Source organism: Streptomyces flavusporus, from assembly GCF_046267975.1.
Taxonomy (GTDB): domain Bacteria; phylum Actinomycetota; class Actinomycetes; order Streptomycetales; family Streptomycetaceae; genus Streptomyces; species Streptomyces flavusporus.
The window spans coordinates 1-56,203 of record NZ_CP176503.1 but is presented as its reverse complement, the minus strand read 5'-3'; the positions used below and the strand labels follow the sequence as shown (position 1 = coordinate 56,203).

52 protein-coding genes and 9 pseudogenes (1 of these 61 cut by a window edge) are annotated in these 56,203 nt (G+C 67.3%); 22 read left to right on the top strand and 39 right to left on the bottom strand.

All coding sequences use genetic code 11. The annotated features are described in order from the left end of the window. On the top strand, positions 1-337 hold the 3' portion of the coding sequence (locus ACKTSN_RS00310) for a hypothetical protein (RefSeq protein WP_409467176.1). It extends 221 nt beyond the left edge of the window; 337 of the gene's 558 nt are visible here — the last part of the coding sequence; the start codon falls outside the window, past its left edge; its stop codon occupies positions 335-337. Here ACKTSN_RS00310 and ACKTSN_RS00305 read toward each other — a convergent pair. Continuing rightward, positions 264-1,085 carry an IS5 family transposase gene (locus tag ACKTSN_RS00305; RefSeq protein WP_409467177.1) on the bottom strand — a complete coding sequence of 274 codons (822 nt, stop codon included), beginning with the start codon at positions 1,083-1,085 and terminating at the stop codon, positions 264-266. The two genes, ACKTSN_RS00310 and ACKTSN_RS00305, sit on opposite strands and share 74 nt — an antisense overlap. 273 nt (positions 1,086-1,358) lie before the next feature. Here ACKTSN_RS00305 and ACKTSN_RS00300 point away from each other — a divergent pair. Next, a pseudogene (locus ACKTSN_RS00300) lies at positions 1,359-1,541 on the top strand (IS110 family transposase); the annotation flags it as partial. Here the strand turns inward: ACKTSN_RS00300 and ACKTSN_RS00295 are convergent. Further along, positions 1,538-2,428 (bottom strand): alpha/beta hydrolase, encoded by an 891-nt coding sequence (locus ACKTSN_RS00295; RefSeq protein WP_409467217.1) that lies wholly within the window; start codon positions 2,426-2,428, stop codon positions 1,538-1,540. The pseudogene ACKTSN_RS00300 and the gene ACKTSN_RS00295 sit on opposite strands and share 4 nt — an antisense overlap. 237 nt (positions 2,429-2,665) lie before the next feature. Continuing rightward, entirely contained in the window at positions 2,666-2,977 is a 312-nt protein-coding gene (locus tag ACKTSN_RS00290; RefSeq protein WP_409467216.1) for a hypothetical protein, read from the bottom strand. 194 nt (positions 2,978-3,171) lie between these two features. Between ACKTSN_RS00290 and ACKTSN_RS00285 the strand changes: the two genes are divergently transcribed. Next, positions 3,172-3,294 carry a hypothetical protein gene (locus ACKTSN_RS00285; RefSeq protein WP_409467215.1) on the top strand — a complete coding sequence of 41 codons (123 nt, stop codon included), beginning with the start codon at positions 3,172-3,174 and terminating at the stop codon, positions 3,292-3,294. A gap of 52 nt (positions 3,295-3,346) precedes the next feature. Here ACKTSN_RS00285 and ACKTSN_RS00280 read toward each other — a convergent pair. The 3 genes and pseudogenes from ACKTSN_RS00280 to ACKTSN_RS00270 all read right to left on the bottom strand — a co-directional run. After that, a pseudogene (locus ACKTSN_RS00280) lies at positions 3,347-3,814 on the bottom strand (ATP-dependent DNA ligase); the annotation flags it as partial. A gap of 404 nt (positions 3,815-4,218) precedes the next feature. Then, positions 4,219-5,385 carry an NAD(P)/FAD-dependent oxidoreductase gene (locus tag ACKTSN_RS00275; protein ID WP_409467214.1) on the bottom strand — a complete coding sequence of 389 codons (1,167 nt, stop codon included), beginning with the start codon at positions 5,383-5,385 and terminating at the stop codon, positions 4,219-4,221. Positions 5,386-5,421: 36 nt separating this feature from the next. Next, positions 5,422-6,135, bottom strand: a complete 714-nt coding sequence (locus tag ACKTSN_RS00270) for a GntR family transcriptional regulator (RefSeq protein WP_409467213.1) — start codon at positions 6,133-6,135, stop codon at positions 5,422-5,424. 149 nt (positions 6,136-6,284) lie between these two features. Between ACKTSN_RS00270 and ACKTSN_RS00265 the strand changes: the two genes are divergently transcribed. Then, entirely contained in the window at positions 6,285-7,568 is a 1,284-nt protein-coding gene (locus ACKTSN_RS00265; protein ID WP_431197138.1) for an IS701 family transposase, read from the top strand. 1,387 nt (positions 7,569-8,955) lie between these two features. Then, entirely contained in the window at positions 8,956-9,825 is an 870-nt protein-coding gene (locus tag ACKTSN_RS00260) for a calcium-binding protein (protein ID WP_409467211.1), read from the top strand. A gap of 137 nt (positions 9,826-9,962) precedes the next feature. On the opposite strand, the gene ACKTSN_RS00255 is transcribed toward ACKTSN_RS00260, so the two are convergent. Together ACKTSN_RS00255 and ACKTSN_RS00250 are read right to left on the bottom strand one after the other, a co-directional pair. Further along, positions 9,963-10,361 carry a hypothetical protein gene (locus ACKTSN_RS00255; protein WP_409467210.1) on the bottom strand — a complete coding sequence of 133 codons (399 nt, stop codon included), beginning with the start codon at positions 10,359-10,361 and terminating at the stop codon, positions 9,963-9,965. Then, positions 10,358-11,206: an IS5 family transposase gene (locus tag ACKTSN_RS00250; protein WP_409467209.1), complete on the bottom strand. Its 849-nt coding sequence runs from the start codon at positions 11,204-11,206 to the stop codon at positions 10,358-10,360. The genes ACKTSN_RS00255 and ACKTSN_RS00250 overlap by 4 nt, the downstream gene beginning before the upstream one ends. A gap of 330 nt (positions 11,207-11,536) precedes the next feature. On the opposite strand from ACKTSN_RS00250, the gene ACKTSN_RS00245 reads away from it, so the two are divergent. Continuing rightward, a complete protein-coding gene (locus tag ACKTSN_RS00245) occupies positions 11,537-12,376 on the top strand; it encodes an IS5 family transposase (protein ID WP_409467188.1) in 840 nt (279 codons plus the stop codon). Here the strand turns inward: ACKTSN_RS00245 and ACKTSN_RS00240 are convergent. Further along, positions 12,373-12,747, bottom strand: coding sequence for a hypothetical protein (locus ACKTSN_RS00240; RefSeq protein WP_409467208.1), 375 nt, complete (start codon positions 12,745-12,747; stop codon positions 12,373-12,375). The two genes, ACKTSN_RS00245 and ACKTSN_RS00240, sit on opposite strands and share 4 nt — an antisense overlap. Before the next feature lie 216 nt (positions 12,748-12,963). On the opposite strand from ACKTSN_RS00240, the gene ACKTSN_RS00235 reads away from it, so the two are divergent. Further along, positions 12,964-14,133: a TDT family transporter gene (locus ACKTSN_RS00235; RefSeq protein ID WP_409467207.1), complete on the top strand. Its 1,170-nt coding sequence runs from the start codon at positions 12,964-12,966 to the stop codon at positions 14,131-14,133. 31 nt (positions 14,134-14,164) lie between these two features. On the opposite strand, the gene ACKTSN_RS00230 is transcribed toward ACKTSN_RS00235, so the two are convergent. The 3 genes from ACKTSN_RS00230 to ACKTSN_RS00220 form a co-directional block, all read right to left on the bottom strand. Next, positions 14,165-14,287, bottom strand: a complete 123-nt coding sequence (locus ACKTSN_RS00230; RefSeq protein WP_409467206.1) for a hypothetical protein — start codon at positions 14,285-14,287, stop codon at positions 14,165-14,167. Then, positions 14,284-14,940: a helix-turn-helix domain-containing protein gene (locus ACKTSN_RS00225; protein ID WP_409467205.1), complete on the bottom strand. Its 657-nt coding sequence runs from the start codon at positions 14,938-14,940 to the stop codon at positions 14,284-14,286. The genes ACKTSN_RS00230 and ACKTSN_RS00225 overlap by 4 nt, the downstream gene beginning before the upstream one ends. A 113-nt stretch (positions 14,941-15,053) precedes the next feature. Next, positions 15,054-15,722, bottom strand: coding sequence for a hemerythrin domain-containing protein (locus ACKTSN_RS00220; RefSeq protein WP_409467204.1), 669 nt, complete (start codon positions 15,720-15,722; stop codon positions 15,054-15,056). A gap of 280 nt (positions 15,723-16,002) precedes the next feature. Here ACKTSN_RS00220 and ACKTSN_RS00215 point away from each other — a divergent pair, with 280 nt between their 5' ends. From ACKTSN_RS00215 to ACKTSN_RS00200, 4 genes are all read left to right on the top strand, one after another. Continuing rightward, positions 16,003-16,452: a nitroreductase family deazaflavin-dependent oxidoreductase gene (locus tag ACKTSN_RS00215; RefSeq protein WP_409474689.1), complete on the top strand. Its 450-nt coding sequence runs from the start codon at positions 16,003-16,005 to the stop codon at positions 16,450-16,452. 391 nt (positions 16,453-16,843) lie between these two features. Beyond that, on the top strand, positions 16,844-16,993 hold the full coding sequence (locus tag ACKTSN_RS00210; RefSeq protein WP_409467203.1) for a hypothetical protein: 150 nt from the start codon (positions 16,844-16,846) through the stop codon (positions 16,991-16,993). A 32-nt stretch (positions 16,994-17,025) separates the two neighbouring features. Next, positions 17,026-17,541: a PrsW family glutamic-type intramembrane protease gene (locus ACKTSN_RS00205; protein ID WP_409467202.1), complete on the top strand. Its 516-nt coding sequence runs from the start codon at positions 17,026-17,028 to the stop codon at positions 17,539-17,541. Next, on the top strand, positions 17,519-17,644 hold the full coding sequence (locus tag ACKTSN_RS00200) for a hypothetical protein (RefSeq protein WP_409467201.1): 126 nt from the start codon (positions 17,519-17,521) through the stop codon (positions 17,642-17,644). Before ACKTSN_RS00205 ends, ACKTSN_RS00200 begins: the two co-directional genes overlap by 23 nt. 63 nt (positions 17,645-17,707) lie before the next feature. Here the strand turns inward: ACKTSN_RS00200 and ACKTSN_RS00195 are convergent, their stop codons facing one another. The 11 genes and pseudogenes from ACKTSN_RS00195 to ACKTSN_RS00145 all read right to left on the bottom strand — a co-directional run bounded on the left by ACKTSN_RS00195 (position 17,708) and on the right by ACKTSN_RS00145 (position 27,889). Beyond that, positions 17,708-18,178 carry an acyl-CoA thioesterase gene (locus ACKTSN_RS00195; RefSeq protein ID WP_409467200.1) on the bottom strand — a complete coding sequence of 157 codons (471 nt, stop codon included), beginning with the start codon at positions 18,176-18,178 and terminating at the stop codon, positions 17,708-17,710. Further along, positions 18,175-18,681: an MEKHLA domain-containing protein gene (locus ACKTSN_RS00190; RefSeq protein WP_409467199.1), complete on the bottom strand. Its 507-nt coding sequence runs from the start codon at positions 18,679-18,681 to the stop codon at positions 18,175-18,177. Before ACKTSN_RS00190 ends, ACKTSN_RS00195 begins: the two co-directional genes overlap by 4 nt. After that, positions 18,674-19,012: pseudogene (locus ACKTSN_RS00185) on the bottom strand (ketol-acid reductoisomerase); the annotation flags it as partial. The pseudogene ACKTSN_RS00185 and the gene ACKTSN_RS00190, both read right to left, overlap by 8 nt. A gap of 491 nt (positions 19,013-19,503) precedes the next feature. Then, positions 19,504-19,881: an FAD-binding protein gene (locus ACKTSN_RS00180; protein WP_409467198.1), complete on the bottom strand. Its 378-nt coding sequence runs from the start codon at positions 19,879-19,881 to the stop codon at positions 19,504-19,506. Between the two features lie 880 nt (positions 19,882-20,761). Beyond that, positions 20,762-21,898, bottom strand: coding sequence for an IS110 family transposase (locus tag ACKTSN_RS00175; protein ID WP_409467197.1), 1,137 nt, complete (start codon positions 21,896-21,898; stop codon positions 20,762-20,764). A gap of 495 nt (positions 21,899-22,393) precedes the next feature. Then, positions 22,394-23,650: an IS110 family transposase gene (locus tag ACKTSN_RS00170; protein ID WP_409467196.1), complete on the bottom strand. Its 1,257-nt coding sequence runs from the start codon at positions 23,648-23,650 to the stop codon at positions 22,394-22,396. A 224-nt stretch (positions 23,651-23,874) separates the two neighbouring features. Beyond that, on the bottom strand, positions 23,875-24,414 hold the full coding sequence (locus tag ACKTSN_RS00165) for a hypothetical protein (RefSeq protein WP_409467195.1): 540 nt from the start codon (positions 24,412-24,414) through the stop codon (positions 23,875-23,877). Between the two features lie 338 nt (positions 24,415-24,752). Further along, positions 24,753-25,154 carry an SsgA family sporulation/cell division regulator gene (locus ACKTSN_RS00160; protein ID WP_409467194.1) on the bottom strand — a complete coding sequence of 134 codons (402 nt, stop codon included), beginning with the start codon at positions 25,152-25,154 and terminating at the stop codon, positions 24,753-24,755. 730 nt (positions 25,155-25,884) lie between these two features. After that, on the bottom strand, positions 25,885-26,118 hold the full coding sequence (locus ACKTSN_RS00155; protein ID WP_409467193.1) for an integrase core domain-containing protein: 234 nt from the start codon (positions 26,116-26,118) through the stop codon (positions 25,885-25,887). A gap of 89 nt (positions 26,119-26,207) precedes the next feature. Further along, positions 26,208-26,806: pseudogene (locus ACKTSN_RS00150) on the bottom strand (helix-turn-helix domain-containing protein); the annotation flags it as partial. Between the two features lie 231 nt (positions 26,807-27,037). Next, on the bottom strand, positions 27,038-27,889 hold the full coding sequence (locus tag ACKTSN_RS00145; protein WP_409467192.1) for a phosphotransferase enzyme family protein: 852 nt from the start codon (positions 27,887-27,889) through the stop codon (positions 27,038-27,040). Positions 27,890-28,280: 391 nt separating this feature from the next. On the opposite strand from ACKTSN_RS00145, the gene ACKTSN_RS00140 reads away from it, so the two are divergent. Then, on the top strand, positions 28,281-29,168 hold the full coding sequence (locus ACKTSN_RS00140; RefSeq protein ID WP_409467191.1) for a GNAT family N-acetyltransferase: 888 nt from the start codon (positions 28,281-28,283) through the stop codon (positions 29,166-29,168). Between the two features lie 256 nt (positions 29,169-29,424). Here ACKTSN_RS00140 and ACKTSN_RS00135 read toward each other — a convergent pair whose 3' ends face one another. After that, positions 29,425-31,074 carry an ISAzo13 family transposase gene (locus tag ACKTSN_RS00135; RefSeq protein ID WP_409467190.1) on the bottom strand — a complete coding sequence of 550 codons (1,650 nt, stop codon included), beginning with the start codon at positions 31,072-31,074 and terminating at the stop codon, positions 29,425-29,427. A 295-nt stretch (positions 31,075-31,369) separates the two neighbouring features. Between ACKTSN_RS00135 and ACKTSN_RS00130 the strand changes: the two genes are divergently transcribed. The 4 genes from ACKTSN_RS00130 (at position 31,370) to ACKTSN_RS00115 (ending at position 36,305) form a co-directional block, all read left to right on the top strand. Then, complete coding sequence (locus ACKTSN_RS00130; protein ID WP_409467189.1) at positions 31,370-32,209, top strand: IS5 family transposase; 840 nt, start codon at positions 31,370-31,372, stop codon at positions 32,207-32,209. A 531-nt stretch (positions 32,210-32,740) separates the two neighbouring features. Then, entirely contained in the window at positions 32,741-33,580 is an 840-nt protein-coding gene (locus ACKTSN_RS00125) for an IS5 family transposase (RefSeq protein WP_409467188.1), read from the top strand. 203 nt (positions 33,581-33,783) lie between these two features. Then, complete coding sequence (locus tag ACKTSN_RS00120; RefSeq protein ID WP_409467188.1) at positions 33,784-34,623, top strand: IS5 family transposase; 840 nt, start codon at positions 33,784-33,786, stop codon at positions 34,621-34,623. Positions 34,624-35,078: 455 nt separating this feature from the next. Next, entirely contained in the window at positions 35,079-36,305 is a 1,227-nt protein-coding gene (locus ACKTSN_RS00115; protein ID WP_409467187.1) for an IS110 family transposase, read from the top strand. A gap of 105 nt (positions 36,306-36,410) precedes the next feature. Here ACKTSN_RS00115 and ACKTSN_RS00110 read toward each other — a convergent pair whose 3' ends face one another. From ACKTSN_RS00110 to ACKTSN_RS00095, 4 genes and pseudogenes are all read right to left on the bottom strand, one after another. Further along, positions 36,411-37,742, bottom strand: a complete 1,332-nt coding sequence (locus ACKTSN_RS00110) for an MFS transporter (RefSeq protein WP_409467186.1) — start codon at positions 37,740-37,742, stop codon at positions 36,411-36,413. 37 nt (positions 37,743-37,779) lie between these two features. Then, the gene (locus ACKTSN_RS00105; RefSeq protein WP_409467185.1) at positions 37,780-39,201 is read right to left on the bottom strand and encodes an aldehyde dehydrogenase family protein; all 1,422 of its coding nucleotides are present in this window, start codon (positions 39,199-39,201) and stop codon (positions 37,780-37,782) included. Positions 39,202-39,384: 183 nt separating this feature from the next. Next, positions 39,385-40,971 carry an IS4 family transposase gene (locus ACKTSN_RS00100; RefSeq protein ID WP_409474688.1) on the bottom strand — a complete coding sequence of 529 codons (1,587 nt, stop codon included), beginning with the start codon at positions 40,969-40,971 and terminating at the stop codon, positions 39,385-39,387. A gap of 216 nt (positions 40,972-41,187) precedes the next feature. Next, a pseudogene (locus ACKTSN_RS00095) lies at positions 41,188-41,475 on the bottom strand (integrase core domain-containing protein); the annotation flags it as partial. Between the two features lie 67 nt (positions 41,476-41,542). Here ACKTSN_RS00095 and ACKTSN_RS00090 point away from each other — a divergent pair. Then, on the top strand, positions 41,543-42,919 hold the full coding sequence (locus ACKTSN_RS00090; RefSeq protein ID WP_409474687.1) for an IS30 family transposase: 1,377 nt from the start codon (positions 41,543-41,545) through the stop codon (positions 42,917-42,919). Positions 42,920-42,926: 7 nt separating this feature from the next. Here the strand turns inward: ACKTSN_RS00090 and ACKTSN_RS00085 are convergent. Together ACKTSN_RS00085 and ACKTSN_RS47500 are read right to left on the bottom strand one after the other, a co-directional pair. Then, positions 42,927-43,532: pseudogene (locus ACKTSN_RS00085) on the bottom strand (IS3 family transposase); the annotation flags it as partial. Positions 43,533-43,539: 7 nt separating this feature from the next. Beyond that, a pseudogene (locus tag ACKTSN_RS47500) lies at positions 43,540-44,289 on the bottom strand (ISAzo13-like element transposase-related protein); the annotation flags it as partial. Between the two features lie 581 nt (positions 44,290-44,870). Between ACKTSN_RS47500 and ltrA the strand changes: the two are divergent. Next, on the top strand, positions 44,871-46,133 hold the full coding sequence (gene ltrA, locus ACKTSN_RS00070; RefSeq protein WP_409467183.1) for a group II intron reverse transcriptase/maturase: 1,263 nt from the start codon (positions 44,871-44,873) through the stop codon (positions 46,131-46,133). 183 nt (positions 46,134-46,316) lie between these two features. After that, positions 46,317-47,663, top strand: a complete 1,347-nt coding sequence (locus ACKTSN_RS00065) for an IS4 family transposase (RefSeq protein WP_409467182.1) — start codon at positions 46,317-46,319, stop codon at positions 47,661-47,663. 16 nt (positions 47,664-47,679) lie between these two features. On the opposite strand, the pseudogene ACKTSN_RS00060 reads toward ACKTSN_RS00065, so the two are convergent. After that, a pseudogene (locus tag ACKTSN_RS00060) lies at positions 47,680-47,844 on the bottom strand (ISAzo13-like element transposase-related protein); the annotation flags it as partial. A 154-nt stretch (positions 47,845-47,998) separates the two neighbouring features. On the opposite strand from ACKTSN_RS00060, the gene ACKTSN_RS00055 reads away from it, so the two are divergent. Beyond that, positions 47,999-49,318 (top strand): ISL3 family transposase, encoded by a 1,320-nt coding sequence (locus ACKTSN_RS00055; RefSeq protein ID WP_409467181.1) that lies wholly within the window; start codon positions 47,999-48,001, stop codon positions 49,316-49,318. Here the strand turns inward: ACKTSN_RS00055 and ACKTSN_RS00050 are convergent. The 3 genes and pseudogenes from ACKTSN_RS00050 to ACKTSN_RS00040 all read right to left on the bottom strand — a co-directional run. Further along, positions 49,318-49,649: pseudogene (locus tag ACKTSN_RS00050) on the bottom strand (ISAzo13-like element transposase-related protein); the annotation flags it as partial. The gene ACKTSN_RS00055 and the pseudogene ACKTSN_RS00050 overlap by 1 nt on opposite strands. Before the next feature lie 121 nt (positions 49,650-49,770). Beyond that, positions 49,771-50,586 (bottom strand): ExeA family protein, encoded by an 816-nt coding sequence (locus tag ACKTSN_RS00045; protein ID WP_409467179.1) that lies wholly within the window; start codon positions 50,584-50,586, stop codon positions 49,771-49,773. Continuing rightward, a complete protein-coding gene (locus tag ACKTSN_RS00040; RefSeq protein ID WP_409467178.1) occupies positions 50,583-51,473 on the bottom strand; it encodes a DDE-type integrase/transposase/recombinase in 891 nt (296 codons plus the stop codon). Before ACKTSN_RS00040 ends, ACKTSN_RS00045 begins: the two co-directional genes overlap by 4 nt. 184 nt (positions 51,474-51,657) lie before the next feature. On the opposite strand from ACKTSN_RS00040, the gene ACKTSN_RS00035 reads away from it, so the two are divergent. Next, positions 51,658-52,479: an IS5 family transposase gene (locus tag ACKTSN_RS00035; RefSeq protein WP_409467177.1), complete on the top strand. Its 822-nt coding sequence runs from the start codon at positions 51,658-51,660 to the stop codon at positions 52,477-52,479. On the opposite strand, the gene ACKTSN_RS00030 is transcribed toward ACKTSN_RS00035, so the two are convergent. From ACKTSN_RS00030 to ACKTSN_RS00015, 4 genes are all read right to left on the bottom strand, one after another. Next, complete coding sequence (locus ACKTSN_RS00030; protein ID WP_409467176.1) at positions 52,406-52,963, bottom strand: hypothetical protein; 558 nt, start codon at positions 52,961-52,963, stop codon at positions 52,406-52,408. The two genes, ACKTSN_RS00035 and ACKTSN_RS00030, sit on opposite strands and share 74 nt — an antisense overlap. Before the next feature lie 84 nt (positions 52,964-53,047). Next, positions 53,048-53,506, bottom strand: coding sequence for a helix-turn-helix domain-containing protein (locus tag ACKTSN_RS00025; protein ID WP_409474686.1), 459 nt, complete (start codon positions 53,504-53,506; stop codon positions 53,048-53,050). Positions 53,507-53,693: 187 nt separating this feature from the next. Then, positions 53,694-54,239, bottom strand: a complete 546-nt coding sequence (locus tag ACKTSN_RS00020; protein ID WP_409474685.1) for a DUF6431 domain-containing protein — start codon at positions 54,237-54,239, stop codon at positions 53,694-53,696. A 115-nt stretch (positions 54,240-54,354) separates the two neighbouring features. Then, positions 54,355-55,008, bottom strand: coding sequence for a M15 family metallopeptidase (locus ACKTSN_RS00015; RefSeq protein WP_409467175.1), 654 nt, complete (start codon positions 55,006-55,008; stop codon positions 54,355-54,357). A 117-nt stretch (positions 55,009-55,125) separates the two neighbouring features. Here ACKTSN_RS00015 and ACKTSN_RS00010 point away from each other — a divergent pair, with 117 nt between their 5' ends. Further along, positions 55,126-55,329 carry a hypothetical protein gene (locus ACKTSN_RS00010; protein ID WP_409467174.1) on the top strand — a complete coding sequence of 68 codons (204 nt, stop codon included), beginning with the start codon at positions 55,126-55,128 and terminating at the stop codon, positions 55,327-55,329. On the opposite strand, the gene ACKTSN_RS00005 is transcribed toward ACKTSN_RS00010, so the two are convergent. Next, positions 55,265-55,831: a hypothetical protein gene (locus ACKTSN_RS00005; protein ID WP_409467173.1), complete on the bottom strand. Its 567-nt coding sequence runs from the start codon at positions 55,829-55,831 to the stop codon at positions 55,265-55,267. The two genes, ACKTSN_RS00010 and ACKTSN_RS00005, sit on opposite strands and share 65 nt — an antisense overlap. Positions 55,832-56,203: the final 372 nt, after the last annotated feature.

Genomic DNA, 56,203 nt, shown 5'->3' with positions numbered 1-56,203 from the left:
GGCCAAAGTGGTGAGGGTCCCGGTCGCGGGGTCGATCGTGTCGCACTTCGCGGACGGGATGACGGTGGAGGCGCTCGCGCCGGATTACCGGCGGATCGTGGAGCTGGTGGAGTCCGGTCCGGAAGGCGGTGAGGGGGTGTCGGCGAAGGAGATCGCGTCCGGGCTGGAGCTGGAGTTGGTGCCGGCGAAGATCGAGGGGGTGCGGTCCAAGGCGAGGCGCCTGGCCGAGCGGGGCTGGCTGGCCGTGTCGCCGTCCGGACGGTTCACGCCGCGGCGGCCCACCGCGACTGTTCGGGCCGCCGCCGGGAAGCCGGGCGGGCGAGGCGCCGGCTCATGAGCATGGCCTGCGAGAAGTAGATGAACGCCTCGCTGCTGGCGGGCAGTGTCTCGAAGTCCCGCACCAGGCGGCGCGAGCGCATCAGCCACCCCAGCGTGCGTTCTACTACCCAGCGTCTCGGGAGTACCACGAACCCCTTCATGTCATCGCTGCGTTTGACGATCTGCAGCGTGAGCTGGAGTTTCTCCTTCGCCCAGGCGACCAGGTGGCCGGTGTAGCCGCCGTCGGCCCACACCAGCGTGATCTTGTGGAACCGTGCCCGCAGGCGGGGCAGCATGACGCGGGCGGCCTGACGGTCGGTGACGTCGGCGGCACACACCAGCACCATCAGCAGCAGGCCCAGGCAGTCCGTGATGACGTGCCGGCGCCTTCCGTTGACCTTCTTGCCGCCGTCATAGCCGCGCGTGGCGGCGGGCACCGAAGCGGCGCCCTTGACCGACTGCGAGTCGATGACCGCCGCGGTCGGCTCCGCCTCGCGGCCCTCGGCCTCGCGGGCCCGGCCGCGCAGCCGGTCGTGGAACTCCTTGACCAGGCCGTGCTCCCGCCACCTGCGGAAGAAGGCATACACCCGGTCCCAGGCAGGGAAGTCGGCTGGCATAGAGCGCCACTTGATGCCGTTGTCGGTGACGTACCGGATCGCATCCAGCATCACGCGGTGGCAGTAGCCCTCCGGCTGCCCGCCGCGGCCCTCCAGCCAGGCCGGCACCGGCATCGCGTCCCGCACCACTGCCCACTCCGCGTCCGTCATGTCCGACGGATACACCGGCACCCTCTCCGGGCGGTCGGCCGCGTTTCCGAACCTGTGCGCGAGACAATCACACGCCGAAACCCGGGAGTTGGACGAGACGGGGACCGTCACGCAAGACTGGAACAACAGGGCCTCCTGGCACTCGAGTGGTCGCAAACCCGAGCTACCAAGGGGCCCTGTACTCATGCATCCACCCGGCCGAGATCACCCGACCAAGCACCGTGTTCGATCAGAACCGCCCTCACGATCGATAGAGATACGGCTTCTTACATGTCCGCCCTGATGAGCGTGCGCTACGACCCCAACTCCCGGACGTATTACGACCGCAAGCACGCCGAGGGCAAACGCCATTTCCAGGCCGTAATCGCCCTCGCCCGGCGCAGAGTGAACGTCTTGTGGGCCCTGATCCGGGACGGTCGCCTCTACGAAGTCGCCGCGCCTCAGCCCACCGGTTAGTCCGGGTGATCGTCCGACCGCCACAGCCAGCGGAGGGCATCGGGAAGCAGGACACCGCCGTGGTTGGGGCTGTGGCCGCCATCGTCCAGGACAAGGCGGAAGTCGTAGCCGGCTTCTGCGAGCGCGGCCGCGACGCGCAGGTTGTTGGCGAGCCAGTTTGCCTCGGGCTCGTTCCAGCGCAGGTCACGATGGCCCGCTTGCATGAAGATGCGCAGCGGCTTGCGAGGGAAACGGGGGATGAGTTCGGGGTATGGGTTGCCGCCTGGCATCTGCGTGAAGCTGGACAAGTACCCGATCACCCGGCGGAATTTGTCCGGGCGCAGCCAGGCTGCGGTAAAGGCGCAGTTCCCGCCGCTACTGCCACCACAGATGCCCCACCGGCCGGGGTCCTCGGCGATCGAGTAGTGCTTCGTGACCTCAGGGATGATCTCTGTCAGGAGAAAGCTGACGTACCGATCGTCGTAGGCGTCGTACTCGGTGTTGCGGTTCTTCGGATCCTCAGCGTCGGGGAAGACACCCGGGTCGACGAACACGCCGATGGTGACCGGGATGTCACCGCGGTGGACGAGATTGTCCAGAACGATCGCGCCGCGGACCTCTCCTTCAGGGTCCAGGTACCACCATCCGTCCTGGAACACCATCAGCGACGTCGGCTCCGAGGGGTGGTACCGCGCGGGCACATGCACCCAGAACTTCCGTGACGTCCCCGGGTAGATCGCGCTGTCGCTGCAGTCGAACTCGATCGTCTCGCCAGCCGGTACGCCTGGCTGCACGGCGGAGTCGGGGCCATGGGCATAGCGCACGTCTGACTGGTGAATCGGAAGCGGCTGGTAGGGCACCTCGATCGTCACGTGGGCCAACCTAGGAGAGATCACGAACGGCCTCAACGGGGTTTATGACTGCCCCCACACGGCTTGACTTCTCCATTGGGAAGCCAGTGAGCGCTTTAGTTGGCCCGGCTGAGCGTCGTAGTTGGCCCGTAGCTCGCGTGCAGACTTCTGACCTGCGTCGCCAGCTCCCTCCGGGGGCTTCCACTCCTCTTGTCGCAGTGGGAGCACCGCGCTCACTGGTCGGCTGAAGTGCTCAGCCACAGGTGAGCGTCACCGTCGGCGCGGCGCGCCCGGTCAAGCGCCGTCGATGCGGTCGAGCAGCGCCCGGGCCTCGGCGGTGCGGCAGTGGTCCGGGCCGAAGGCGGCCAGGCAGGCGTCGTGGGCGGCCGCGGCCCGGGGGTGGGCCTCGATACCACGGCCCAGCCCCAGGAGGGCGGTGGCCACAGCCAGCTCGACGGCGCCGGTCTCCGCGCGGCGCTGCTCCTCGGGCAGGCTGCGGCGCGGCTCGTCCGCGTGCTCCGCCTCGGCGAGAGCCTCCTCGTGGCGGGCCTGGCCGTTGAGACTGCGGGCCAGTCCGAGCCGCAGGACCAGGGTGGAAGCCCCCATGAGGGCTCCACCCGTGTCGGCGTCGGCGCCTCGACAGTGAAACCGGCGTCGCCAACGAGGTCGAACGGTTCCTCAAGGGTGCAGCGGCCGGCGATGCCTGGGCCGCACCGTCAGCCAGAGCGGCTGGCCCGGGCGCCTCAGCGCACGGCGGCGTTTTCCACGGCAAAACCGTCGCCCGGTTCACGATCCACGCCATGAACGGCCTGGGTACCACCGAACGTGACTACAGCACGGCCTGTCCCAGCGCCCCTCTCGCCCCCGGACTCGCCGTCCGCGGCGAAGAAGTCAACGACGCAAGCCCCGCCATCGACCGATAGCTACAGCAGCTCGAATTCCCCTTGACGCCGCAGAGCACACAGTCCTGAGAGGTCAACGGTCAAACAGAGAGTCTGGCCACAACAATCCCTCCACCCCGGCCGCCGTCCACTCCGGCCACTCCCGCGCCAGGGCCGGGGCGGTGGTCGACGGGCACAGCACCCACGGCGCCGTCAGGCCGCGCTCAGCGAACAGCGGCTCCAACGCCGCACGGCGCCGGGCGTACGGCCGGCCAGTGAGGTCGGCGCCCGCGTGGACCAGGTCGAAGGCCACGAAGTGCGCCGGCCACTCCCGGGCCGCCTGAGCGGCAGCTGCCCCGCGCCGGGCGAGCCGTTGTTGCGGCCGCTCGAACGCCGGCCGGTCCCGCTCCCGCACCACCAGCTCGCCATCGAGCCCGGTGTCCGCCGGTACCCGCGCGAGGGAGGCCGCGCGGATCTGGGGGAACGAGGCCGTCATGTCCGTGCCGCGCCGTGAGCGCAGCAGCACCCGCCCGCCCGCGTACACGGCGAGCCGGGCACGGTAGCCGTCCCACTTGGGTTATGCGCTGTTGAGCTGTCCAGGAGCCATTGTCCAGCGCCATGTCGATCACGGGATGGCGGGTGCACTTCACTCGCCGAGACCTGGTGTGGCCGCAGGAAGTGACCCCGTTCATGCGGGAGTTCAGTGCGCTGTTTGTTGGTCTTGATCAGCGGTTGAACGACTTGGGCGTACCCGAGGGGCAGCCGTTCCTGATCAGTCCCGCGGGCGACTGTGACGTGGAACTGAACCGCTACTTCTGGCGTGTTGCCGGCGTCCTTTCCGTGAAGGCGCGGCACCGAGATGGCTCCAGCGTTCCCGGAGACGGATCAACGTCCTCCGCGCGGTGTCGCGGGTGTCTGCTGCTGTCATGCCATCAGGTCTGCCGGGAATCGCGGTGGGGCTGTCGGCTACTGCTCACCCAGACTGGTGGCGTGTTGATCCACCTCGGTGTCCGAGCGTTGTATGCCGGTGAATCGGGTGGGCCGGAAGGCCCGCAGGAGGTCCTGTTCCTGATCAGTTGTGATCTCGGTCGCGACCAGGTGTCCCAGAATCGGCGCCAAGGTGACCCCGCTGTGCGAGACGAGGCAGTAGACGCGGGACTGCGCGGAGGCATAGCCGACGATGGGGTGGCCGTCCGCGGGCAGTGACCGCAAGCCGACACGCAGGTCGATCTTCGGTGCCCGGCTCGGGTCGGGCAGCAGCGCAGAGAACCGCCGAGCGAGGGTGCTCGCGATGTCCCCGTTTGCGGACGGAGGGTCTTCCGGATCGACGTCAGCGTTGAGATCGAGAGCCTGCAGGACGGCATGTCCACCGGCCGCAGGGCGGAGATTGAGGCCGGGGCTGTGGATCACACAGCGCAGGTCGAGTTCCGGTGACCTGGCGTACCCGAGCAAACCGACGGTCTGCGCTCCGCGACCGGCATCCGTCACCAAGGGAACGTCGATCCCGGCCTGTGCGGCGAGCCTTTCTGTCCAGCGGCCTGCCGCCAGGACGACTCGATCGCCGCTGCAGATCTCGCCTCCGGCCAGGGTGACGGACACTCCATCAGGCCTGTCGTCGATGGCCACGACCTCGCCGATCGCGCACGTGGCTCCGTGCTGCTCGGCGTCCGCCAGTAAGTTGCCCACGAAGAGATCCGGCAGAACGTATCCCTCGCTGGGGAAGTGCGCGATGGACGTTATGGTCGCCGGGATCCGGAGGTCGCCCGCGATCCGCGTTGCTTCGTCAGGCGTGACCCAGTGTGCGGGGTAGCCCAGGGACTGCAGTCGTTCCACGTTGCCGGCGAGCCACTGCTCGCTGGCGGCGTCCGCCCACTGCAGCGCCCCGCTGGGGAAGTACGACGGCGCGCCGCGCAGTTGCTCGGCGAGCCTGGCGTGCTCCTCCATCCCTGCGAGGTTCAGCCGGTGGTAGTCCGGGTCCGGTTTCCGGCTGGAGTTGGTCCAGGCGAAGGTGGTCGCGGTCGTACCGGTGCCGGCTCCCCACTGATCGAGCAGGAGAACGTCTTCTCCGGCGACGGCAAGCTGCCTCGCGACGCTCACGCCCAGCACGCCGGCACCGATGATGATGACCTTCATTGTTTGCGCACTTCCTTTCTGGCAGCGATACGCTGCTCATATGGCCGGGACGGGAAGCTCCAGGAAGAACTCGGCGGTTCCCGGACGGACGATGGTCGTGACCACCTCGACGGTGCTTCCGTCGTCGGCACGCAACTCCCTGCGCCTCATCAGCGCAGGCGTTCCGATCTCGCTGCGCAGCAATGTGGCGTCGTGCTCATCGAGGGTCACCGGGTCGAGGTAGACCCGGATCGTGTCGATCGGTACTCCTCTGCGCTGGAGATACGGGAGGGTGACGAGGTCTTCGAGGTTCTCGTTCAGTAGGTCGGGGGCAACTGCGAAGAGAACGACGTGCCGCTCGACGGACTGTGGCTCCTCGCGTATGTCGAGCTTGCGGCGGACCAGTTCCACTACGGCCGTGTCGGCTGAGGAACCGGGGAGTGCCAGGACGGCGTCGGCGGCCCTGACGATCCGTGCGGAAACGACTTCGTGTCTGCCCGGTGCGCCCTTTGCGGCTGCTGCGGGGGTGACGAAGTTGAGCAGATTGATCTGCCGCGTCACGTCCGCGACAAACGTTCCGTGGCGCCGCTGGCGGATCGCCAGTCCCGCCTCCGCCAGGTCGTTGAGGACCCGTTGGGCCGTGGCACGGCTGACGCCGTACTGGGTGGAGAGGTCCTTCTCGGTTGGCAGCCGCGCGCCAGGGGGCAGACCCCCGGCCCGGATCTTCGCTTCGATCTCTCGCCTGATCTGCACGTAAAGCGGGACGGTCATGCTTAGTACTCCAGTCTGGCTTCGTGATCTTGCGTCAGGGCCGGCTGGGAATGGGTACGGCCACCGCGTGATCATCGGGGGTTGTGTGGACTCCTGAAGATCGTGCGGTGGCCGCGGGCCATAGCGTAGACCCTGCCCGCTGGCGAGCGATGTTCGACCAGGTCATGACCCGGATCGCAGGCAGATACAGGCGAGTTGAGCCCCGGGCCGCAGCCCGCGCTTACCTGCTCGGGCTGCTGTCGAGCGTCGAACGGAAGAACTGCTGGCAGCTGGCCGAACAGGCGGGCCATACGCGGCCCGGGCCGATGCAACGTCTGCTGCGTTACGCCCGCTGGGACGCCGATGCCGTCCGCGACGACCTGCGTGCCTATGCCGCCGAACACCTCGGCGCCGACGGCGGTGTTCTCGTTGTCGACGAGACCGGCTTTGTGAAGAAGGGCCGATCCTCGGCAGGGGTACAGCGGCAGTACACCGGCACCGCAGGACGCATCGAGAACGCCCAGGTCGGCGTGTTCCTCGCCCTGGCCACCAGCCGGGGACGGGCCCTGATCGACCGACGGCTCTACCTCCCACAGCAGTCCTGGTGCACTGATCCCGAACGCCGCAACGCGGCCGGGATACCCGACACGGTGCAGTTCGCCACCAAGCCCCGTCTGGCCGAAGAGATGATCACAGCCGCGCTGGACGCCGGGATCACCGCCTCCTGGGTGACCGGCGACGAAGCCTACGGCCAGGACCCCCGGCTCCGCGCCGCCCTCGAGGCACGCGGCATCGGCTACGTGATGGCCGTCGCCTGCTCGACCCGGGTGAGGATCAACCACGGCCGCACCCCCGCCCGCGCGGATACCGTCGCCGGCCGCCTGCCCGCCACAGCCTGGCACCGTCAGAGCGCCGGAAACGGCGCGAAAGGCCCGCGTTACTACGACTGGGCCTGGCTCCACATCGACACCGGCAGCCATCGGCACCTACTCATCCGACGCAACCGGTCCACCGGCGAACTCGCCTTCTACCTGTGCTGGTCACCCACCGAGGTGCCCCTGTCCGAACTGGTCCGCGTCGCCGGTGTCCGTTGGAGCGTCGAGGAGTGCTTCCAGGCCGCCAAGAGCCAGGCCGGACTCGACCACTACCAGGTCCGGCACTGGACCTCGTGGCACCGGCACATCACGCTCGCCATGCTTGCCCTGGCCTTCCTGACCGCCCTCGCCGTCGACTCGGCCCCCGAACCGCCCGCCGATGCACACCACCCCGCCCGCAGCCGCGATCCGATCACCCTGACCGTCCCGGAAATCCGCCACCTGCTCACCGCCGTCTTCCACCCACCGGCCGTAACAGCGGCCAGGCTGCTGCACTGGTCCAACTGGCGCAGACGCCACCAGGCAACAGCCCGACGCAGCCACTACCGACGACGGACCGTCGACGAACCCACTGGATAGATCACGAAACCACACTGGAGTATTAGACCGTACATTCGGTCAATTGACTGGTAACAGTGAGTTGACCAGCCAGTTCCTCGGCGTCCGCGCCTTGTTGGCGGGGCGCTGTGCCCCCGGAGACGAGCCGGCGCGGGTTCCTTGGGAGCGTTCCGGAACGCCGATGACGGGTGACCGGACCCGCCTCCGCCGATTCGCGCAGGACGCGCAGGGCCCCCGGCGCGGCCGCCGCCGTACCGACGGTGGAGATCCTTTTCAGCCAGCAGTCGAGTGCCAGGGGGCCTTGCCTGATTCGTCATGTCGGTCTCCCGCCTGACTGCGCGGCGAGCAGCGCCGCACAACTAGACCGTACAATCGGCGAATTGACCGGTCAATAGCTGGTTCGCCGAGGAGCCATACATCAGCCACCCGCCTGAGAAGAAGCCGGTGCCAACAGGACCGGATTGGCAGCCGGTGCAACGCGCCCGGGCTGCCGATCAACGAGGTCCTGATCACCTGGTCCGGTGGGTCCTTCGTCCCCGCAACCGCGCTTTCGCGGCGGCCGAGGGAAGCGCGCCGGATTGGACGGGAAGGCCGAGGTCTGGTCCGAGGTGTGACGCACCGTTGGACGCGGCCGACCGTGTCCCGACGCCGCCGCGTGCTGCAGCGGCCAACTCCTGCCGTACCGAATCCGAAAGGCCCAGCTCGCGCTCTGTCTCGGACAGCGGACAAGAACAAACCCTGCTCATAACTTCGGCTCTGCCGCGTGATTCGGCGCAAGCCCGGGATCCGCGGTGGGAGTGGCGAGCATTGGCTCCGGCAGCGACCAGGTCGAGGGCATGATCGACGTCTTCCACCGGGCTCTGTGGGCGCCGGGCGCTGTGGCCCCGGTCAGCCGATCCGCGCACGCCGACTGCGTGACGTGCTGGCCCGCCGCTGTTGCTTCGCGGGCGTGTGTCCGGGATTGCGTGGCGGGCACACGGAGCAGGTTCGTCCACGACTCCCTCCCGGCGACCGTCAGAGCGGCCGCGGCCCTCCTTCCCGCCGCACCCACTACCCCGCTCCTGACCCCGTACGCGGGGCGTTCTCGCACTCGGTGGGTGAATCTGGCCGACTACCGAAACGCCCGTTTGTGACGACAGACCTGCAAACCCTCGCGATTGCACGGGCTCCAGCGGGACTTCGGCGCCGCCGATGCCTGGTCACTCGTGAAGCGGTGCTGGTCCCGTCGTCTTGTCCGTCTACTGTCCGACTCCCGTGGCGGGTGGCGGGTCGTTTCCCGCCCCGGCCGGGGCAACGATCGGGCCGGTTCGGCAGTCGTAGGGAGTGACACACATCCGTCGCCCGCGTTCGCCGCCAACTGCTGTCGCTCGTGGGTTCGCAGCAGTGCCTGTCATCCCTGGGAGGATTCATGAGCCGCTTCGCCGCACCACCTAGCGACAGGCGAGGTGCCGGGCGCGACATCGCCCCGCCCGTCGCCGCCGCACGTGCCCTACGGCGCACGCCCGTCGGTCGCGCGACACGCCGCGGTGTCGTGGTGGGGGCCGTCGCCGTTCTGCTGGCGGGGGTCGGGGCCTCGGCCGATGCCGCGTCCGATACCGCGCCCAGCGACCCGGTGGTCAGCGGTGCCACCATCAACTCCGGACATGACGTCATCGTGGGTGTCACGCACAACGTGGTGTTCCCGGTCACGGTCACCGGATCGGATGACTCCGGCCTGTCTTTCGCCGATGTGGATCTGAAGGGGCCGCACGGCGGTTTCTACACCACCGATGCGTTCTGCGAGACCGCGACGGCATGCACGACGGTGTTCACCGTCAACGCCCACCCGGCCCCGGGCAGCGACGATCCGGTGGACCTGGCCAACGCCAACGCGGGAACATGGTCGGTCGACGCCTTGGTCGACGCCAACGACGGCGATTCCGTTTTTGTCCCCGGCGTGGGGTCGTTCGGACTCAAGCGTGCCGCGCGGCTGACGGTCAACGCCTCACCGGAGCCGGTGGCCAAGGGCGCTCGTATCACCGTCACCGGCAAGCTCGTGCGGGCCAACTGGGACACCTACCGGTATGCGGGATACGCGGGCCAGGCTGTGAAACTGCAGTTCCGCCCGAAGGGCAGCAGCACCTACACCACGGTGGCCACGGTGAACACCAGCAACACCGGCACCCTGCGCACCACGGTCAAGGCAGTCAAGGACGGCTACTGGCGTTGGAACTTCACCGGCACCAACACCACCGGCCCGGCCAAGGCCACCGGCGACTACGTCGATGTACGCCCCTGATCCGGCAAGCACCACCATGAGCAACCGATGCGGCCCGGCCCCGGAAGGATCCGGCACGTCCTGAGTGGGCGGTTCGTAAGGTGATGTCCGTCTCCGGCTTAGGGTGGGAGCAAGGTCGCTGGTGGAGGTTCCGTCGGCTATTGCTTCCTGGCGAAGTTGCCGGTGTCGGCCTCGGTGAGGATCCCGAGTTTGACCAGGCGTTTCAGCTTGGCGCGGGTGCCTTCGACGTTCTTCGGCAGCAGTTCGTGGCCGAGGGCTTCGCAGACGTCCTTGGCCCGTAGCGGCCCGGTCGCGTGGTTGAAGGTGGCGAGGATGCGGGGGTAGTCCGGGTGCTCGGGCAGGGCTGGCACGACGGCCGGGAGCCGGTCGGCGAGGCCGGTGATGGTCTTGCGGGTGATCGCGAGGTGCTCGAGGTGGGTCTCGGCCTCCCGCAAACGGGTCTGCAGGTCGTCGATCTGTGCGCGGAGGTCGTCGGCCAGGGCCCGGGCGGCGTCTTCCTGGAGGTCCAGGGCGTCGAGCAGGGGCTGGATGTTCACGCTGCCACCGGCTGCGTCTCGCACCAGGTGGGGGCGTTCGCGCCGGTGAGGCGTCGGGCCATGACGTGGGTCATCGCCCAGTAGACGCGGGAGGCGGAGGAGGAGGGGCAGTGCTCGTAGTCGCGGACCAGGCGCCGGTGCAGTATCAGGATCCCGTAGGTCTGCTCGACCCTCCACCGCTTCGGCTGCGGCACGAACCCCTTGTCCTGCGGGTTGCGTTCGACGATCTCGACGTCAGTGCCCAGGCCGGCGCCGTGCGCGACGACCTGGTTCTTGAAGCCCTGGTCGACCAGGGCTTTGCGGACGGTTGTGCCGGCGTGCTCGGCGACCTGGTCCAGCAGGATGATGCCCGCGGCGTTGTCGTGGGTGTTCGCGGCGAGGACGACGACCGCGATGACCAGGCCGAGGACGTCGACGGCCAGGCCCCGCTTGCGGCCGGGCACCCGCTTGGCCGGATCGTGGCCGCTCGTGGCGGCGGGGACCCCGGCGGCCACGTGGACACTCTGGGTGTCCAGGACCACCAGGGTCGGGTCCTCTAATCGCCGGGCGCGCTCCCGGACCTGGCAGCGCAGGAGTTCATGGATGACCTGGTCGGTTCCGTCGTCCCGCCAGGCGGCGAAGTAGTAGTAGGTCGCGCTCTTCTGCGGCAGGTCGTGCGGGAGATAAGCCCACTGGCAGCCGGTCCGCCCCTGGTAGAGGATCGCGTTCACGATCTCCCGCATGTCGTAGGCGCCCTGGTGGCCACTGACCGAGCGGTGCCGGTCCTTCCACGCAGTGATCACCGGCTCGATCAACGACCACTGCTCGTCCGACAAGTCACTCGGGTACGGCTTGCGTTCACTCACCCGGTCACATCACCAGATCAACAACCGCGGACCGGAAGATTCCGCCCCGCCGCCACACCATCAGGCGACAGCAGATCCACTCAAAGGCTCACGAACCGCCCACTCAGTGGGCATTTAGGTATGGCTTGCGGTGTTGCGTCGTTCTTGCGGCGTGATCTCTTTGGAGTGATTCACGCCCTACGTGCAGTTTCACGGCCTTCCAGGCTCCAGCCTCGGCGCCTATTTACTCCGCATCTCGCACCCAGATTCCGTCTGGTCTATGGACGTCATGGAAACGCCCAGCCGGTCAAGTACCGCTGTCAGCGGTGCTGTTCGTGTAAGAGCCCTTTCGTGAGCCAGCGCAAGCCGTACCCCAGCGACCTGTCCGACGCCCGATGGGCGTTGATCGAACCGACCTTATCCGCCTGGAGGAAAGCCCGACTCGACCGCAGACCCACCGGCCAGCCGGCCCAGGTCGAACTGCGCGATGTCTTCAACGCAATCCTGTACGTCAACCGCACGGGAATACCCTGGAAATACCTCCCGCATGACTTCCCGAACCACGGCACCGTCTACGCCTACTACGCCGCCTGGCGCGACGAAGGAATCCTCGCCCAGCTCAACTACGACCTCACCGGCCTGGCCCGCGTCAAGGAAGGCCGCAAACCCGAACCGACCGCCTCCGTGATCGACACCCAGAGCGTCAAGACCTCCACCAACGTACCCCTGACCAGCCAGGGAACCGATGCCGCAAAGAAGATCGTCGGTAGGAAGCGGGGCATCATCACCGACACACTCGGCCTACTCCTCGCCGTAACCGTCACCGCCGCAAGCCTGTCGGAAAACGCCGTAGGAATACAACTCCTCGACCAGGCCAAGAAGACCTACCCCACCATCTCAAAGGCGTGGGTCGACACCGGCTTCAAAAACGCCGTCATCGAGCACGGAGCCAACCTCGGAATCGACGTCGAAGTCGTCAACAGAAACCCCGAAATCCGCGGCTTTCATGTCGTCAAAAGACGCTGGGTCGTGGAGCGGAGTATCGGATGGATCATGATGCACCGCCGCCTCACCCGCGACTACGAGACCCTGCCCGCCAGCTCCGAAGCCATGATCCACATCGCCTCGATCGACAACCTCACCAAGCGCATAACGGACGAGACCACACCAACCTGGCGAGGAACTTACTAGGAAATAAACGGCAATTCGTCTACATCAAACGCCCTCTCAGAGGATTCTGTTGGCGCGGCGCACCATGACGGCGCACACGAGTCCGAGCGCGAGAGCCAGGCCCCCGAGCACCACGCCGTCGACCACGGCGCAGCGTTGCGGGTGCAGGCCTCCACCACCCAGGGGGACACGGCCATCCAAGCGCCCGTCAGGCTCAGGGCGCCGCTCGGCAGCACCCACGGGGACACGGCGAAGAAGAGACCGACCAGGAAGACCGGCCCGTTCACCAGCGCCACGTCATGGCTCGTGAGGACCCGGGCATAGCGCTCCCGCATCTCGAAGGCGTCCGGATGGCTCGCCATGTCGTCCCTGCCGTGGGGAAAGCCAGACATATGAGGACTCCTCGCTGCTGTCCGCCGCGCGTACCGCCATCCAGGCGGGCCCCGTGCCCTCATGCTGGCGTGGACGCCGGGGCGGGACATCACGCATGTGAGCGATAATGAGGATCCGACTCGTCACCTTAGGACCCCCAGCACCTAAGTCAGTCTTATGAGGTGATACGAACACAGCGACTACCGGAGTCACGTGTCGGCAGTGATGTTGGATGCATGACTACTTCTGTTGCACCCACGCACCGCGCACAGAGCAGACGGCGCCCGGTCGGGCGGTTCCTGCGTGACCTGGACCGGCCGGCCGATGTGTTCCGCAGCCTCGGCCCGAACTGGTACGCCTCGATCATGGGGACCGGCATCGTCGCCAATGCTGCAGCCGTCCTCCCGGTCCGGGTGACCGGCCTCCGCGTCTTTGCCACGGTCGTCTGGGCCCTCACCTCGGCTCTGCTGGTCGCCCTGACCGCGGCGTGGGCCGTGCACTGGAACCGGCACCCGGAGATCGCCCGGCGCCATGCGCACCACCCGGTCATGGGCCACTTCTGGGGCGCCCCCGCCATGGCGCTCATGACGGTCGGCGCGGGCACCCTCGCCCTGGGCCGGGACTGGATCGGCCTGACCGCCGCCGTGCGCATCGACGCCGTCCTGTGGACCGGCGGCACCCTGCTCGGCCTGGTCACCTGTGTGTGGATCCCCTACCTGGCCATGACCGAGCACGAGGTCGGTGAGGACTCCGCGTTCGGCGGCTGGCTGATGCCGGTGGTCCCGCCCATGGTGTCCGCGGCGACCGGGGCGGCGCTCGTGCCGCACCTCGCCCCGGGCCAGGAGCGGCTGACCCTGCTGCTGGCCTGCTACGCCATGTTCGGCATCAGCCTGTTCTCGAGCATCGTCATCATCACCCAGGTGTGGAGTCGGCTGGTCCATCACAAGCTCGGGCCCGCGGCGATGGTGCCGACGCTGTGGATCGTCCTCGGCCCGCTGGGGCAGTCGGTGACGGCGGCGAACGCGCTCGGGTCGGTGGCCCACCTCGCCCTGCCGGAGCCGTACGCCGCCGGCGCCCAAGTCTTCGGCGTCGTCTACGGCCTGCCCACCTGGGGCTTCGCGATGATGTGGCTCGCCCTGGCCGCCGGGCTCACCGTCCGCACCGCGCGCCACCGCCTGCCGTTCGCCCTCACCTGGTGGAGCTTCACCTTCCCTGTGGGCACCTGCGTCACCGGCACCTGCGCCCTGGCGCTGTGCCTGCACTCGGACGCCTTCGACGGGGCGGCCGTGGTCCTGTACGTCCTGCTGCTGGCCGCGTGGGCGACCGTCGCCGTCCGCACGCTGCGCGGGAGCTTCCTCGGCACCCTGTTCCTCGCCCAGGCACCCCCGCCCGCCCCGGCACGCTGAGCGGTCGGGACGCGTACGCCCTCGCGCCCGCTCAGGTGCGGTCCGCTCGTATGCCGTCCAGGAGGACGGCGAGGACGCGCCGGCGCTGCACGTCGGTCAGGAACGGTGACACCGCGACGGACACCACGGTCCGCAGGAGCTCGTCGACGTTCATCCCCCGCCCGAGGGGCAGGGCCCTCCCGGCCGCTGCCAGCAGCCCGGCGACGGCCTCGCCCAGCGCCTCCCGGCACGGCGACAGGGCGGGCGATCCGGCGGTGAACATCTCGCGCAGCGCAGGATCGTGGGCAACGGCCCCGGCGAACCGGTCCAGCCAGTCCCCCAGCCTCCGCCACGCCTCCCGGCCGACTCGCCGTTCTGAGAGCTCCGTTCGTCCTGCTCCCTCGCCGACTCATCGGTCTGACGCGACTGTTCGTCCCGCTTCCGGACCGACTCACCGCCATGACAAGCCTGTTCGTCCCGCTCCCCGGCCGACGGCTCCGCCGCCTCCGGGGCCGGTTCGTCCGGCTCCCTGCGGGCGGTCGCGCCGGACTCGGCCGTCCGGAACAGCGCGGTGACCGTGTCCACGACGTCGTCGATGTAGACGGCCTCCAGCAGTCCGGCCCGGGTCGGGAAGTTGCGGTAGAGGGTGGCGATGCCCACTCCCGCCCGCCGTGCGACCGCCTTCAACGACGCATCCATCCCGTTCTCGGCGAACTCCTCGCGCGCCGCGGCGACGATCGCGTCGTAGTTGCGGGCGGCGTCGGTTCGCGTGGGGCGCGGCGAGGCGACCCGACGGAGGTTCGCCCGTACGCGGGCATGAGCGGTCACGATGCCCTCCTGCACGGGGTGATGCGCCGCGGTGGCCACCGCCGGACGGCCGCCGCGGCACGGTTCGGGAGGAACGGCGCGGGCCGGGGGCTCCACGTCCCGGCCCGGCCGGTTCAGGCAGCCGCCCCGTACACCTTGCGGGCATGCCGGGCGTAGGCCTTCGGGCCCAGAACGGGCATGATCAGCCGGGGCACCAGCGGGGCCGTCGAGAGCATGAGTTTGACGACGTCCGGGTCGGCGTACGAGGCGAGCATGCCGAAGACGATGGGCAGCTTGCTCTTGGGCAGCCCGTTGATCGCGTGGTCGCCGAGCTCGTGCCACTCCTTGGCCGTCACGTACTCCGGGACGATCGGCAGGACGTCCTTCTCCTCGATGCCGAGGTGCTCGGTCAGCAGGCTCCCCAGGTGCTCCAAGGAGTCGGCGAGCCGCTCGCCGGACTCCTTCGCCGGCTGCGCGCGCCAGACCGCCAGCCGCTGCGCCGACTCGGCGAGCAGCGCGGCGATCTCCTCGTGCTGGCTCTCCAGGAGGGCTACCGCGTCACCGAGCCGATCGCCTGCCCGCTCCAGGAGTTTGGGCCACAGCAGCTCGTCCTCGCCCTTGTGGTGCAGGTGGAGGAACTCCTCGATGAGCTGGGCGTGTTCGGCGACGACCGCGGCCCGATCGACGTCGCCGGGATCGACATCCCTGACCAGTCCGGGGAGACGGGCATAGCTCTGCCGAAAAGCTTCGTGCACCACCAGCATGTCACGGACGTCGGCACGGTTATTGGTTGTGTGGGGCATATCAATACCTACTCATAGATGTCAACAAAGGGGATTCTGTGTCGCGGCGTCATGATGCCAGGGGCGGCCGATTGACAGTGACATGAGTCTACTGGAGCACACCAACCCTTATTGGATGGGTTGTTGTTGCGTGTCATATGTTGCAGCAATGTCATGTGATGGCTCCGGTAGTATACGCCACTCACTGATCGGTGCGGGCATCGGACATCCATGCCCAGCAGCACTTCGTAAGGCGGTAACCATGACGGAACGCACGGAACCCGAGCAGCCCACCGCGGACATGGACCTCAGTGTCATGCCGGACGAAGTATGGGTCCACGACCAGGCACGGCTGGTCGGGACCGCCATCGAGTCGGGTACGACGGACAGCATCGCGGTGGACTACAACGGCACGCGCGCCCAGTTGGTGATCCTCACCACGCGGGGAGCGAAGTCGGGGCGCTCCCGGCAGACCCCCGTGATCCGGGTGGAACACGGGGGCCGGTATGCGGCCGTCGCGTCCAAGGGCGGCGCCCCGACCCACCCCGCCTGGTACCACAACCTCGTGGCCAACCCGGACGTCGTGGTCTGGGACGGCACGGAGAGCAGGCCCTACCGGGCGCGTGAGGTGACGGGGACGGAACGGCGGGACTGGTGGGACCGGGCGGTCCGGGCCTGGCCCTCCTACGACGACTACCGCTCCAAGACCACGCGGGTGATCCCTGTGCTGGTGCTGGAACCGGTGGACTGAGCCGCTACCGCCCCTCGGTCCCCCTCACAAGCCCCTGGGTGTACTTACCGCGTCTCTCCACAGCACGATCACCCGCCCGTATGCTCGGCAATCGGTTCCACTTGGGTAGGCACTGCGTGTGGGGGCGTCTATGCACAGGCCGATACGCTCAAGCGGTTCCAGGACCGGCGGATGCGGAAAACGGTGCGGCTCTCCGTTCGCCTCTTCCGCCGGTCCCCTTTTCTCGTAGGAGACGGGCGTATTCTCACTTTCCCATCGTGGAGAAGCGACCTGAGCGACCGAGGAAACCAATTGCCTCCGCGGTCGCCATGTTGACATGAACGTGTGATGCGGGCGATCGCGCGGCCGGACACTGTCGGCTCATCCATGTTTCGGGGAGGAAGTCGTGCCCGTGTCGCTCACACACCCATCGGTCCGGTCCGACCAGAGCGGACCGTCCCGCATCGGCCGCCGCTGGGGCTGGGGCACCGCTCTGCTGGTCGGCCTGTTGCTGTTCTGGCTGATCCGCTCGACATTGGTGGCCACGCGGAACCCAACCTGATCCCCGTTCTGATCTTCTTCGGGGCGGCGCTGGTGCCGTCGGCCTTCGTCGCCTTCGTGGCCGGCCGCCGGCTCGACTTCGGCGTCGGCATGGGGGTCGTGGCGGTGACCGCCCTGGCGGGCGGCGCGATCGGGGTAACCACGGCCAGGATTCCTGGAGTACCGGACGCCGCTGTTGATGGACGTGCTGCCTATGGCCGCCGTCGAGCTGACGAGGAGGCTGCGAAGCTCATCGTCCCGGTCCTGCTGCTCCTGGTCCTCCGTGACCGGCGCCCCGGTGACGGGCTGCTGATCGGTGTCGCCTCCGGCGCCGGGTTCGCCGTCTTCGAGACAATGGGCTACGCCTTCGTCGAACTGATCAACTCCAACGGCGACCTGTCGGCGGTGGACGACCTCCTGGTGTGGCGGGGGTTGCTGAGCCCCCCCGCCCACATGGCCTGGACGGGGCTGACGGCCGCGGCCCTGTGGGCCGCCGCCGTTGGAGCTGTTCGTGGCCGTCCACGCGCTCGCGGTCACCCTGCACACCTTGGGGGACAGCCTGGACAGTGACATCGCCGGCGTGCTCGCCGCGATCAGCCTGTCCCTGTTGGGGTACACCATGCACCGGCTGGCGGCTCCGCGCCGGGTCCCCGCGCCGGTGACGGTGGGATGACACGGTCCGGACCGTCCGTGGCGGACGGTCCGGACCGTCCGTGGCGGACGGTCCGGACCGTTCTCACCGCGTGGCCGGCAGCATGCGCTCCAGGAGCTCGCGCGTGTTCTGCGTCCACGCTTCCGGCGCGCCGGTGCGCGGATCGACCTTGACGATCACGCGCCGGCCGTGCGCGTGCGTGACGTCGCCGGAATGGAACCGGAAGGCGAACGCGGCGCTCGTACGGCCGAGCTTTTCCAGCTCGAACGTCACATCCACCGGCCCGATTCCTTTGAGGGGCCGCTCGAAGACGAGGAGCAACTCTCGCACCACGATGTTGAGGTCAGGGTGTCCCAGCCTCAGCCCCAGCCGGGTGAAGCACCCGGTGATGGCCCGTTCAAGGAGCGCGGCGAACCTGCCGCGGTACACCATGCCGAAGGCATCGAGGTCGTCGAAGAAGACGTGCACCGACTCCCTGTGTGCCCCGATCGCGGCGCCCCGCTGGGCGGTCCGTTCCCCGGTCGCGTCACTCATAGCGTTCTCGACATCCGTCATACCTGTGCGGACTCCTCGGTCCAGGCCTGGAAGACGGCGGCTTGCCCGTGCAGGTTGCCGTCGGCGTCCACCAGGTCCCACATGGTCACGTTCTCGATCCAGAAGTGACTGCCGTCCCTGCGGACGCGCCGCCCCCGGTAGCCGTCCGCGTATCCCCGCAGGCTGACCGCCTCGACAAAGGCGTTCCGGTCGTGCTGGGTGTCGGGGGCCGCCGACAGCCGGGACGGCAGGCCGACGAACTCCTCCCAGGCGTAACCGAAACAGTGCTGCGCGATGTGGTTGGCGTAGATGAAGAGCGGGTCGGAGGACGTGTCGTGCGCGAGCAGCCCAAAGGGTGCCTGGTCCTGGAGCCAGGCGGCCGCCCCCGCGTCGTCCGACCATGCCCGCGGGCACAACTCGGCGCCGACGATCCGCAGACGGCTGTCGAGGAGTAGTGCGGCGAAGCCCGGGTCACACGGAGAGGACGTCGCCAGGGGCCGGCCCGCAGCGGTGCGCTCAGACATCGGCGTCCTCCGCCCAGCTCATGAGCTTGCGCAGCTCCTTGCCGGTGGTCTCCAGCAGGTGCTCGGAGTCCTGCTGCTTGTACTCGTTGTACTTCTTCAGGCCGCCGTGGTACTCGTCCATCCAGGCCTGCGCGAACGTGCCGTCCTGGATCTCCGCCAGGACCTTCTTCATCTCGGCCTTGGTGGCGTCGGTGATGATCCGCGGACCGGTGACGTAGTCGCCCCACTCGGCGGTCTCGGAGACCGACCAACGCATCTTCTCCAGACCGCCCTCGTACATCAGGTCGCCGATCAGCTTCAGCTCGTGGAGGCACTCGAAGTAGGCGATCTCCAGGTGTATCTCACCGATCTCTCGGAAGGGACGCTCCGCCAGGGTGTCGTGGACCGGCGTGGCGACGGCCCGCAGCAGTGCGGCCGGCCGCGCTCCCTGCTGCGCCGTGCCGAGGTGCCCCAGTCGTACGTGCAGCACGAAGGTCCCGCGCGCCGGCTCCGGCAGCGCGGCGGCGTCCGGGAGCCGCTGGACGGAGAAGGACGTGCTGGTGTCCTCGCCGAGCGTGGAAAGCAGCGCCCTCCAGGCCTGGAGCACCGGGCGCATGTCCGCACCGCGGAACCACAGGCCGCCGCCGTAGAACCGCGCCGCCGGGAAGACGTCGAACTCCATGTGTGTGACGACGCCGAAGTTGCCCTTGCCACCCAGCAGCGCCCAGGAGAGGTCCGGGTCGTTCTCATGGGTGACGTGCCGGACCGCTCCGTCGGCCGTGACGACGTCCAACCCGCGGACGTGGTCAGCCGCGTAGCCCAGGCGTCGGCCGAGCAACGGGCTCAGCCCGCCGCCCAGCGTGTAGCCGACGACACCGACGTGCGGTGCCGAGCCGACCAGCGGGGCGAGCCCGAAATGTTCGGTCTCGCGAGTACGTCGCTCCAGGTGGCGCCGGCTCCCACACGGACCGTGTGCCGCTCGGCGTCGGCGGTCACCTCGCGCAGCCGACGGGTGCTGATCAGCAGCGTGTCGTCCTGCCGGGGCAGCACCACCTGGTGCCCCTGGTTGCGGACCGCGACCGTCATCCGGCGCCCGCTCGCGTACCGCACCGCGGCGGCGACGTCGTCGGTACTGGTGACGCCGACGACGACGGCCGGAGCCAGGACCCGCAGCAGGTTGAAGAGGCGGCACTCGTCCTCGTACGCGATGTCGCCGGGCACGAAAACCGGTCCGTCGCGGCCACTGTTGCGTCCTCGTTGATGCGCACGTCATGTACTGCGTTGTCAATCATCGCTCCACCAGAGCTCGCGGACAGGGGGTGTGGAAGCCGGGACGCGTTCGGCGATGGAGGAACACTCGACGGCACCTGTCCGCTGGGGGTGACCGGCTGCCCGTGCCACGCCGGGATCCGCACGGGAGACCTCGATGTCTTCCCGGTCGGGGGTGTGGCAGGAGCCTCGGCTTCCCGCGACCGCCGGATGGAGGGTGGTTCCGGGCCGCGCGGACCTGACGGGTCTGCTTCCGGCACCGACCCTAAGGGATCATCCAGTGGCCGCGAGCCGATTCGGCACGGGTGTACCCAGTGGGTCCACCTTCACGGTACCGAACGGCAAACACCTGCCCCACGTGAGGTCATGGCGTAGTCAAGTCGCCCTTGCCGACTGGCGATTACGCAGAAGGAAACACTCTCACCGCGGGGCTGAGGGGGCACCAGGGGAGCCCCGGCCGACGTCGTGCTGCTCAGTGCCGAGGACGCCCCGGCATTCTCCTGCGGACATGCCTCCCCACACCCCGTACCGCTCCTTGAAGTCCAGGCCATGGCGGCGCACGACTCGATGCCCTCGCACCGGCGGCAGATCCTGCGAGCGCGCTCCTCGCGCTGTCGGCGCTGCCGGCCCCGCTCTCACGGAGGGGAGAAGAAGACAGCGCTGCCCATACCGCGGCAGGCGGCACGCTCCTGCCATTCCCAGTCACTCAACAGTGGCAGCAGTCCGGTTCGAATCTTCCTCCTCCTTCCTTCCCCGCTTCCTAATGCCGTTGTCAAGCAGCTGCAGTCGCTGGAGGTGCGACTTGATAGCACCGTCGGTCACGGATCAGGGCTCACAGAACGTTGACGCGTCGGCGGGCGAGGGCGAGCACGGCCTGGATGTGCTTCTTCCCCTCCGCGCGTTTGCGGTCGTAGAACTTCCGCGAGTTCGGGTCGCAGCGGACGCTGACCAGCGCGGAGGTGTGGAACACCCGCTGGAGCCTGCGGTGGTAGGTGATTGGCCGGTGGAGGTTGCCGCTGGCCTTGCCCGAATCGCGAGGTGCGGGGGCGACTCCGGCGAAGGCCGCCAGAGCATCTGGCGAGTCGAATTCCTCCAGGCCGCCGCCGACAGCGGCGAGGAACTCCGCACCGAGCACGGCGCCGATGCCGGGGACGCTCAGGAGGATGTCGGCAAGTTCGTGCTCGCGAAACCGGCCCTCGATGAGCTTGTCCATCTCGGAAACCTGCTGATTGAGGGCCATCACCTCCTCGGCCAGGGTGTGGACCAGCTTCGCGATGGTCTTCTCCCCGGGGACGGCGGTGTGCTGGCGCTCGGCGGCCTCGACCGCGGCCTCGGCCAGGGATCTCGCGTTGCGGACCTTGCGGTTGGCCAGCCAGGTGGTCAGTCGCGAGACCCCGGCGCGGCGGATCGCGGCCGGGGTCTGGTAGCCCGTCAGCAGCCTGAGAGGCCCAGTGTTGGTCACGTCCAAGGCCCGCTCCAGGGCGGGGAACATGCTCAGCAGGGTGCCGCGCAGGCGGTTCACTGCGCGGGTGCGGTCCTCGACCAGGTCGGCCCGGCGTCCGGTCAGCAGTTTGAGCTCGATGGCGGCTTCGTCGCCGGGGCGGATGGGCCGCAGGTCGCGGCGCATCCTGGCCTGGTCGGCGATGACGTAGGCGTCGCGGGCATCGGTCTTGCCCTCACCGCGGTAGCCGTCGGAGGCCCGGTTCACCAGTCGGCCGGGCATGTAGAGGACTTCCTGGCCGTGGTTGATCAGCAAGGCCAGCAGCAGGGCGGGCTCCCCACCTGTCATGTCGATGGCCCGGGTGACCGGGCGGCCGTCGGCCAGGTCGAGGACGTTGCCGATCAGTTTCAGCAGCTCGGGTTCGTCGTTGGCGACCCGCCGCGACAGCAGAGTCTTGCCTTCGGTATCCAGGGCGAGGCCGTGATGGTGGCTCTTGCCGCTGTCGATCCCCGCCCATATCCGGCTCATCGTGCTCCTGACGTACTTGTTCCTACTGTGCGTGCCACGGACGACCTCGCCGGCATTGCTCTACGCAGCGACTTGTTCGCACTTCCTAATCGGCGGCCGAGTCGTCGTGGGGTGCCGGGCGGCGAAGCGAGGCAAGCCACGAGACGGCAGCCGCCTGATAGCCACACCCAGCACCCCTGGGCGACCCAACCCTACGAATGGCTCGATCAACCCGATCAAGACGGTAGAGCCGCCTGAACTCTCGTTCGGCCGCGGGGTTTCCGTCACAGTTATGACGTTTCCGGAGGAGAATGGACACATCAGTCAGATGACTGACACCCATGTCGTGACTGTCGCACATGGGGCCACACCACGCCGGCACGGGCGCATGTCATGCCTGACATCTGCATGCCATCGGACGATGCGCGGCATTGACTCGGGAGCGCATGGGTGCCACGACAGGGCGTGGAGAGCCGTGGAGACCGCACCGGCGCCCGGGTGCCCCTATGGGTTTCGTCAACCCGTGGGGGCGGGTTGGGGGTCGTAGAAGGTGCCGTCGCGGAGCATCGCGAAGAGCACGTCGGCTCGGCGTCTTGCGAGGCAGAGGAGGGCCTGGGTGTGGTGCTTTCCCTGGGCGATCTTCTTGTCGTAGTAGGTGCGGGAGGCCGGGTCGGCCAGGGCCGCGAACGCGGAGAGGAAGAAGGCCCGTTTGAGCTGCTTGTTGCCTCTCCGGGAAGGGTGTTCGCCGCGGATCGAGGACCCGGAACTTCGGGTCGCCGGGGCGAGCCCGGCGTAGGCCGCGAGGTGGGCGGCGGACGGGAAACTGCTGCCGTCACCGACCTCGATGAGGATCCTGGCTCCGGTCCTGACCCCGATCCCGGGCATGGAGGTCAGGACCTTGGAAAGAGGGTGGGCCTCCAGCAGTTCCTCGATCCGTGCGGAGAGGAGTTTGCGCTGGTCGAGCACGGATTTCAGCTGGTTGGCGAGGCTGGGGACGATCAGCGCGGCCGCGTCGGTGCCGGGAACGACGACGGTCTGTTCGTCGAGGGCGGTGAAGACGTCGTCGACCAGGCGCTCGGCCATCCGCGGCGCTTTGGCCCGGATGAGATTGACCAGCCTGCGGCGTCCGGCCTTCCTCAACTGGGCGGGAGAGCCGAACTGGTCGAGCATCAGCAGCACGGCCGGATGCTGGATGCGTGGGCCCAGGACTCGCTCCAGCGAGGGGTGTATCTGGGTGAGCAGGCCGCGAAGCCGGTTGCTGATGCGGGTCGCCTCGCCGGCGAGGTCGTCGTCGAAGCCCACGATCATCTCCAGCTCGGCGACGGTCTCGTCTTCCAGCTCGATGGTGCGGAGCGTGTGCGGCATGGCGCGGGCGGCGTCCGCGATGATGAACGCGTCGCGGGCGTCGGTCTTGGCCTCGCCGGGGTAGAGGTCGGCGATCCGCCGCATGGTCAGGCCCGGCAGATAGGCCACCTGGCAGCCCGCGTCCCGGGCGACGGTCAGCGGCAGGGCGCCGATGGAGGCGGGCTGGTCGACGACCACGAGCACGGCGCCGTGCTTGGCCTGCAGCTTCTCGAAGAGCTCCCGCAGCTTCGGTTCCCTGTTGGGCAGCCGCTTGTCGAAGGCCTTCTTCCCCGCCGGGGTGACGGCGGTGGCGTGGTGTTCGCCCTTGCCGACGTCCAGGCCGAGGAAGGCGCCGATGTCACTGGTGTCGATCACGTGCGTCCTCCGGTCGAGCGTCCCGGCCTCACCTGCGGCACCAGCTGCCGGCATCCACATTACGAAGAGCCTCCCAAGTCCCGGGGGAACCGGTGGTCATGCCCCTAATCAGCGGTCTGCCAGTGCCTCCGGAACCGGTGACATCACCCCCCAGATCATGGTCAACAGGGGGGACCAGTCATGCCGGAGCCCGGAGGCCGGGAACCCCATTGCGGGGCCGATCAAGAAGGTAATGGGGGACGAGGAGCGCGGTCCCCGCGGCCGGGCGGCCGAGGGTCTCAGGCCTTCGAGGACGCACGGCCGCGGGAGCCAGAGGTCGTCTTCTCCCGGCTCTCCTTCGCCGCCTTCTTGTTGTCTCCGGACTCCAGGCTGGCGTAGAACACGGAGTGGCCCTGCTTGAGGCGCTGGACAGTGCTCCGCGCGACGAGTCCCTCCAGGGTCGTACGCACCACAGTGGTCTTGATGACCCGGTCCGGGTGGGCCTCGCTGAGTGCGGCCGCGATCTCGGCCGCGGAGGACGGCTCCGACTGCTCCGCGAGGTAGGCGCGGATCAGGGCCACGAGGGTCGGCTTGTTCTGCCGCCTCCTGGAGCCACCCGCCGAGCCGCCGGGCAGCCCGTAGTCGTAATCGGTTCCCGAGCTCCGTCGGCCCGCGGACGTCGGAACCTGCTGCATCGGGATACCGCTCTCCAGGGCCTGCTGCATGGTCGCGAGTACGGCGTGATTGTGTTGCAGGGCCAGCAGACGGCCCTCGAGTTCGTCGATCTCGCTCCGAATTCGATCCTGTTCCTGGACGTTCCGTTCGAGATCACTTGCCAACTGGGAGCTGTATTGCGTCACTAGCTCCGTTGTACTCATCTGGGCGTCAGGCATGCCGTGGACCCTCCTAGGTTCGGCTCTCGAGTGAAGGCTCGTGCATAGCGGTTACTGAGGGGGCGTGTACTCAGGTGCTACTCCTGATACTACGCCTTGGCTCTTTGCCTGGCTGTTGCCTGGTGTCACTACCTGGCAAGCGGTCAGGTGTCACCGTCACCCATGAGCCGAACTGAGGGATCCGTCAAGTGATGCCAACTCACTCGGACGGCCCTCCGCGGCGTCACTCCCGACAAGTTGGTTCTGTCATCAATTACCGCGCCATGGCGAATGCAGACCCAACCTCATTCAGTCAGAAGAGTCAACTCATCCCAGTCCGCCCCTGCTGTCTCCTGCCCCCGCGGCACCAGGGCATACGTGCTGGCCAGCCACTGGGCGACCGGCAGGGCCGGGATCTCGAAAAGGGCCTTGTGCCGTGTCTTTCCCACTTCGATCCACACCATCGACTCACCCTCCGGGTCGTACTCCGGCCACACCGCGACGTCACCGTGTCCCACTCTGGCGGTGAGGCCTTCGGTCAGCAGTTCCCGGGAAAAGACCCAGCGCACCGGCTGTTCACCGTCATCGAAGATCAGGGTGACGGCGAACGGATCCCCGGGGCGGAACGAGAACTCGCATCTGATCGGCACGGGCAGCTGCCGGACGACCCAATATGTGATGTCGACGGTGAGGTGGCACTTTCTCATCTGTTACCTCCTAGGACCGAGCGGGATCGCCCGCCGCGCCGGGCTGTGCATTTCCTCGCGGACTGCGTGTTGCTCGACGCATCACGGCTGCTCGGTCATGAAATGGCCGGCTGAAACCACCACCGCGTCGAGGAGGTCGTCGTCCCGGCGACGAACGGGCTGCGTTTCGTACCGCGCGGTTCCCAGCTGTGCCATCGATTCACTTCCCCTTGCTCAAGGCTGAATGCGTCAGACGCACCCGGCACGGACCTCATCATGCTGGTTCGACCGTGCGCTTTCCCATACGTCATCTGACTGTGACGGTCCGCGGGAGCCCTGCGGGCGCCGGACCACCAGCTCCGACCTGCGGGAACGAGTGGATCCGAATGACACCGGCACCGCTGGTACGGCCCTCCGGCGCCCCGATGCGGCCGCCCGGAGCAGCACTGGAAAGTTCGCATCACGTCCTGGGCAGCACGCAAAGAGCAATAACCCAATGCACCACCGGGGTCCTGCATTCCCCGTACGGGGAGATTTCCGGTGAGGCGGATTTCCGGTGAGGCGATATTTCCTTGCCGGCGGTTGGACACCCGGTGGCGTGAGATTGCCGGTGTGACGGGATTCGGTGTCCCGGGCGCAGGCGTGCCCGCCTGAAGTGCAACCCGGACACCGGCGGCAGGACCACCCGGCGCCCGTCCTGGGACCGACCCCTGAACTTGTTCCGCTTTGACGGACACCATCGGTGTGGTGTTCAGGCCGCGAGGGCGGCCTCGTGGTCGGCGGGACTGCGGTAGCCGAGGCTGCTGTGCAGTCGGTGCAAGTTGTACCAGCTCTCGATGCACTCGAAGATCGCGGTGCGGGCGGCGGCCCTGCTCGGCCAGGGCTGGGTGCCGATCAGCTCGTTCTTCAGAGCGGCGAAGAACGACTCGGCCAGCGCGTTGTCCCAGCACTGGCCTGTGCGGCCGACCGACAGCCGAATGCTCAACTTGCATGCCAACAGGGCGAATTCACGGCTGGTGTATTGCCTGGACTCAACCCCTGATCTCGGATGTCCGCCAAAGCGGATCAAGCCCAGTTCAACGGCCCGAACTCATCCGGACAGAAGACGACCTCGGGCTCGCCGTCCTCGGGGATGACCTCACCGTCGGCAATCGCATACAGGTGCTCAACACGGGCCTTCTTGGCGGCGTAGTCGAGATCGCGGGAGGTCTTCCAGGTCTTTATGCGTTGAAACGACACGCCTTCCTCGCGGAGCAGGACTCGAAGGCCCTCGTGGCTGATGTCGTCGACCGCCCCCTCGGCGACCAGGAAGTCGGCCAGCTTGGCCAGGCTCCAGGTCGAAAACGGCAGGCCGTGCTCGGCCGGCTTGGACTTGGCGATCTTCTTGATCTCACGGCGCTCGGCCAGGGTGAACGTTCCGGGCCGGCCACCCTTGTACTTCGGGTAGAGCGAATCGAAGCCGTCGGCGTTGAAGTTGTGGATCACGTTCCGGACCCGGTCCGCGCTGGTGAACGTTACCTCGGCGATCTTCGCCACGGGCTGCCCTGGGCGGACAGCAGCACCATCTGGGCCCGCCGCCAGGTCACCACCGACCCGGTGCCTCTGCGGATGATCCGCAGCAGGCGCCTGCCCTCGTCATCGTCGATCTCCCGAACCTGAACTCTGTTGGCCACGCCGCCAGTGTTCGCTGAACGCGCGGATGGGGAATGGACCCCGATCAGCGCGTCGCGGACTGCAGCGGCACGTGCCGCGACCGGCAACGTTCGCCTTGTCTTGACGGAGTCCGAATCGGTAATCGAACCGTCGACATGTGCGACTGGATCTCGCCCACGACCGGCGAAGGCCAGGATCACGGTAGATCCCGACATCAACAGCCAGCCGGCTACGACCTCGAAGGTCCGCGATCAGCCATGAGTATCCAGGCCGTTGCGGTCGAGTGCTGCTCGGATCTGGCTGAGCCACTCTGTGCCCAGCCGGCGCCCGTTTGGGAGTTGGTCGCCTCGATCCCAGCGCCATGTTGTGATCATCGCCAGCACAAGGATCCGGCACTCGCGCAGCAAGTCCTGATTGACACCCGGATAGTGCTCGCTGACTTCTTCGGGCGCATGGGCGAGGTCGAATTCGACGGGCCCACGGCAACACGTCTCAAGGTCTATGAACAGCAGCCCGTTCTTCGTGGTGAGCACGTTGCCCGGGTGCGGCTCGCCGTGCAGCAGCTGCTCGGCGCTGCCGCGCTCGCCGATCACTCGTCTCAGGCTTCGTAACGTGTCGCCGAGCAGCTCCCGGTCCGCGTCGGCGAGCGCCGGAGTGCGGTCGCGGTTCGCCACGAGTTGTTGAGCCTGCTCGACTCGATCCGTGAATTGCGGCGTCGGGACATCGAGCTTGCGCATGCCGGCATGCAGCCGCTCGAGCGCATGGGCGTAGTCGGCTGGTGAGACCTCTCGAGGTGTCACGGGTTCGTAGTAGGTCCATAGCGTGACCACGAAGCCATCACGCTCATAGACGCGTGGCTCCACTCGAGGCTCGAGAGCAGCCACAGGGCACCCGGATTCGGCGAGCCGCTGAGCAAGCTCGACTTCGAACTGTGCGACCTGATGCGCTACAGGTGCCACCCGGGCCAGGACGTCACAAGGCAGCAGACGCAGAGTGAGCTTGTTCGAGTCATGAAGAACGATCGCGTCGTCGACTGTCAGGTCAAGTGATGAGGCGGTCGACACGGCCGCGGCCACCGCACGCGGGACCTCTGACGCCTGCATCGTCGCCTGGCCCCTCTCCCTTGAGCACTGCCATGACTCTCCAAGCGGTGCAACTTGTGCACCATACCAAGTTGTCGATAGAAAGCCGCGGTGGCGCGACGGGCAGGGCGCGACCGAAGCGGCGATCTGCCCCTTCGGCTGCTCAGCCGACAACCGTCAAACAACGCAAACGATTCCGGTCGCGGAACTGGTTCAGTTAACGAGCAGCCCATCTGAACTGGGCACTCATCACCATGATGACCCGACGCCTGACCCGCAAAAGCCCGCAGACCAGCCAGTGGACGAGGAAAACTCTTGCGTCACGTCGCTGAAAGGCGTTGGACCAGTCATGGCGACGGTGCATCTCTGGGCAAGTGCTCTCCCGAGTCGAGTACATCCGGGATCATGAAGCATGCTCCCGGATGACTGGCAACTCACCGAAGATGTCGACGACTTCCTCGCCCGAGCCGGAGACTTCCTGCGCTCGCGCCCTGCCCTGCACAACACGCCGCTGACGGACATCGAGAAACTGCGAACACGCGGGGCGGACGCACACGGTGCCGAAGCCACCGTCTTCGGCCGACTGGAGTCAGGAGGCGAGGTCCGCGCCATCTTTTATCGCACTCCGCGTGGCTTCCTGAGCGTCACCCCCCTTTCTGCCGAGCAGGTCGGCACCCTTGCCGCTCACCTGGCTGGCCTCGGCCACTCCCCCTCCGGCGTCATCTCGGACCACGACACCGCTACCGCTTTCGCCGAGACATGGCAGCGGCACACGGGCGCAGCGCCGGTACCCTTCTGGCAGACGCATCTTTACCGTCTCGGCACGCTCACCCCACCGCAGCCGCACCCAGAGGGCCGGGGCCGCGTCGCCGGCGAGAAGGACCATGAGCAAGTCGTGTGCTGGTGCCGTGAGTTCTGCGTCGATGTCGCAGAGAACGTCTCCATAGACGCCATTGACGCTGGCTCCTGGGCCGACACACGTTTCGCGGACAAGCACTTCACCTTCTGGGAGACCCCGGACGGCATTCCCGTATCCATGGCGGGCTCGACGTCGATGGTCGGCGGTATGGTCCGGGTGGACCCCGTCTACACCCCGGCCCACCTCCGGGGTCGCGGCTACGCGGGCGCCGTGACGGTCGAGGTGAGCAGGGCCGCGCTGACGGCGGGCGCGACGGACGTCGTCCTGTTCGCGGACCCGACCAATCCCACCAGCAACGCCCTCTATCAGCGCATCGGATACGTCCACGTCGCCGACTTCACCGGGTACAAGTTCTCCTACGGCGCACCAGAAGTCGGCTAGGAACAGACCGACGCAAAACACACCTGCCGCCAGGAAGCTGATCCGCCGACACCGCCCTACCGGTTACAGCAGAGAGGAAGAAAAACACCTTCTTGGAGGGCGTTTATGCATGCTTACTGAGGGATGCAGCTTTTACGCCTGCCCTGTTTTGACAGTGTTCGTCCGGTAGGAGGCAAACGGTCTCCTGCCGGTCAGGAAGTCGGCTGCCCGTCTCGTTCGCATCCGTGCCCGCCTACTTCAAGGGCCTGTCGATGAATTAGTGGGGTGTGTTGCGCTCGCCGGGCATGGATGTCGCGTGCATGACGTAGCTGGCGAGGTCGCTGGGGTCGATCAGGCGGGCGGGGATCGGTTCGGGGCGGTAGCCGTAGTCCTCCAGGAAGGGGCGGACCTGTTTGATCAGGGCTCTCATCTGGTTCTCTCCGATGCGGAAGAGGTAGGCGGTCAGCGAGCGGGACAGGCCGCGCTGGTCGAGGACGGCGGCCCAGATGATGTTCTCCGTGGTGAGTTTGCGGTGCCGGGGCCGCTGCTTGGGCGGCAGGGCGTCGAGGCGTTCGCGGACGCTGATGGTGAGACGGTCCAGGTCGGTGCGCTCGAGACCCGTCAGGAGGGGATGGGTGGCCAGGGTCGCGCCGAAGGTGTGCGCGTGGCGGGGGTGGGACCGGCGGCCGGGCGGATGGAGCGGGACGTCGGGGAGTCCGGGTTGGGGTGGGATGGTGTAGTTCCACTCCCCGTGGAAGGTATCGGGGCGGATGGTCAGGGCGGCTGCGTGCTGCTCGCTGATCTCGATCCCCGTGGGGTAGCTGCCGGTGTCCAGGCGCGCGGTGACGGACAGCCCGGTGCGGGTGGTGGTCGCCGAGATCAGGTTCAGGGCGGTCTCGTAGCTGGTCAGCGGGTGGGCGCGCCAGTTGAGGGAGATGAAGGAGAACAGGCGGTGCTCGACCCGGTTCCATTTTGATGTTCCCGGCGGTAGGTGGCGCACGCTGATCTCGAGGCCGGTCTCGGTGGCGAGGACGGCGAGGTTGGCCTTCCATGCCTTGGCGCGGGAGCTGTTGGACCCACCGCCGTCCGCGGTGATCAGCAGACGCTTCGCGTGCGGGTATGCGGCCCGTCCTTCTTCCCGCCACCAGCGACGCAGGCAGGAGGCGGCGAACGCGGCGGTGTCGTGGTCGGTGCCCACCACGACGAAGCCGGTGTTGCGGCCCAGGTCGTAGATGCCGTAGGGGATCGCGGTGCCGGTCGCGTGTGAGGGGAAGTCGTGGTCGAGGACCTTGACCGGGGCGCCCGGCGGGGCCCACTCGCGCCCAGGCCGGGCGAAGGGGCCGATCAGTTCCTTCTTCTTGGTGTCCACGCTGATCACCGGGTCCCCGGCGTGGAGGAACTCGGCCACCGTGTCGTTGAGGTGCCGGAACTGTGCGTCCCTGTCCCGGTGGTGGCTGCCGGCCAGCACCCGCGCGTTGCCGCGCAGGCTGAACCCGGCCGCCTTCAGCAGGGCCGCGACGGTGTCGCGGCCCGCCTTCCGGCCCTGGGCGGCGAGCTCGTCCGCGAGGCGGCGCAACGATTTCGTCGTCCACGTCAGCGGCTTCATCGGATCGCCCTGCGTGCTGTCTTCGACCAGCTCCAGCAGGGCCGGCATCAGACCCGGGTCCTTTGTCGCCAGGGCGGGGCGGCCCGCCCCCGGCCGTCGCACCCGCCCGTCCGGTTCCTCGCCCGCAGCGAGATCGGCCAGGCCGCGGCTGACGCAGCCCTTCGAGACGCCCGCGGCCCGTGCCACCGCAGCGATCCCGCCGTGCCCGAGTTGCCGGGCCTCCGCGGCGTACAGGATCCGGCGCTGCCGCTCGTTCAGATGCGGCGTCACCGCCTCCAGCTTCTCCTGCAACGACCCGATCGACCCATCGAAGCGCCCCATACCGCATCAACGAGCCCAACTACCGCAAGAGACGCACTAATTCATCGACAGGCCCTTTAAACGCCCTCTCAGTGGGCGTTTAGGTATGGCTTGCGGTGTTGCGTCGTTCTTGCGGCGTGATCTCTTTGGAGTGATTCACGCCCTACGTGCAGTTTCACGGCCTTCCAGGCTCCAGCCTCGGCGCCTATTTACTCCGCATCTCGCACCCAGATTCCGTCTGGTCTATGGACGTCATGGAAACGCCCAGCCGGTCAAGTACCGCTGTCAGCGGTGCTGTTCGTGTAAGAGCCCTTTCGTGAGCCAGCGCAAGCCGTACCCCAGCGACCTGTCCGACGCCCGATGGGCGTTGATCGAACCGACCTTATCCGCCTGGAGGAAAGCCCGACTCGACCGCAGACCCACCGGCCAGCCGGCCCAGGTCGAACTGCGCGATGTCTTCAACGCAATCCTGTACGTCAACCGCACCGGAATCCCCTGGAAATACCTCCCGCACGACTTCCCCAACCACGGCACCGTCTACGCCTACTACGCCGCCTGGCGCGACGAAGGAATCCTCGCCCAGCTCAACTACGACCTCACCGGCCTGGCCCGCGTCAAGGAAGGCCGCAAACCCGAACCCACCGCCTCCGTGATCGACACCCAGAGCGTCAAGACCTCCACCAACGTACCCCTGACCAGCCAGGGAACCGACGCCGCAAAGAAGATCGTCGGTAGGAAGCGGGGCATCATCACCGACACACTCGGCCTACTCCTCGCCGTAACCGTCACCGCCGCAAGCCTGTCGGAAAACGCCGTAGGAATACAACTCCTCGACCAGGCCAAGAAGACCTACCCCACCATCTCAAAGGCGTGGGTCGACACCGGCTTCAAAAACGCCGTCATCGAGCACGGAGCCAACCTCGGAATCGACGTCGAAGTCGTCAAAAGAAACCCCGAAATCCGCGGCTTTCATGTCGTCAAAAGACGCTGGGTCGTGGAGCGGAGTATCGGATGGATCATGATGCACCGCCGCCTCACCCGCGACTACGAGACCCTGCCCGCCAGCTCCGAAGCCATGATCCACATCGCCTCGATCGACAACCTCACCAAGCGCATAACGGACGAGACCACACCAACCTGGCGAGGAACTTACTAGGAAATAAACGGCAATTCGCCTACATCAAACGCCCTCTCAGAGGTCGTTTTCATCGGTGAAGTCTGTTTCATCCCAGATAGCTTCGCCGTCGCGGTGTGACTTCCGAGGCGTCACTGCACCCATGCGGCCGGTGAGATCCCGCGGCAGCCCGAATTGCCAGTCTCACTCCCTGAAGTCCGTCTCGCTCCAAGACGTGCCGTATGGGCGATTGCTCTCGCCTCGTCGCGGACGGGCTTGTCGCATGAGAGGCGAGAGTGCAGTACTGAGGTGCGTTAAGTGGCGTAAATCAGGTGAAAACGACCTCTGAGTGGGCATTTAGGTATGGCTTGCGGTGTTGCGTCGTTCTTGCGGCGTGATCTCTTTGGAGTGATTCACGCCCTACGTGCAGTTTCACGGCCTTCCAGGCTCCAGCCTCGGCGCCTATTTACTCCGCATCTCGCACCCAGATTCCGTCTGGTCTATGGACGTCATGGAAACGCCCAGCCGGTCAAGTACCGCTGTCAGCGGTGCTGTTCGTGTAAGAGCCCTTTCGTGAGCCAGCGCAAGCCGTACCCCAGCGACCTGTCCGACGCCCGATGGGCGTTGATCGAACCGACCTTATCCGCCTGGAGGAAAGCCCGACTCGACCGCAGACCCACCGGCCAGCCGGCCCAGGTCGAACTGCGCGATGTCTTCAACGCAATCCTGTACGTCAACCGCACGGGAATACCCTGGAAATACCTCCCGCATGACTTCCCGAACCACGGCACCGTCTACGCCTACTACGCCGCCTGGCGCGACGAAGGAATCCTCGCCCAGCTCAACTACGACCTCACCGGCCTGGCCCGCGTCAAGGAAGGCCGCAAACCCGAACCGACCGCCTCCGTGATCGACACCCAGAGCGTCAAGACCTCCACCAACGTACCCCTGACCAGCCAGGGAACCGATGCCGCAAAGAAGATCGTCGGTAGGAAGCGGGGCATCATCACCGACACACTCGGCCTACTCCTCGCCGTAACCGTCACCGCCGCAAGCCTGTCGGAAAACGCCGTAGGAATACAACTCCTCGACCAGGCCAAGAAGACCTACCCCACCATCTCAAAGGCGTGGGTCGACACCGGCTTCAAAAACGCCGTCATCGAGCACGGAGCCAACCTCGGAATCGACGTCGAAGTCGTCAACAGAAACCCCGAAATCCGCGGCTTTCATGTCGTCAAAAGACGCTGGGTCGTGGAGCGGAGTATCGGATGGATCATGATGCACCGCCGCCTCACCCGCGACTACGAGACCCTGCCCGCCAGCTCCGAAGCCATGATCCACATCGCCTCGATCGACAACCTCACCAAGCGCATAACGGACGAGACCACACCAACCTGGCGAGGAACTTACTAGTCGCGGACGGGCTTGTCGCATGAGAGGCGAGAGTGCAGTACTGAGGTGCGTTAAGAAATAAACGGCAATTCGTCTACATCAAACGCCCTCTCAGAGGGCGCCTATTTACCGCACCCAGATTCCGTCTGGTCTATGGACGTCATGGAAACGCCCAGCCGGTCAAGTACCGCTGTCAGCGGTGCTGTTCGTGTAAGAGCCCTTTCGTGAGCCAGCGCAAGCCGTACCCCAGCGACCTGTCCGACGCCCGATGGGCGTTGATCGAACCGACCTTATCCGCCTGGAGGAAAGCCCGACTCGACCGCAGACCCACCGGCCAGCCGGCCCAGGTCGAACTGCGCGATGTCTTCAACGCAATCCTGTACGTCAACCGCACGGGAATACCCTGGAAATACCTCCCGCATGACTTCCCGAACCACGGCACCGTCTACGCCTACTACGCCGCCTGGCGCGACGAAGGAATCCTCGCCCAGCTCAACTACGACCTCACCGGCCTGGCCCGCGTCAAGGAAGGCCGCAAACCCGAACCGACCGCCTCCGTGATCGACACCCAGAGCGTCAAGACCTCCACCAACGTACCCCTGACCAGCCAGGGAACCGATGCCGCAAAGAAGATCGTCGGTAGGAAGCGGGGCATCATCACCGACACACTCGGCCTACTCCTCGCCGTAACCGTCACCGCCGCAAGCCTGTCGGAAAACGCCGTAGGAATACAACTCCTCGACCAGGCCAAGAAGACCTACCCCACCATCTCAAAGGCGTGGGTCGACACCGGCTTCAAAAACGCCGTCATCGAGCACGGAGCCAACCTCGGAATCGACGTCGAAGTCGTCAACAGAAACCCCGAAATCCGCGGCTTTCATGTCGTCAAAAGACGCTGGGTCGTGGAGCGGAGTATCGGATGGATCATGATGCACCGCCGCCTCACCCGCGACTACGAGACCCTGCCCGCCAGCTCCGAAGCCATGATCCACATCGCCTCGATCGACAACCTCACCAAGCGCATAACGGACGAGACCACACCAACCTGGCGAGGAACTTACTAGGAAATAAACGGCAATTCGTCTACATCAAACGCCCTCTCAGAGGCCCCGGCCTTGATGTCTCAAGGCAGAGCGACGGCGTTCGACGTCTCCGCGGCCGCCACCACGACGAGGAAGCTGACGGTCGTGGGCGTCGAGGCGGACGTCTTGTTGGCACCCGACCCTTCGAGGTCTCTTCAAAGAAGGGGCAGCACTCGACGCCTTCGACCGTCAACACCCACCACCTGATCACTCGTTGGTGTTGGTGGTGCGAGCCCGCCGCATGGTGACCTCTTGTTACGCCCGAGCCGTTTGAGCTCCTGCGAAGACCGAGGCCCCGTGAGGTGCGCTGGTGCCACGAACGGCTAGTGAGGTGGAGGCACGTCCGCAGAGCGGTTGATGCCTGGGATTAGGTCGCTCGCGTGGCCCGCATGCGCTCGTGACCAGCGCAAACATCTACACATCGGGGAGGGAACACCTTGATCTACTGCGGAATCGACTGGGCGGAACGTACCCATGACGTCGCCCTGGTGGACGACACGGGCGCGCTGGTGGCCAAGCGGCACATCACCGACGACGCGGCCGGCTACAGGATCCTGCTGGAGCTGCTCGCCGAGTACGGCGACACCGAGGAGACCCCGATCCCGGTGGCGATCGAGACCTCCCGTGGCCTGCTGGTCGCGGTGCTGCGGACCGGGAAGCGGAAGGTGTTCGCGATCAACCCGATGGCGGCCGCCCGTTACCGCGACCGCCACTCGGTCTCGCGCAAGAAGTCCGACCCAGGCGACGCCCTGGTCCTGGCGAACATCCTGCGCACCGACATGCACGTCCACCGGCCGCTGCCCCAGGACAGCGAACTCGGACGCGCGATCGCCGTCCTCGCCCGCGCCCAGCAGGACGCCCTTTGGAACCGGCAGCAGATCGCCAACCAGCTCCGTTCCCTGCTGCGCGAGTACTACCCCGCTGCCCTCGACGCCTTCGCCACCTGGACCAACGGCCTGTGCCGCTCGGAGGCCCGCGAACTCCTCAAGGCCGCACCGACCCCTTCTCGGGCCGCGCGGCTGACCCGCACCCAGCTCCAGGCCGCGCTCAAGCGAGCCGGCCGCAAGCGTGGCATCGTCGCCGAGGCCGACCGGCTCCGCGAGGTCTTCCGCGCTGAGTGGGCCCACCAGCCGCCGCTGGTCGAGGACGCGCTCGGCAAGCAGATGCTCGCCCTCCTCATCCAGCTGGAAGCCGCCTGCACCGCCGCAGACGACCTCGCCGAGGCGGTGGAGGAAGCGTTCCCTCAGCACCCGGACGCCGAGATCCTGCTGAGCTTCCCCGGGCTCGGCATCCAGCTCGCCGCTCGGATCCTCGCTGAGATCGGGGACGACCGCACCCGCTTCGCCGACGCCCGCGGACTGAAGGCATACGCCGGCTCCTCGCCCATCACCAGGGCCTCCGGCAAGAAGTCGGCCATCACGCGCCGTTGGGTGAAGAACGACCGGCTCAACCACGCCGGCTATCTCTGGGCCTTCGCCTCACTCCGAGCGCCCGCCGGAGCCAACGCCCACTACCGGCGACGACGCGAGCACGGCGACTGGCACGCAGCCGCTCAGCACAACCTCTTCAACCGCATGATCGGCCAGCTCTACCACTGCCTGCAGCACCGCAAGCTGTTCGACGAGGACACCGCGTTCCCCGCCGAACTCGCCGCCGCAGCTTGACACCTTGGCATCGTGAGGTGTCTGCCTTCATGCCCGCGGCCAGTGTCGATCACCCGATCGGGACCCCCGTTCGACGCACACCCCTCAAGATCGGAACGACAACAACTACTTAGAAAAATCGGGTTGGATGCAGCGAATTTTCGTATCGCTGCGATGGGAGCAGCATTTACTGCTCTCTGTGGCCGGCAGCGGCCCTTCCCGGCTGGGCCGACCCCGGCGGACAGCGACGGCGCCTGCCACCATGGCGAGCAGCGCCACGAGCAGTCCGAACCCCGAGAAGGCGGCGGCGACGCCGAAGCGGGAAGCAGCGGCGCCCAGGGCGACCACCGGCACACTCACCGCCAGGTAGGCCAGGGCGAAGAACCCCGGCAGGAGCTGGGGGTAGCCCTTGGCGATCATCGCCGCCGTCACGGTGCTGGTGGACCCCATGAAGGTCAGGCCGAAGCCCGCACCGGTGATCGCCGCGCCGGAGAAGAACAACAGGGCGTGGGCGGTGTCGTAGCCGATCACGGACACCCCGACCCCGGCGACGAGCAGCGCGCACCCCGTCACCGATGCCGCCCGGTCCCCGAGCCTGCGCAGCAGCATCGGAGCGATGCCGCCGCAGCCCTGCACCACGAGGATGACCAGCGAGGACAGTGCCCTGTCGGTGGTGTGCAGCAGGCCGGCGACCAGGTCGACCCCCAGTGCCAGGTACAGGCCGACGACCGCCCAGCCGGCCGTCACGATGGGGGCCACCCGGAGCAGGATCCCGCGCGGCTCCGCACCCAGCCGCAGCACCCGGGGGCGCCAGGGCCTGAGCCGTTCGGGCGCGATCTGCCAGGCGGGAATCGCCCGCACCAGGGCGAGACCGCCGAGGGACAGGACGGTCAGCACGACGAACGGGGTGACCAGCGGTGCGGGAGCGAACTGGACGGCGAGGCCGGAGAACACCGCGCCCAGCGCGATGCCTGTCGAGGTCGCCGCGCTGTTGGCCGCCGCCGCTGCCTGGTGACTGCGGTCCCGGTGAAGGTCGGCCAGGGCCGAGCCCGCGCTGCTGGTGAGCAACCCGACCGCGACGCCCTGGATCAGGCGGGCCAGGCACAGCGCCCACGCCCCCGTGGCCAGGAGGAATGTCAGGAAGCTGACGACGATGGTGGCCAGTGCCACCACGATCGTCCGTTGGGTGCCCAGGTGCTCGGCCAGGCCCCCGGCCAGCAGCAGGGTCAGGATCGCGCCGAGGGCGTAGCAGGCGTAGACGATCGTCGAAGTGGTCGTTCCGAAGTGCCATTGCTGCTGGTAGAGACCGTACAGCGGAGACGGCGCGCTGCTGGCGGCCATGACCACGAAGACGACGCCGACCACAGTTCGAAAGTGCCAGGGGCGGTGCGGCCGGTGATGCTGGGTGGGGTGCCGGCGCCCCCGGAGCTCGGGGGCGGCCAGCTTGCCGACGTTCATGCTCTTGCCATCTCCGGTGGGAATCCAGCGTCGGCCGTCAGCGGCCCAGGACGACCTTGGTCTCCAGGTACTCCTGCATGCCGTCGGGGCCCCATTCGCGGCCGTTGCCCGACTCCTTGTAACCGCCCCAGGGCGCGGTCCAGTCGAACTCGGCGTTGTTGATGATCACGTAGCCCGCTTCGATCCGGGACGCGACGTCCGCGGCGTCCGCAAGATCGCTGCCGGTGACATAACCGGCGAGGCCGTACCGGGTGTCGTTGGCGATCTGGATAGCCTCGTCCACCGTGTCGTAGGTGATGATCGACATCACCGGGCCGAAGATCTCTTCCTGGGCGATGGTCATGTCGTTGGTGACCCCGGAGAACACCGTGGGCTTGACGAAGTGCCCGTTCTCCAGGCCATCCGGCTTGCCCAGGCCTCCGGTGAGCAGCCGGGCCCCCTCATCCAGGCCGGCCTGGATGTAGTGCTGGACGGTCCGCCACTGCTCGCCGGAGATCAGCGGGCCCATGTCGGTGCCCTCCGCGCGCGGGTCGCCGACCTGGAGCGCCTCCACCCGCGGGAGCAGCACGGACAGGAACTCCTCCAGCCGCTCGCGCGGCACCAGGGTCCGGCTCGGCGCACTGCAGATCTGGCCGGTGTTGGCCATCAGCCAGGTGAGCACCGTGTCGACTGCAACGTCCAGATCCGCATCAGGCATGATCACCTGCGGCGACTTGCCGCCGAGCTCGGTGGCCACGCGCTTGGCGCTCTTGGCCGCGGCGGCGTTCACCTGGAGCGCGGCCTCACCCGAGCCGGTGAAGGACACGACGGCGACGTCGGGGTGCGAGGCAAGCGCGTTTCCGATCACCGAGCCGCGGCCGGTGACGAGGTTGAAGACACCTGCGGGGACGCCGGCGGCCTCCAGGATCTCGGCCAGGACGACAGCCGAGTACGAAGCCAGCTGAGCCGGCTTGAGGACGACGGTGCAGCCCGCCGCGAGCGCCGAGGCGGTCTTGCCGGCCGGCTGAAGGGCGGGGAAGTTCCACGGAGTGATCAGAGCCGCCACGCCGATGGCTTCCTTGCGGATGTGGGTGGTGCCACGGTCTTCGGTAAACGCGAACGTCTTGAGCACCTGGGCAGCGGCCCGGAACTGGATCAGCCCGGCGGCAACGTGCATGGCACGGGACAGCGGCAGCGGACAGCCCAGCTCGGCGGTGACCGCCTGGGCCATGTCCTCGGCGCGCCGCTCGTACTCGTCGGCGATCCGCTCCAGCAGGTCGATACGCTCCTGGCGGGTGGTCCGGGAGAAAGAGGGGAATGCCCGGTTGGCCGCGGCGACCGCCAGGTCGACGTCGGCCTCGGCGCCGAGCGCCACCCGGCCGGACACCTCGCCGGTCGCGGGGTCGGTCAGATCGACGACTGAGCCGTCGAGGGGCTCGCGCCAGGCGCCGTCGATGTACAGCTTGGTGTAGTCACGCATGTTCTCTCCGTCAGAGTCGCGATTCGCCATGTGTCGGAGGCGGCCTTTCGTGTGCGAAGGCGCCTTGCGGAATCCATCGTCGTGACAGAGAGCCCTGGCATACAGGGAGGCCTTTTCCTGGGCATCGGTCCATGGGAAAACCAGGGGCCTTGTCCCAAGGCCGGGTAGTTAGCGAACGTCGGCTTATTGCAAGTGAGTTGGGGACCATGCTGCGGCGCCATAGAGGCCGGGGCCGATCTTGTGGATGAGTCCGTCGGCGGCCCAGCGGTTGAGTTGTCTGTACATGGTGTCCAGAGTGATGTCGCCGAAGTGAGTGGCGATGTCGCGGGGGCGCCACAGGCGGGCGGGGTCTTGCTGGAGCAGGGCCAGGATGCGGTGGCGGCGACGCGCGGCGGGGGCGGTGTGCCGATCATCCCGGGAGGTTGTGGGCAGCGCGGGCTGGGGATCCACTGGCTCAAGGACGGTGACGTCGAGGTGGGTGACGGTGCGGCTGGTGTCCGGTCGGCCGTCGTCGCGTCGCTCGCTGTATCGGGAGATTGGCGATTTGACCTTGCGGGTGCTGACCCGCGGTCGACGGGGCGGCAGGAGACGGGCCAGGACTCGGCGCCCGATCAGTCCGATGAGGCTGGCCGGTGCAGCATCTGCGGGGACGATGTCGGTGGCCTGGACAACTTGGTCGCGGGCAGTCTGGAAGGCGACGGTGAAGCAGCAGCGGTCCGGGTCGGTGCCCGGACGGGACTCGGCGGCGTCGATCATGATGGTTCGCAGCGCTTGGTAGAGCGTCAGCAGCGCCCACATCTCCTGCTCGACGCCGGCTGGGTCGCCTGAACGCAGCAGACGTCCACCCATGATCGTGTGACGCAGGGCGTAGTACGCCGATTCGTGTTCCCACCGCTGGTGGTAGAGGCCGGTCAGTGTGGCGGCGGGGTAGCGGCGAGCATCGGTGAGGGTGGTGGCCAGCCGGTAGGCGCCGGTGAAGACGGTGCCGTCCGCGCACGTCACCGTGATCTGCGCGTCGATGACCCGCACCCGCACGCCGCCGATGACGGACAGGTAGGAGCCGTCGGCGAGACGGGCCAGGACCGGGGTGCGCCGGTTGGCGCGCAGTCGGCCCAGCACCTGGGCGCGGGTCGCGGCGACCCGGGCAAGGAAGTCGTTGCTGTCGAACCCCTTGTCCCACAGCACCAGCATGTCCGGCCTCAGCAGGTGCAGCAGGCGTGCGGCATAGCTGGTCTCGCCCTCGGCGGTGGGCCCGAACACCGCACCGACAAGGGCCCGTGTCCCGGTCTCGACCAGCGTCATCAACTCCAGCGTGGGATAGCCGTGGTGGGACGTCCGCCCCAGCCAGGCACGGTTGCGTGCGGTGTCGGGAACCTTCTGCGAACTGCAGCCGTCGAACGACACTGTCCGGTACGGACCGAACCGCACGCCCGGAGTTGCCGGCCGGGCCAGCGGCCCCGCGAGTACGCCGAACAGCGCCCGCACCGGCGCGGCCCCCAGCCTGCGGCGCAGATCCCGCAGTGCCTTCGGAGTCGGCGTGACGACCGGCATCCCGGCCAGACCGGCCGTCAGCTTGTCCCACACCAGCCGGTAGCCGACCTCGGGGAACAAACACATCGCGAGCAGGAAGTAGACCCCGACCCGCGACGGCAGATCGCGCAGCCGTTGCTGCACCGTCCGCGTCTCCTCCAAGACCGCGTCGACGAGCTCGAACGGCACGACAGGGGTCAACTCCCCCAGATGACCAGGAGCGAACCGGCCCGCGGCCACAGTGACCGTACGGGTGATGGCTGTCAGAGTGGACGGCAGGACACAATGAAACGGCAACGGAGCTCCTCGGAGACAAGCTGTCTTGGTCGACTGCCTGTACCAACGAGCTCCGTTGCTCTCTGCCTAAAATGCGTCAACTACCTTGTGTGACCTGCGAGAACGCTAACTACCTGGCCTTGGGCCTTGTCCCCGAAGGGTGGACACCTGTTCGTGTCGTTATGCGGCAAGTGTCAGGGTAGCTGACTGCTGTTCGTAGGCGATCGGCGCCTGCTGTCCGTTCGCCGAGTGTCGTCGGCGGGTGTTGTAGCGCGTGGTCCAGCGGAAGACCGCCAAGCGGCAGGCGCGGGCGCGGTCGAAGCGGCGGGCACCGCGCAGTGTCTCGCGTTTGAGAGCGGCGTTGAACGATTCGGCCAACGCGTTGTCCGCCGAGGTGCCGACCGCTCCCATCGACTGCCGCACCCCCAACTCGGCGCATGCTTCGGCGAACTGACGGGAGGTGTACTGGGTGGATTCAACTGGTCGTCGCAACACCTGATCATGGAGGTGTTGCGTGGGAAGACCAGAGGGCTGGATGACGACGTTGACGGGGCGTCCGGCGATGCGTTCGCCGGGACGGCCTCCGATCCGCCGGGACGTGGAGCGAGCATTCTGGGTGAAGATCGCCGAAGGGCTGACCAGCGAGGACGCGGCGATCGCGTGCGGTGTGTCGGGGCCGGTCGGTTCACGGTGGTTCCGCGAGCGTGGCGGCATGCCGTCGATCCAGCTCAGCCCACCATCGGGCAGGTATCTGTCGTTCGAGGAACGTGAGGAGATCGCGCTACTCAAGGCCCAGGGCGAGGGGGTCCGCGAGATCGCGCGCCGGCTGAGCAGGTCGCCGTCGACCATCTCCCGGGAGCTGCGGCGCAACGCGGCCACACGCGGCGGACAGCTCAACTACCGTGCCTCGATCGCGCAGTGGAAGGCCGAGCTGGTGGCACGGCGCCCGAAGACACCGAAGCTGGTGGCCAACGAGCGGCTGCGCGAGTACGTGCAGGACCGGCTGGCCGGAGACATCCGCTTCCCGGACGGAACACCGGTAGCAGGGCCGCAGGAACCACAGTGGAAAGGGCGGAACAAGCCCCGGCGTCAGGACCGCCGGTGGGCAACGTCGTGGAGTCCGGAGCAGATCTCCAACCGGCTCAAGGCCGACTTCCCCGATGATGACTCCATGCGCATCTCACACGAGGCGATCTACCAGGCCCTCTACATCCAGGGACGCGGAGCACTCAAGCGCGAACTGGTCACCTGCCTGCGCACCGGACGTGCACTGCGTGTCCCGCGAGCACGCTCCCGCAAGCGCGCCAACGGCCACGTCACAGCCGACGTCATGATCAGCGAGCGGCCCGCTGAGGCCGAGGACCGCGCGGTCCCGGGCCACTGGGAGGGTGATCTCATCATCGGCACCGGCCGCTCCGCGATCGGCACGCTCGTGGAGCGCACAACCCGGTTCACCATGCTGCTACACCTGCCCCGGATGGACGGCTACGGCGTCGAGCCGCGGGTGAAGAACGGCCCGGCACTGGCCGGCCGCGGCGCCGAGGCCGTCAAAGACGCCATCGCCACCACGATCACCACGCTGCCCGAACAGCTGCGCCGCTCACTGACCTGGGACCGCGGCAAGGAGCTGGCCCAGCATGCCCAACTCCGCATCGACACCGGGCTGCAGGTCTACTTCGCCGACCCGCACAGCCCCTGGCAACGCGGCACGAACGAGAACACCAACGGACTCCTTCGGCAATACTTCCCCAAGGGCACGGACCTGTCGCGATGGCAGGCCGACGAACTCGAGGCCGTCGCTCTCGCACTCAACAACAGGCCCCGCAAAACCCGCGGTTGGAAGACACCCGCCGAAGCCCTCAACGAGCATCCACTATCGGTCCAGCAAGCCGGTGTTGCGACGACCGGTTGAGTCCGGGCTGCGCCCCGTGATCGCTGTGAAAAACGGCGCCGGCCAGGCTGCCCCGCGTCCGGGCGGCAGCCCGGAGCGCGTCAGTGACCAGCTCGGTGCGCATGTGGTCGGCGATTGACCAGCCCACCAGGCGGCGCGAGAAGCAGTAGATCACCGTCGCCAGATACAGGAACTCGCTGTCGCCCACAGGCAAGTACGTGATGTCCCCGACGTACTTGGTGTTCGGTGCGCTCGCGGTGAAGTCGCGCTGGAACAGGTCCGGCACCGGGGTGGCGGACGGTTCGGGCACGGTGGTGACCTGGCGCTTGCGCAGCCGCAGCCCGGCGATACCGAACTTCCGCATCACCCGCCCGACGCGCTTGTGGTTCACACGCTCGCCCTCGTCGCGTAGCTCGGAGGTGATCCGGGGGCGGCCGTAGGTGCCGTCCCACTCGGCGTGCACGGCCCGGATCCGCTCGGCAAGCACGACTTCGGCCCGCTCGCGCGCGGCACGGGCCTCACGGCCGGCCCGCCATTTGTAGAAGCTGGAGCGGGCGACCTCCAGCACGGCGCACAACCGCTTCACGCCCCAGGCGCGGTGGTGGTCCTCAATGAACTGGAAGCGGTTCAGGAGCCGTCAACTATCTACTGCCTGACTTGATGTTGCTTTCGTAGTCAGCGATCGCGTTCTGGAGGGCGTCGATCGTTCGGGGTGGGTGGGTTCGCCGGGGCTGGGTGATGGCTGCGGTGATGTCGGGGGCCGCGGCGAAGGCAAGCAGGGGCATGGTTCGGTGGGCGTGGTAGCTCAGGGTGTTGCGGTCCCGGCCGAGGAGTCGGGCCGTCAGAGTGAGGGTGACGGTGTCGCGGCGGCTCAGGACGGCGGCCAGGACGCGGTGGCGGTGGTCGAGGAAGCCGAAGCCGGGGTTGTAGCCGCGCCGATTGAGGCCCTTCCTCTTCTCCCGCTCCGCCTCGGCCAGGACCCGGCGACAGGGTTCGAGTTCCTCCACGAGCCGGTCGAACAGCTCGCGGCACATGCCGGTCAGGGCGGGGTGCGTGAGCAGGAAGGTGGCCTCGGCCGGGATCGGCGGTGCCTTCGCCCGGTCCGGCTCGGGTGGCGGTGCCATCTGGGGACCGTATGGGGCGATAGCGTAGTTCCACTCCCCGTGGAAGGCATCCCGCTGGATGCGCTGCAGGACCGCCTTGCGCTCGTCCTTGGTGAGCGTGCGGCCGGTGGGGTAGTCGTTCTCGTCGAGGGCGGCGTTGACGGTCAGGCCGGTGCTGGTGCGGGTGGCTGCGATGCTCTGGAGCAGGCCCTCGTAGCTGGTCAGGGACCGTCCGCGCAGGCTGTGGGTGATCCGGGAGAACAGGCGGTGCTCGATCTTGTTCCAGTGTGTCCTGAATGCAGAGGGAAATTCGATGTAGGACGAGTTGCTTGAAGCAGTGCTGCGTGACCGATGAAGGATTGGCCCTTCGAAGTCGCCCTGCGGGGGGAGGCTTCAAACCGCCTCATGCCGCGTTAGCCGAAGACTGTCGTGGTGAGCGATGAGGAAAAGGCGCCGTGCAGGCGTCAGGTGGGGATCAGGGAGACGAACGCAAGTGAATCGTTGCTGACGTGTCGAAAAGATTACCGACGACATCAAAACCGGGGAGCTTGGAACCGTCCCGGGATAAGCCTGGCGGGAGCCCGCCGACTGGCCAGGCGGTGTCCGGCATGGAGACGACGTGAACCTGATCTGCCGCGGTCATGTGGAACAGGAGAAGGCGCGTACCGATACAGCTCGTTCTGGTAGGGGCGGCGAGAGGGAGCACCCCGAGCGGTTGTGCCGTGAAGGGGCCGAGTACCGATGCGGAACGCGCCGGCGGACCGGCTCGTAGTAGTGGAGAAGCCCCTGTAATGGGGGTGGAGCGAAGGGGCCGGGTCGTCCGTGACTGTGTTGATCGCATCAACCGGACGGTGTCCGGGAGGAGTTCGGTGAGCCAGTTGAAGTCACAGGCCAAGCCGTTTGAGATTTCTAAGTGGGAAGTCAAGGAAGCATGGGAGGAAGTCAGGGCAAACAGGGGAGCACCGGGAGTGGACGGGCAGAGTATCGCCGACTTCGAGAAGGACCTGAAGAACAACCTCTACAAGGTCTGGAACAGGATGTCGTCAGGCTCCTACTTTCCTCCGCCGGTGCGTGCGGTGGCCATTCCTAAGCCGCATGGCGGCGGCGAGAGAATCCTCGGGATTCCCGCTGTCGCTGATCGTGTGGCTCAGACCGTCGTGGCCCGGCATTTGGTGCGACGGGTGGATCCTATTTTCCATCCGGACAGCTTCGGATACCGGCCCGGACGGTCCGCCTTGGATGCCGTGGAGAAGTGTCGGGAACGCAGCTGGAAACGGGACTGGGTAGTCGAGTTCGACATCTCCCAGTTCTTCGACAGTGTGCCCTGGGACCTCCTGGTCAAGGCGGTGGAAGCGCACACCGACGCCGTTTGGGTGAAGTTGTATGTGCGGCGGTGGCTTGCTGCCCCGCTCAAGATGCCCGACGGCACCCTGCTGGGGCGGGAGTGCGGGACGCCGCAAGGCGCTCTGGTTTCTCCCGTTTTGGCGAACCTGTTCCTGCACTACGCGTTCGACGTCTGGATGGCCCGGGAGTTCCCTGCTGTCTCGTTCGAACGCTATGCGGACGATGCGGTCGTGCACTGCGTCACCGAGCGCCAGGCCCGCCAGGTGCTGGCCGCGCTCTCGGAGAGGATGGCCGAGGTCGGGCTGCGTCTGCACCCGGCCAAGACCCGGATCGTGTACTGCCAGGACGGATTGCGGCGCGGCTCGTACGAGCACACGTCTTTCACGTTCCTGGGGTTCACGTTCCAACAGCGCCAAATGCGGGACAAGAACGGCCGCATCAGATGGTCGTTCCGTCCCGCGATCAGCAACGATGCCCTCAAACGACTCGGCGAGGAAGTCCGTTCCTGGCGGCTCCACCGGCGGGTCAACCTCACCGTGGAAGAACTCGCGCAGCGGATCAATCCGATCGTCGCGGGCTGGATGCAGTACTACGGCCGGTTCTACCGATCGGCCCTGTATCCGCTCCTGATGCGCATCAACGCCTACCTGGTGCGCTGGCTCCGCAACAAGTACAGACGGTTTCGCGCGATGAGGAAGGCCATAGCGGCCCTCCAGAGGGCAGCCAAGCGCCGCCCGGGGATGTTCGCGCAGTGGAGGTGGGTCAGTTCCCCCTCCTTGGCCTGGTGATCAGGACGACAAGAGCCGTATGACGAGAGATCGTCACGTACGGATCTGTGGGAGCCGGAGGGTGCGAATCCCTCCGGCTACCCGACCTTCGATGTTCCGGGTCAATGCCGTTGCTTGCGTGTGGCAAGCAGTTCGCGGTGACGTTGCAGGAGCGCGGTCGTTGGACCCGGTATGCATCCGTGGGTGGGGTTATCCGATCATGTGCGGCTGGGGGTGGTGACCCGATGGGTGACTCCAGAGCTCGTCGCTGAGGTGCTGGAGAAATGCAGAATTCGCGACAAGAAGTCCGGTGCCCTGCCGGCCGGGTTCATGGTCTACTTCACGCTCGCCCTGGCCTTGTTTCAGCAGGACTCCTACGACGACGTCGCGGAGCAACTGGTCGGCGACCTTCCGGAGTTGAGTGGGAGCATCCCCAACAAGTCCTCGTTTACGAGGGCGCGCAGGCGCCTGGGGCCGCTGGTCTTGGAAACGATGTTCCGTGAGCTGGCTGGCCCGTTGGCTCCTGTCGGTTTGAAGAGCGCCTTTTATCGCGGGATGCGTCTGGCTGCGGTGGACGGGTTTGTGCTGGATGTGCCGGATACGACGGCTAATCGGGCCGCGTTCGGCGGGCCAGTCAAGAACGGCCAGCCCGCGGGTTTCCCGCAAGCGAGGGTCGTGACGCTGACCGAGTGCGGCACGCACGCGCAGATCGACGCGGCGGTGGGCGGGTTCAACGGCGGTGAGCCGGAGTTGGCGATCAAAATGGCCGACTCGGCCGCCGGGATGCTGGTCATCATGGATCGGGGCTTTCCCGGGGTGGCGTTGTGGAAGGCATACACCGGGGCTGAGGCGCATCTGCTGATCCGGGCGCGTTCGAGCGTCGCGGCTCGTCCGGTCGAGCACCTGCCCGATGGCACCTACCTGGCGAGGATGAACCTGGCCGGGCAGAAAGGCGCGCACCCCGGCGGCGTGCTGGTCCGGGTGATCGAGTATCGCGTCGACAGCGGCGAGGTGGTCAGGTTGTTGACCGATCTGATGGACCCGGTCGCTTATCCGGCCGCGGAGTTGGCAGGGCTTTACCATGCGAGATGGGAGGCGGAGTCGGCGTTCCGACAGATCAAGACGTTCCGGCGCGGGCCGGTCGAGGTACTGCGCTCGGGCGACCCGGATCTGGTGCGTCAGGAGGTCTGGGCGCACCTGGCTGTGCACCACTGCCTCACGCAGGTCATCGTAGGTCTGGCCGACGACAACGGGATCGATCCGGACCGGGTCTCGTTCGTCAAGGTCCTCAAGCACGCGCGGCGCAGCGTGGTCCGCCAATGCTCGGACACACCCACGAAGATCAAAGAGTTCCTGGTCGCCCTGGCAGCGAAGGTGCATCGGAAGCTCGACAACGGCGTCAGGCGCCTGCGCGAAGCGGACCGACACCTGAAGCGCCCGGATTCCAAGTACTCCTCGAAGCTCTCCTACCGGATCAACACCCGGGACCGGCGACCGACTCGGCGGATCACCGCCAAGGTCATCACGTTGCAGCCCTCGATAGTTCAGTAGTCAAGCAACGGCATTGTGTTCCGGGTGGAAAGTGCAGGACGGTGATGGTCAGTCCGCACTCGTCGGCGAGGGCGGCCAGGTCCTTCTTGAACAGGTGGGAGTCGGCGGAGTTCGCCCCGCCGGAGTCGGCGGTGATCAGCAGCCGGGATGCGTCTGGGTAGTCCTGCTGGCCCTGTTGGTGGGTCTTCGAAGTTGAGCGGTGCGCTGGTTCGGTTTGCTGACACGGCGTCACGCTCCGTGTTGGGTCGGGCTGCTTGGCCCTGGACGCAAGGTGCCCGTGGCCTGCGTGATCATTTCTGTTCTCTACGCAGAACGATCATGCAGGAGCCACGGGCTTGCTCAACGATACGACGTTGCTGCTCGACCTTGACGGGGTGTCCGTCGTCCGGGTCGAGCGGCTGGCGGACGGGACACGCCGGGTCCACCTGGCCACGGCCGATGACAGGGCCCGGGCGTGCCCGGCCTGCGGGGTGTTCGCCACCAGGGTGAAGGGCTCGGCGGTGACGCGGCCCCGCGATCTGCCGTACGGCGAGAGCGGACTGGAGTTCCGCTGGCACAAGCGCCGCTGGTGGTGCCGGGAGGCCGGCTGCCCGCGCCGGTCCTTCACCGAGCAGATCCCGCAGCTACCGGCCGGCGCACGGATCACCATGCGACTGCGCGGTGCCGCCGGGCGGCGAATACGCGACGCCGCCTCCACCGTCATCCAGGCCGCCCGGGATCTGCGTCTGTCCTGGCCGACCGTGATGGACGCCTTCCGCGCCGTCGCACGCGAGGTCACCGAGGCCCCGCTGCCCGAGGTGAAGGTGCTGGGCATCGACGAGACCCGGCGCGGACGGCCGCGCTGGGAACAGGACCCCGCCACGGGCAAGTGGATGCTGACGCGCGATCGGTGGCACACGGGGTTCACCGACGCGCTCGGCACCGGCGGCCTGCTCGGCCAGGTCGAGGGCCGCACCGTCGCCGATGTGCTCGCCTGGCTCGCCGCCACCCCGCTGACCTGGAGAAAGAGCATCGAGTACGTGACCATCGACATGTCGGCCACCTACCGCGCCGCCGTCCGCACCGGTCTCCCGCAGGCCACCGTCGTGGTCGACCACTTCCACGTCGTCCAGCTCGCCAACAAGATGCTGTCCATGGTCCGGCGCCGCACCACCGCCGAGATGCGCGGCCGACGCGGACGCGCCAGTGACCCGGAATGGAAAGCCAGGCGGCGCCTGCTGCGCAACCGCGAGGACCTCACCGACGAGCAGTTCGCCACGATGTGGAACACGCTGCTGGGCGAGGGGACGATCGGCCAGACCCTGTTGACGGCATGGATCGCCAAGGAGAACCTGCGCAACCTCCTCGCCTTGGCGAGAACCGGCGCCGACCGCCACCAAGACGGCCACGCCCGCTGGAAATTCCTCACGTGGTGCGCGGACTCCGACATCCCCGAGGTGCGGCAGCTCGCCGTCACCGTCGACCGCTGGTGGGCCGAGATCGCCGCATTCATCGACACCGGACACAGCAACGCCAAGAGCGAGGGCATCAACCGCGTGATCAAGCTCGTCGCCCGCAACGCGTTCGGCCTTCGCGATGCCGACAACCAACGGCTACGGACCCGCTGCGTCACCACCCGCCGGGCCCGCGGACACCTCCGCACCGCTCAACTTTGAAGACCCCTGTTGGTTCCACCAGCGGCGGATGGACTCCACTGCGAAGGCCGCGGTGTTGCGGTCGGTGCCCACGTTCACCCAGCCGGTGTCCTGTCCCAGGTCGTAGACGCCGTACGGGATCGCAATCGGGGTGTCGGGGTCCACGAAGTCGTGGTCCGGTGCCGTGATCGGCGCCCCCCTTGGGGCGGTAGGTGCGGCCCGCCCGGGCGAAGCCGCCGATCGGCTCCTTCTTCTTCGCATCCACGCTCACTACCGGCAGACCTTGGGCCAGAAACCGCTCGGCCGTGGCGTTGATGTGCCGGAACTGAGCGTCGCGGTCGAGGACATGGCTGTTGAGCGACGCTGAAGATGTGCACGAAGGCGACGTTCTGGTTGTCGACGGGACGAGGTGAAACGACCCCGGCGGCCGTCAGGCCGCCGGGGTCGTCGTGAACGTGGTGTCGCTTTCGTCGTCACTCTGTCGCGTGCGTCTCGGTGATGGCGACGCGGGTGGAGGACTCGTCGACGATGCCTTTCTCCTCGGTGAAGGCGGCGATGAGGGACTGCCAGGCGATGTTGTTGACCGAGCGGGGCAGGCCGCGGCTGGGGAGGTGGATCAGGTCGACGGCATCGTCGGAGAACAGGGTGTCCTGCCGTCCGGCGATAGTCAGGTGGTGCTTGATGTAGCTGGCGGTCTCCTCCTTCGTCATGGTCGGCATCTGGTAGCTGATCGCGATCCGCTGGTCCAGCGCCGCCAGGACGCCGTGCTTCATCCGTTTCCGCAGCGTGGGCTGGCCGATCAGCAACACCGCGAACGGCGTCGTGGAGTCCATCTCGTAGTTGGTCAGCATGCGGATCGCGTCCAGCTCGTGGTGGTCGAGCAGGTGCGACTCGTCGATCACGACGGCCGGTGTCCGGCCCCGCTCATTGACTTCGGCGGCCAGCGCTGCGGACGCCTGAACTGCCAGAGCGGCCAAATGGAACTTCGGAGTGCCGCCGAGGCTGGTGACGATGCGGTCATAGAGGCCGCGCATGCCCACCTCCGGGTTGGGCTGGTAGATCACCGTGAACCGGGCCGGGTCCAGCGACGAGACAGCGCCCTTGAGGGCGACCGTCTTGCCGGAGCCGACCTCGCCGGTCACCACGCCGATCGCCCGGTTGTTGATGCACCACGCGATGCGGGCCGCTGCCTCCCGGTGAGAGTGGTGCTGGTGCAGCATGGACGGGGCCAGATCTCGGCCGAAGGGGATGCGGGTGAACCCGTAGTACCCCTGAACGCGGTCGATCATCGCTGCCCCCGTCCGTCGTCCAGTAGGGACGAGTAGTTGATGCCCTTCGCGGTGTTCGCCGTGTGTGTTTCGTCGAGGATCTTCAGGTAGTCGATCCCGGTCGACGGCGCCGGCTCCGCCGGTGTCTCCGGACTCGCCTTCGGATGCGTGTGACGACCCACCCGGTGCGGGACCGCCTTCCCCGCCGTCTTGCCCGACGCCCTTACCTCGATCTCGGTCAGGTCGAACGGGTCGAAGACCAGCTCCACTCTCATCCCGGTCAGCATCGGGTCGACCTCGTAGGTGTTGCCGTGCAGGCTGACCGTCACGGTCTTCGTCACCGTCCGGAATTCCGACCACAGAAACGCCTCCCGAAGATCAGCGGGGCTGGGCAGCGGCAGCGGCTTGGGAATCGAACCCAGCCAGCGTTCGATCGGAGGCTGCCCGGTCTCCGAGTGCACCGTGCGGTGATAGACCGTCTCCACCCACGCGGTGAACAGCCTGTTCAGCTCGGCGAGATGCTCGATATGGCCGACTCGTTCCTCGTCGAGTTCGACGAGGAACTGGTCCCTGACCGTGCGGAAGAACCGTTCGATTTTCCCTCTGCCCTGCGGCCGTCCGGGCTTGGAATGGGTGAGCCGGATCGCCAGGGACGCGCAAGCCCTCAGCAGCCACGTGTCCACGAACGCAGACCCGTTGTCGACATAGATCGACTCCGGGACGCCGCGGGCCGACAGCGCCGGCCGCAGGGCAGCGGCGAGGCGGACGGTGTCCTCGGCGAACCCGAACCGGTGCCCCACGATCGCCCGGCTGTGGTCGTCGATAAGAAGCCGTATCTCTATCGATCGTGAGGGCGGTTCTGATCGAACACGGTGCTTGGTCGGGTGATCTCGGCCGGGTGGATGCATGAGTACAGGGCCCCTTGGTAGCTCGGGTTTGCGACCACTCGAGTGCCAGGAGGCCCTGTTGTTCCAGTCTTGCGTGACGGTCCCCGTCTCGTCCAACTCCCGGGTTTCGGCGTGTGATTGTCTCGCGCACAGGTTCGGAAACGCGGCCGACCGCCCGGAGAGGGTGCCGGTGTATCCGTCGGACATGACGGACGCGGAGTGGGCAGTGGTGCGGGACGCGATGCCGGTGCCGGCCTGGCTGGAGGGCCGCGGCGGGCAGCCGGAGGGCTACTGCCACCGCGTGATGCTGGATGCGATCCGGTACGTCACCGACAACGGCATCAAGTGGCGCTCTATGCCAGCCGACTTCCCTGCCTGGGACCGGGTGTATGCCTTCTTCCGCAGGTGGCGGGAGCACGGCCTGGTCAAGGAGTTCCACGACCGGCTGCGCGGCCGGGCCCGCGAGGCCGAGGGCCGCGAGGCGGAGCCGACCGCGGCGGTCATCGACTCGCAGTCGGTCAAGGGCGCCGCTTCGGTGCCCGCCGCCACGCGCGGCTATGACGGCGGCAAGAAGGTCAACGGAAGGCGCCGGCACGTCATCACGGACTGCCTGGGCCTGCTGCTGATGGTGCTGGTGTGTGCCGCCGACGTCACCGACCGTCAGGCCGCCCGCGTCATGCTGCCCCGCCTGCGGGCACGGTTCCACAAGATCACGCTGGTGTGGGCCGACGGCGGCTACACCGGCCACCTGGTCGCCTGGGCGAAGGAGAAACTCCAGCTCACGCTGCAGATCGTCAAACGCAGCGATGACATGAAGGGGTTCGTGGTACTCCCGAGACGCTGGGTAGTAGAACGCACGCTGGGGTGGCTGATGCGCTCGCGCCGCCTGGTGCGGGACTTCGAGACACTGCCCGCCAGCAGCGAGGCGTTCATCTACTTCTCGCAGGCCATGCTCATGAGCCGGCGCCTCGCCCGCCCGGCTTCCCGGCGGCGGCCCGAACAGTCGCGGTGGGCCGCCGCGGCGTGAACCGTCCGGACGGCGACACGGCCAGCCAGCCCCGCTCGGCCAGGCGCCTCGCCTTGGACCGCACCCCCTCGATCTTCGCCGGCACCAACTCCAGCTCCAGCCCGGACGCGATCTCCTTCGCCGACACCCCCTCACCGCCTTCCGGACCGGACTCCACCAGCTCCACGATCCGCCGGTAATCCGGCGCGAGCGCCTCCACCGTCATCCCGTCCGCGAAGTGCGACACGATCGACCCCGCGACCGGGACCCTCACCACTTTGGCCACCGGCACCGGCTCCGGCGCCTCCTCCACGGCCGCATCCACCGCATCACCGGGGGCGGCCAGGGCCTCGGCCAGCTCCACACGAGCGATCGCCCGACGTTCCAACACCGCCTCGGCCACGGCGAGTTCAGACAGGATCCGGTCCGCCTCCGCCTGAAGCTCCTCCACCCGCACCCGGGCAGCGGCCTCCCGCTCCTCCAGCAAACCCATCACCGACGCCACCGGCCACCTCCGCATCGTCGAGGACGAACTGATCGCCCGAACGCTCCCACAACGACGCCGGAACCATGCCGGAGCAGCGGAAACTCAGTGATCACATCCGGTAAGACAACGGCTTCTAAAAGCGAACAAGTACGTCTTCCGCCCGCCGATCTTCGGCCCGTGCAGGGCGTCGCCGGTCCACAACTCGTTGCCCCTCGTGGCCTCGAACCGGCCGAACACGCCCTTATCGCCGCTGATGCCGGTCAGCCCGGCAGTGACGAAGTGCCGCTGGAGCGTGCGCTCGGTCGGCGACCACCCCTGCGTGGTCCGCAGGATCCTCTGAATCTGAGCGGCCGTCCGGGCGGGGTTCTCCCGTTTCAGCGCAGCCGCCAGCTCCAGCACCTCCGGCGGCGTCCTCGGGACCGCCTTGCGCGGCTCTGGAACCAGCGCGGCGAACCCGCCGCGGCGGTAATCGCGGGTCCAGCGGTCGACCGTGCCCCGCGAGACACGTACTTGCCGGCCGAACGGATCGGTGTGTTCCTTGTCCGCCAACTCCTGTGCCAGACGGCCGCGTTCGCGGGTCGTCAGGCTCGCATCCAGCAGGTCCTGGATCAGGGAATAGCTCGCTCGATGCCATGCGCGGACTCTCCTCGCATTTCGATCAACGTCCGTCCCTGTCGCGGACGGACATGATCAAGACTTCCGGCGCCTCCGATCGCCGCCCAGGGGCGACCCGTGTTGATCAACTAGCTCAAGAGGTGCAGGTCAGCACCCGGCCGTCTATCACCCGGCCCGCGAAGGCCCATCGCGACACCGTGTTCATCTCCGGCCACTTCATCGCGGCCGCCCGATGGGCGGCCGCGATGGCCGAGACGGCATCCGACAGCGGCGTCCCCGCCTGCTCGGGCATCACCGGATCGTCCGCGAGCGCAACCAGGGCGACGGTGAAGTACCGGCGCACCTCCTCCGACCGCCGCCGGAACCGGCGGATCCAGCCGCGGACGGTGTCCTCCGCCCTGCCCAGATGGGCGGCGACCTGACGGTGCCCCATGCCCAGGGCCGCTATCTCCAGCCCGGCCCCGATCACCTCGGCCGCATCCATCCGCCGAGGCCACAACACCTCCGGCAGCAGCAGATGCGTGACCTGGCAGCCCGTGCAGCGCGAGCGACGAGGGCGTACGAACCAGCGAGCCTCGAGATCGCCGCGAACTTCCCGCGGCCGGCCATACCCCCACGGCGCAAGCACGCCCCCACACGCCGGACACGTCAACTCACCAGCCCGCAGCTGGCGTTCCACCCGAACGACGTCGGTGTCGACGATGAGCACCCCGCACCTCCGCCTGCCTCACAACGCCGTCAATCTCCCCGGAAAGATCAACGATCATGTGCGGCCAGGCGGCAGAGGTGCCGCACTATGGGAGATCCGTCGGGCCATAAAGAGCAGCCTCGGCTTCCGTGGCCAGGGCCCAGTACCGGTCCCCGAATGACCAGTGCCACCACTCTGTTGGATAGTTCACGAAACCGGCAGCGGCCAGTGCGCCTGCCAGAATCCCCCGATGACCGCGGGCTTCATCGCTGATGTTGTCGGCACAGGTGTAGCAGGCCCCCGCGCTCTCTTCCGGACTCGCATCCACGGCGGTCCCCAGATCAAGCTCATGACCTGCGGCATCAGCGAGCGTCAGATCAACAGCTGCCCCCGCACTGTGCGGTGCGATCTCGGGCGGGGACACGAAACGACTCGCCGCCGAGCGGATCTCCTCGGCGGACCAGTCAGGATGGGCAGCCCTCAACTCAGCCGCATACCCATCGAAGTAATGCCGCTGCAAGGCCGGCGGCCGATACCCCTCGACGAAGAGCAGTCGGAACCCCTCAGGAAGGCATGCCTGCGCCTTCACCAGCCGGTCAAGAACCCCCTCCCGCAGGTGGGCGAACGCCCCGGAAGCCTCCCGGGCCCGCTCGTCGACCAGCACCTGACCGCAGCGGCGTACGTCCACAAGCCACTCGCCGCATTCCCGAACCGGTACGGCCGCCACCATCGGATCAGACATCAAGATGATCTCACTCATAAGGCGATCATCTCGAAGAGCGCTCAGCCCCTGCACGGCAGCTTCATGTCCACCATGTCGTCGCACACGAAACCAGCCAAGACAGAGCCTCTCCAGCCGATGCCATCGTCATCCAGCGTGTCGCGACAGGCCCTGTTCCTGCTCATCCAGAGCGTCGTCCAACACCTGACCGCTGACCTCGAAGCCGTGATCGCCGGACTGACCCTGCACTGGAGCTCTGGCGGCACCGAGGGCGCCGTGACACGCGTGAAAAAGATCAAGAGGCAGCTCTATGGCCGCGCCGGATTCGAACTACTCCGCAAGATGATCCTGCTCCAGTGACCCTCCGCGACCGCTCCCCAAGATCTGTGCCAGAGCCCGCTGAACGCCGCCCTAGCCAGGCCTGGAGTTCGTCTACGAGCACCGCCAAGGCCTGGGCGTTCGCTACGGCTGCCTCCGTTGTGCGGCTGAGCTGGGGCTCGTTGAGGAGAGCGAATGGACCCGGCTTGCTCGGCTCACTGCCTTCGTCCGCGACCAGCGACAGGTTATGGCGCATGCTCCCGGATTCGGTCTCCTGCCACAGCGTGCGGCTGAAGCGCATGCGTACCGGAGTGTCGCTGACTCCTCGGCGAATGACGTCGTAGTACGTCTCGCCACGAGCAACGACCAACTCCTCCAGTTGCTGATTCGCTTCTCCGGCAGTCTCCGTGACGAAGCTCAAGACCAGGGTTCCCTCGTCGGTCCACTCCTTGTACGCGGTCGTTGCGAGGGTGAGTCCGCCGATCTCCACTGCGGATGCGTTGAGATCCTCAGCTTCCTGCAGTTCCAGGTTGTAGGTGTGCACGTCCGGACGCGCTCCGACGGTGTAGGAGTAGCGGCTGTCGGAGACCGACCAGTTCGTATCGGCACCTTGCAGAGGATGCCCCTCGTCTCCTGTGGCAGCCTTCAGAAGCCGTCTCTCAACCGAACGTGATCGGTTGATCCTTGCTGGTCAGGAATGGTTTCGCTCGGGGTGAGGGAGGGATGCGGCGTCTTGTGTCCGCTTCATGACCGAGGGGTGCGCGGTGGCGTCGGTGCTGGGAATGCTGGAGGAGCGGGAGGCGGCTGCCCGTGTGCGGGTGGAGGGTCTGCGGGAGGAAGCCGCTCGGCTGGCTGAGGTGTTGGAGGCCGCGGAGATCGAGCTGGACCGGCGGGTGATCGCGCGGGAGGAGCTGCT

Bases quoted from the DNA above. Each gene is read 5' to 3' on its own strand.
- ACKTSN_RS00170 (WP_409467196.1), bottom strand. From the start codon at position 23,650: ATGCCGGCAGCTGGTGCCGCAGGTGAGGCCGGGACGCTCGACCGGAGG.
- ACKTSN_RS00135 (WP_409467190.1), bottom strand. From the start codon at position 31,074: ATGGGGCGCTTCGATGGGTCGATCGGGTCGTTGCAGGAGAAGCTGGAG.
- ACKTSN_RS00040 (WP_409467178.1), bottom strand. From the start codon at position 51,473: ATGCATCCACCCGGCCGAGATCACCCGACCAAGCACCGTGTTCGATCA.
- ACKTSN_RS00285 (WP_409467215.1), top strand. From the start codon at position 3,172: ATGAACGGCCTGGGTACCACCGAACGTGACTACAGCACGGCCTGTCCC.
- ACKTSN_RS00290 (WP_409467216.1), bottom strand. From the start codon at position 2,977: ATGGGGGCTTCCACCCTGGTCCTGCGGCTCGGACTGGCCCGCAGTCTC.
- ACKTSN_RS00195 (WP_409467200.1), bottom strand. From the start codon at position 18,178: ATGACGGATGTCGAGAACGCTATGAGTGACGCGACCGGGGAACGGACC.
- ACKTSN_RS00175 (WP_409467197.1), bottom strand. From the start codon at position 21,898: ATGAGCCGGATATGGGCGGGGATCGACAGCGGCAAGAGCCACCATCAC.
- ACKTSN_RS00270 (WP_409467213.1), bottom strand. From the start codon at position 6,135: ATGACCGTCCCGCTTTACGTGCAGATCAGGCGAGAGATCGAAGCGAAG.
- ACKTSN_RS00160 (WP_409467194.1), bottom strand. From the start codon at position 25,154: ATGAGAAAGTGCCACCTCACCGTCGACATCACATATTGGGTCGTCCGG.
- ACKTSN_RS00015 (WP_409467175.1), bottom strand. From the start codon at position 55,008: ATGAGTGAGATCATCTTGATGTCTGATCCGATGGTGGCGGCCGTACCG.
- ACKTSN_RS00240 (WP_409467208.1), bottom strand. From the start codon at position 12,747: ATGTCTGGCTTTCCCCACGGCAGGGACGACATGGCGAGCCATCCGGAC.
- ACKTSN_RS00045 (WP_409467179.1), bottom strand. From the start codon at position 50,586: ATGATCGACCGCGTTCAGGGGTACTACGGGTTCACCCGCATCCCCTTC.
- ACKTSN_RS00110 (WP_409467186.1), bottom strand. From the start codon at position 37,742: ATGAACGTCGGCAAGCTGGCCGCCCCCGAGCTCCGGGGGCGCCGGCAC.
- ACKTSN_RS00265 (WP_431197138.1), top strand. From the start codon at position 6,285: ATGTTCGACCAGGTCATGACCCGGATCGCAGGCAGATACAGGCGAGTT.
- ACKTSN_RS00220 (WP_409467204.1), bottom strand. From the start codon at position 15,722: ATGCCCCACACAACCAATAACCGTGCCGACGTCCGTGACATGCTGGTG.
- ACKTSN_RS00235 (WP_409467207.1), top strand. From the start codon at position 12,964: ATGACTACTTCTGTTGCACCCACGCACCGCGCACAGAGCAGACGGCGC.
- ACKTSN_RS00260 (WP_409467211.1), top strand. From the start codon at position 8,956: ATGAGCCGCTTCGCCGCACCACCTAGCGACAGGCGAGGTGCCGGGCGC.
- ACKTSN_RS00140 (WP_409467191.1), top strand. From the start codon at position 28,281: ATGCTCCCGGATGACTGGCAACTCACCGAAGATGTCGACGACTTCCTC.
- ACKTSN_RS00105 (WP_409467185.1), bottom strand. From the start codon at position 39,201: ATGCGTGACTACACCAAGCTGTACATCGACGGCGCCTGGCGCGAGCCC.
- ACKTSN_RS00215 (WP_409474689.1), top strand. From the start codon at position 16,003: ATGGACCTCAGTGTCATGCCGGACGAAGTATGGGTCCACGACCAGGCA.
- ACKTSN_RS00090 (WP_409474687.1), top strand. From the start codon at position 41,543: ATGACGACGTTGACGGGGCGTCCGGCGATGCGTTCGCCGGGACGGCCT.
- ACKTSN_RS00275 (WP_409467214.1), bottom strand. From the start codon at position 5,385: ATGAAGGTCATCATCATCGGTGCCGGCGTGCTGGGCGTGAGCGTCGCG.
- ACKTSN_RS00305 (WP_409467177.1), bottom strand. From the start codon at position 1,085: ATGACGGACGCGGAGTGGGCAGTGGTGCGGGACGCGATGCCGGTGCCG.
- ACKTSN_RS00035 (WP_409467177.1), top strand. From the start codon at position 51,658: ATGACGGACGCGGAGTGGGCAGTGGTGCGGGACGCGATGCCGGTGCCG.
- ACKTSN_RS00190 (WP_409467199.1), bottom strand. From the start codon at position 18,681: ATGTCTGAGCGCACCGCTGCGGGCCGGCCCCTGGCGACGTCCTCTCCG.
- ACKTSN_RS00230 (WP_409467206.1), bottom strand. From the start codon at position 14,287: ATGAACGTCGACGAGCTCCTGCGGACCGTGGTGTCCGTCGCGGTGTCA.
- ACKTSN_RS00145 (WP_409467192.1), bottom strand. From the start codon at position 27,889: ATGCAGGCGTCAGAGGTCCCGCGTGCGGTGGCCGCGGCCGTGTCGACC.